Below are 56,627 nucleotides of genomic sequence, written 5' to 3'. Positions count from 1 at the left end.
GCATCGACGGCCCGGCGCTGCACGGTGTGCAAGGGCTGGTAAACCTCTTCGGCATCGAGTCGCCGGGCCTGACCAGCGCTTTGGCGATCGGCGAGCATGTCCTCGACCTCGTTTGAACGCATCGCTTGGGCGCTGGCGCTGCCTGCGAGCGTCGTTGCGCAGGTGCTGCCGCCCGTCACGGTGACCGCCACGCGCACGGCCGCGAATCCCTTCGACGTGCCGGCTTCGGTGTCGGTGATCGATGGCGACGACGCGCGCTCGGCTGCGCGGCCGGAGATCAACCTGTCCGAATCGCTCGCCACCGTGCCCGGCCTCGCGGTGCGCGACCGGCAGAACTACGCGCAGGACCTGCAGCTGTCCATCCGAGGCTTCGGCGCGCGTTCGACCTTCGGCGTGCGCGGCGTGCGGCTGTACGTCGACGGCATTCCGGCGACCATGCCCGACGGCCAGGGGCAGCTGTCGCACATCGACCCGTCCTCGGTGGGGCAGCTCGACGTGCTGCGCGGGCCTTTCTCCGTGCTGTACGGCAATTCTTCCGGCGGGGTCGTGCAGGTGACGACGCAACCGGGGCAAGGCGAGCCGCGTGCGACGGCGACTTACGTCGGCGGCAGCTTCGGCCTTTCGCGCCCGGGCCTGCGCGTAAGCGGCGCCAGCGGAGACATTGGATACGTCTTCAGTGCCAGCCACATGTCGCTCGACGGCTGGCGGGCGCATTCGGCGGTCACGCGCGACGTCGGCAATGCGCGGCTGGACTGGAAGCCGGCCGAAGGCCGCAGCTGGACTTTCGTGGCGAACGCGGTGGACGTGAAGGCGGACGATCCGCTGGGACTCACCCGTGCGCAGTTCGAGGCGGCGCCGCGCGGCGTCGATCCGTCGGCGCTGGCCTTCGACACGCGCAAGACGGTGCGCCAGCAGCAGGCCGGCGGGACGCACGAAGCGAAGCTGGGAGCGGCCGATGCGGTGCGAATCGCCGCATGGATCGGCGAGCGGCACACCGTGCAGTACCAGGCCATCCCCGTCGCCGCGCAAGGCAACGCCTTGCATCCCGGCGGCGTCATTGGCCTCCAGCGCGAATACGCGGGCACCGACCTGCGCTGGACGCACGCGCACGGCACGGCCCTGCAGCTCGTAGCCGGCCTGTCGTACGAAACGCTGCGCGAGCACCGCCAGGGCTGGCAGAACTTCGCCGGCACGGCGCTGGGCGTGCAAGGCGCGCTGCGGCGCGATGAGGACAACCGCGTGACGAGCATCGACCCGTACCTGCAAGGCGTGTGGAAGCCCTCCGACCGCTGGAGCGTGACGGCCGGCGTGCGGCGCAGTTCCGTGCGTTTCGGGTCGCGCGACCACTACGTCGCGGGCACGAACGGCGACGACAGCGGGAGCCTGCGCTACGGTGCGACATTGCCGGCGTTCGCAGCGCTGTTCGCGGTATCGCCGCGCCTGCATGCCTATGCGGCCTTCGGGCGCGGCTTCGAGACGCCGACGGCCAACGAGCTGGCCTACCGGCCCAGCGGCGCAGCGGGCCTGAACTTTGCGCTGAAGCCTTCGCACAGCGACAACCTCGAGGCCGGCCTGAAGGGCCGCAGCGGGGCCGAAGCGCTCTGGAATTTCGAATGGAATGCCGCCGTGTTCGAGACGCGCACGCGCGACGAGATCGTGACGCAGACCAACAGCGGTGGGCGCAGCACGTTCCAGAACGCCGGAGCCACGCGGCGGCGCGGCGTCGAGCTCGGTGCCGCCATCCGCAGCGGCGACTGGAAGCTGCAGATCGCACAGACCTGGCTGGATGCGCGCTACCGGGATGCCTTCGCGACCTGCGTGGCGGCGCCGTGCACGACGCCGACGCTCGTGATCCCCGCGGGCAACCGCATTCCCGGCATCGCCCGGTCGTTCACCGCCGTCGAGGCGGCGTGGCAGCCGGCCTTCGGCTGGCGGGGCGGCGCGGAAGTGCGGCGTTCAAGCCGTGTGTGGGTGAACGACGCCAACAGCGACGCCGCACCCGCATTCACGACAGCCGCGCTGCATGCGGGCTACCGCATGCGTGCGGGGCGGTGGACGCTGGAGGCGGGCGCGCGTGTCGACAACCTCTTCGACCGGCGCTACGCGGGCTCCGTCATCGTGAACGAAGGCAACGGCCGCTTCTACGAGCCGGCGCCGGGGCGTAGCTACACCGCCAAGGCCGGCGCGACCTACGCCTTCTGACGGCCCTTGAGGGCCCGCGCGACCTCGTTCACCAGGTCCGGGCCCCGGTAGATCAGGCCCGTGTAGATCTGCACGACGTCGGCGCCGGCCTCGATCTTCGAGACGGCGTCCTTCGCGCTCATCACACCGCCCACGCCGATGATGGGAAAGCCCTTGCCGAGCGCGGCGCGCAATTGCGCGATGACGCGGTTGCTCGCGTCGCGCACGGGCGCGCCGCTCAGGCCGCCGGCTTCCTCGGCATGGGGCAGGCCCTTGACCGCATCGCGCGCGATGGTGGTGTTGGTGGCGATGACGCCGTCCATGCCGTGGCGCTTGAGCGTCGCCGCGATCACGCCGACCTGGGTTTCGTCGAGGTCCGGGGCGATCTTGACGAAGATCGGCACCCAGCGCCCTTGTGACTTGGCCAGCGCCGCTCGCCGGGCGGCGACCGCGCCGAGCAACGCATCGAGGGCTTCGTCGGACTGCAGCGAGCGCAGGTTGGCGGTATTGGGGCTGGAGATGTTCACCGTGACGTAGTCGGCGTGCGGGTAGACGCCTTCGAGGCAGGTGAGGTAGTCGCTGGTTGCGTCCTCGATGGGCGTCGCGGCGTTCTTGCCGATGTTCAGCCCCAGGATGCGGCCCTTGCTGCGGAAGGACGAGCGCTTGACGTTCGAGACGAACGCGGCAAGCCCGTCGTTGTTGAAGCCCAGGCGGTTGATCAGCGCGTTGGCCTGCGGCAGGCGGAACATGCGCGGCTTCGCGTTGCCGGGCTGCGGCTTGGGCGTGACGGTGCCCACTTCGATGAAGCCGAAGCCGATGCCGCCCAGCCCGTCGATGCAGCGCGCGTTCTTGTCCAGGCCCGCGGCGAGGCCGACGCGATTAGGGAAGGTCAGGCCCGCAAGCGTGATGGGGTCGTCGACGAAGGCATTGCTGTACGCCCACTTGAGCGGCGTGCCTTGCACCATCGCCAGCGAGTGCAGCGTGAGTTCGTGCGCGACCTCCGGGTCGAGGCCGAAGAGGAAGGGGCGGGCGAGCGAATAGGGCAGCAGGGACATGGTGATAATCGATGATATGACACAGGATGAATTGAAGGCCCTCGTCGGGCAGGCCGCGCTGCAGTACGTCGTCCCCGGCGAGATCGTCGGGGTGGGCACCGGCTCCACGGTCAACAAGTTCATCGAGGCGCTGGCGTCCATCAAGGACCGCATCCCCGGCGCCGTTTCCAGTTCCGTCGCGTCCACCGAGAAGCTGCGCGCCATCGGCGTCCGCGTGTTCGATTCGAACGAGGTCGAGTCGCTGTCGGTCTACATCGACGGCGCCGACGAGATCGACCACCGGGGCTTCATGATCAAGGGCGGTGGCGCAGCCCTCACGCGCGAGAAGATCGTCGCGGCGCAGTCCAGGCGCTTCGTCTGCATCGCCGACGAAAGCAAGCTCGTGGACGCGCTCGGCAAGTTCCCGGTCCCGGTGGAGGTCATCCCGATGGCGGCGCAGCGCATCGCGCGACAGTTCGCCGCGATGGGCGGCAGCGCCAAGCTGCGGCTGAAGGACGGTGCGCCGCTGGTCACGGACAACGGCCAGCAGATCCTCGATGTGGGTGGCCTTTCGATCCGCGACCCGCTCGCCTTCGAGAACGACGTGAACCAGTGGCCCGGTGTCGTCACCGTGGGCGTGTTCGCGCACCAGAAGGCGGCCGTCTGCCTGCTCGGCACGGCCTCCGGCGTGAAGACGCTGGTGTTCTAGAAGCGGATGCCCGCCGGGTTTTCAGGCGCCGGCTCGGACGGCTGCTGGGGCGCGGCGTCCGCGCGCGTACCCGCCGGCCTTTGTTGCGCCGCCGCGGGCGTGTTGTCGACCGCGACCAGCGGGGTGGCGGCTGCCGGCACATACGACGGCGGCAGCTGCGACGTCTTCGGGTAGCCGGCCGCGTCGAGGAACGACGTCCACTCCGCGTCGGAGAAGCCCCGCAGGTGCTGCGCGCCGATGGTGAGGACGGGGACGTTGCTGGTGCCGGACAGGCGCGTGAGCGCTTCGGAGTCTTCCTTGCTGGCGATGGTGCGCTCGGCGAACGGAATGCCGCGCGACATGAGCAGCGTGCGGCCGGTGGCGCAGGTCTGGCACCCGGGCGACGAGTAGAGCGTCACGGGGTAGCGGGCGGCGGCCTGGCGCAGCTCGAACGGCAAGCCCGCCAGGTTCGCGCCGCCGTTGAGCGGCACGACCGAGGCCGTGGTCGCCTTCACGCTGGGATCCGCCGGCGGCTTGTCCGAGAAGGTGATGCGCCCGTCCGGCCCCACGATCTTGTAGATCTGTTGCGCGCTTGCATCGAAATGCGCTCCCGCCGCCAGGAAAACGGCGGCGGCTGCGGCAACGAGGGCCAATGTCCGGCGGGCCAGCTGCATCTTTGTCGTCCTCTCGGTCCTCTCGACCAACAACTCTTTCTTCAGGCCATGCCCTGGTGGCGCAAGAGCGCGTCCAGCGTGGGCTCGCGCCCGCGGAAGGCCTTGAACGATTCGATCGCCGGGCGGCTTCCGCCGGCCTCGAGGATCGCCTGCCGGTATTTTCGCCCGGTCTCGACGCTTGGCAAGCCATTTTCGTCGGCCGTCTCCTCGAAGGCGGCATAGGCGTCGGCGCTCAGGACCTCGGCCCACTTGTAGCTGTAGTAACCCGCGGCGTACCCGCCCGCGAAGATGTGACTGAAAGTGTGCGCCGTGCGCGAGAACGCGGGCGGCTGGATGACGGCCACCTCGGCGCGCACCCGGGCCAGCAGCGGCATGAAGTCGCTGCGCGGGTCGTGCTCCTCGTGCAGCAGCATGTCGAACAGGCCGAATTCGATCTGGCGCAGCGTCGCCAGGCCGCTCTGGAAGTTCCTGGCGGCCAGCATCTTGTCGAACAGCTCGCGCGGCAGTGGCGCGCCGGTGTCCACGTGCGAGGTCATGTGGCGCAGCACCGCCCATTCCCAGCAGAAGTTCTCCATGAACTGGCTGGGAAGCTCCACGGCGTCCCATTCCACGCCGCTGATGCCCGACACCTCGTGCTCGTTCACGCGGGTGAGCATGTGGTGCAGGCCGTGCCCGAACTCGTGGAACAGCGTGATCACGTCGTCATGCGTGAGCAGCGGCGGCTTGCCGGCCGCGCCTTCCGCGAAGTTGCACACCAGGTGCGCCACCGGCGTCTGCAGCCGTCCGGTGTCGGGGCGCAGCCAGCGCGCGCGCACGTCGTCCATCCACGCGCCGCCGCGCTTGCCGCTGCGCGCCGACGGGTCCAGGTAGAACTGGCCGACGAGCTCGCCGCCGCGCTCGATGCGGTAGAACTCGACGCCGGGGTTCCACACCGGCGCGCTGTCCTTGCGGATCGTCACCTCGAACAGCGTCTGCACGATCTGGAACAGGCCCGCCAGCACCTTCGGCGCGGTGAAGTACTGCTTGACCTCCTGCTCGCTGAATGCGTAGCGCTCTTCCTTCAGGCGCTCGGCGATGTAGGTCCAGTCCCAGGCCTGCGGTTCGCGCAGGTCCATCTTGCGGGCGGCGAACTCGCGCATGTCGGCGACGTCCTTCTCCGCGTACGGCCGCGCGCGGCCAGCCAGGTCGCGCAGGAACTCGACCACCTGCTTCGGCGAATCGGCCATCTTCGGCACGAGCGAGACCTCGGCGAAGTTGCGGTAGCCGAGCAGCTTCGCCTCCTCCTGGCGCAACGCGAGGATCTCGCGCATGTTCGCCGTGTTGTCGAACTGCACCGGGTCGCCCAGCTCGCTGGCGCGCGTGACGTAGGCACGGTAGATGCGCTCGCGCAGCGCGCGGTCGTGGGCGAACTGCATCACCGGCATGTAGACCGGGAACTTGAGCGTGAGCTTGTAGCCGTCCTTGCCCTCGGCCTGCGCGGCCTCGCGCGCGGCCGCGACCACGTCTTCGGGCACGCCCGCGACTTCCCCGTCGCTCGCGTAGTACGCATAGGCGTCCGTCGCATCCAGCGCGTTCTCGCTGAACTTCTGCGACAGCTCCGCCGAGCGCTCCTGGATCTGGGCGAAGCGCTCCTTCGCAGGGCCTTGCAGCTCGGCGCCGCCGAGGACGAAGTTGCGGATGGCGTTCTTCAGCGCCTGCCGCTGCTCGGCGTTGAGTGCCTGGGGGTCGATCGCCTTGTATTTGGCATACAGGCGCTCGTCGGAGCCCAGGCGCGTCCAGAAGTCGGTGACCTTGGGCAGCGCCTCGTTGTAGGCGGCGCGCAGTTCGGGCGTGTCGGCCACGGCGTTGAGATGGCCCACGACGCCCCAGGCGATGCCGAGCTTCTCGGTGGCGACGTCCAGGACCTTGGCGATCGCGTCCCACTCGGCAGGGAAACCAGGCGTCGTCACCGTGGCCAGCGCCTTGTCGGCGTCGGCCAGCAACTGGCCGATGGCGGGGGCGACGTGTTCGGGGCGGACCTGGTCGAAAGCCGGCAGGTCGGTGATGGCGAGGAGAGGATTGCTCATGGGCGAATTTTCGCCCAAGCACCGATGTCGCGCCGCGCGACGGCTATTGGCTGGCCCGCTCCGCGGCTTCGAGTGTATTGACGAGCAGCATGGCGCGGGTCATCGGGCCCACGCCACCGGGGACGGGCGTGATCCAGCCCGCGACTTCCTTCACGCCGTCGAAGTCCACGTCACCGCAGAGCTTGCCCTCGTCGTTGCGGTTCATGCCGACGTCGATCACGACGGCGCCCGGCTTGACCATGTCCTTCGTCAGCACGTTGCGTTTGCCGACGGCGGCCACGACGACGTCCGCCATGAGCGTGTGCGCCTTCAGGTCCTTCGTGCGGCTGTGGCACATCGTCACCGTGGCGTCTTTTCCCAGGAGCATCAGGGCCATGGGTTTGCCGACATTGTTGCTGCGGCCGATCACCACCGCGTTCTTGCCGCGCAGGTCGATGCCGGTGGTTTCGATCAACTTCATGCAGCCGTAGGGTGTGCAAGACAGGAAGCCCGGCAGGCCGGTCAGCAGGGCGCCGGCGCTTTGCACATGGAAGCCGTCGACGTCCTTCGCGGGCGAGATCGTCTCGATGACCTTGTGCGCGTCCATGTGCTTCGGCAAGGGCAGTTGCACCAGGATGCCGTGGACCTTCGGGTCGGCGTTCAGCGTGCGGATACGCGCGAGGAGCTCGGCTTCGGCCATCGTGTCGGGATAGCGCTCGAGCGTCGCCGACAGGCCCGTCTCGGTGCTGTCGTTGACCTTGTGCTTCGTGTAGACCACGCTGGCCGGGTCTTCTCCCACGAGGATGATCGACAAATGCGGCTGGACGCCGCGCGCCTTCAGCGCCTGCGTCCGCCCCGCGACTTCGGCGCGGATCTGCCTGGCAAGCGCGTTGCCGTCGATGAGTTGCGCAGCCATGGGATCAGGTCAGGTGGGCGCGGCGGCCTTGGGTGCGTTCTGGCCCAGCGCGATCTTCAGCAGGTCGGCGACCGTGTTCGCGTTGAGCTTTTCCATGATGTTGGCGCGGTGCGCCTCCACCGTCTTGATGCTGATGCCGAGGTCGTCGGCGATCTGCTTGTTCAGGCGGCCGGCGACGATGCGCTCGAGCACCTGGGCTTCACGGCTCGTGAGCTTGGACAGCAGCGCGTCGCGGCTGGCGGCGCTCTGGTACTCGGCGAAGGCGCCCTTGGCGTGTTCGAGCATGCGCTCGACCAGGCTCACCAGCTCGTCTTCCTTGAAGGGCTTCTGGATGAAATCCATGGCGCCCTTCTTCATCGTGTTCACGGCCATGGGCACGTCGCCGTGGCCGGTGATGAAGACGACGGGCAGGGGCGACTTGCGCTCCAGCAGGCGGTCCTGCAGCTCCAGGCCGGTCATGCCGCTCATGCGCACGTCGACGATCAGGCAGGCGACCTCGCGCGGGTCGTAGCGGGCCAGGAAGGATTCGGCGGAATCGAAGCAGCGGACGCGGTAGTCCTTGCCCTCGAGCAGCCATTGCAACGAGTCGCGGACGGCCTCGTCGTCGTCCACCACGTAGACCGTTCCCTTTTTCGGGATCAGGCTCATACAGTCACCCCAGAGTCCTTCTTCGCTATCGAATTGCTAGCACCGGAAACAGGGATCCAGAAGGAGAAACGGCATCCGGCGACTTCGCTGCCATTGTAGATGTTCTGCGCCTGCATCCGCCCCTGGTGCGACTCCACGATGGTGCGGCACAGGTTCAAGCCGATGCCCATGCCCTCCACCTTGGTGGAGAAGAAGGCCTCGTACAGGCGGTCCATCACCTCGGGCGCGAGGCCCTGGCCCGAATCGGCCACGGAGAACTCGATGACGTCCTGGCCTTCGACCTGCTTCGGGATCACGCGCAGCTCCACGCTGCGCCGCGAGACCGGGCGCTTGGCGTTGTCGATGGACTCCGCCGCGTTCTTCATCAGGTTCACCAGCACCTGCTCGATCAGGATCGGGTCGACCTCCACCTTCGGCAGGCGCGCGGCGACGTAGTGCGACAGGCGCACGTTGCGCCGGCGCAGTTCGATCTCGGCGAGTTCGACCGCCTCGTTCACCATCTGCGGGATGTCGGACATGGTGCGGTTCGGCTCGCTGCGCTTCACGAAGGAGCGGATGCGCTGGATGATCTGGCCGGCGCGCTGCGCCTGGCGCGCCGTCTTCTCCAGCGCGGCGAGCAGGTCGGTGTCGTTGATCTGCTTGTTGCGGATGCGCGAGACGAGGCCGTGGCAGTAGTTGTTGATGGCCGTGAGCGGCTGGTTCAATTCGTGCGCGACCGACGATGCCATCTCGCCCATCGTGATCAGGCGGCTCGCCGCCTGCGCGCGCTCGGCCTGCGCCGACGACTGTTCCTCGGCGACTCGGCGCGGCGTGATGTCGGTGGCGATCACCATCTGCGCCAGGCGCCCGTCCACCCAGTTCAGGTAACGCGAGCGCACTTCGAGCCACTTGCCGAGCTCGGGCACGAGGATTTCGGCGTTCTCGGATTTCGCGGTGGTGAGCGCGCCGGTGGGCATGCCCACGAAGGAATCCACCGCGTCCTGCGATTCGCCGTTGTGCGGATGCTCGGGCACGCCGGCCTGCGCCACCATCTGCAGGTGGCCCGCCGTCTGCGTGCCGAACCACTGGCGGTACATCTTGTTGGCGAAGAGCAGTTCCTCGCTGCCCAGCGGCGCCACCGACACCGAGGCATCGAGCGCCTCCAGCACGGTGGTGAAGCGCTCGTACGAGGCCGAGAGCTGCTCGCGGATGCGGTTCGGCTCCGTGATGTCGGTCATCGAGGTCATCCAGCCGCTCTGGTGGCCCTTCGCGTCGACCAGCGGCGAGACGTACAGGCGGGCATCGAACAGAGTGCCGTCCTTGCGCTTCACGCGTACCTGGATGCCGCCCGGCGCCGCGCGGCCGTGGATCTCGTCGTCCAGGCGCGCGGCCAGCATGTCGCGGTCTTCCTCGGGCCAGTAGGGGAAGGGCGGCATGCGGCCGACCAGTTCGCCCTCGCTCCAGCCCGTCATCTGGCAGAACGCCGCGTTCACGTAGGTGATGCGCCCCTGCATGTCCAGCGCGCGCATGCCGGTGAGGATGGAGTTCTCCATCGCGCGGCGGAAGTTCGTCTCGGCGATCAGCGCCTGCTGCGCCTGCATGCGGCGGCGCGTGTGGCGCCAGTTGGCGATCAGCATCCACGCCGTCATGCCGGAGAGCACGCCCACCAGCCAGAAGAGGCCGCTGCCCACGACACCCAGCGAGGCGCGGTAGGCCTGCGCGCGGATCACGAGGCCGTTGCCCACGGGAGAGACCGGCACCTCGTATTCGATGTTGTGCTGCGCCCAGGGTAGCCACTGCGTGGCGGGGTTGCGGGGCGGCACCGCGGTACCGGCCATCAGGCGGCCCTTGCCGTCCAGCAGGGCCATCGCGTACTTGGCGGCCACGTCGGCCGGCGCGCCGTAGCGCAGCAAGCCGTCGATGGAGTACTCCGCGAGGATCACGCCCGTGAAGCGCGTCCTGCCGGTCAGCGGGATGTGCAGCTGGAGGAAACCGTTGGCGTCGTTGCCGACCGCGGGCTGCGAGTACACGGGCTGCAGCAGGTCGCGCGCGAGGCTGTACATGCTTTCGGTCTCGCCGGGACGCAGCACCTCGCCGGCGATGCGCAGCTGGGGGGTCACGACGCTCGGCGTCGAATAGCTCGCGATGAACCTGCGCCGGTCGTCGATCCACGACAGCACCTGCAGCTCGGGATACTGGATGACCATCGCCTCGGCGCGGCCCATGAATTCCTCGGGATCGACTTCCTTGTTGGAGATGTCGCGCGCCAGGCGCATCAGCTGCTCCTGCCGCTCGAGCAGGCGCAGGCGCACGCGCTGCTGCGCATATTCGACGTCGCGCTTCACGCCCTCCTGGTCGCGGTCCATCTCTTCCAGGCGCAGGTACCAGAAGGCGACCACGATCGCCGCGAGGAAGAGCAGCACGGCCGCGAGCGGCGCAAGCATCGCGAACCGGTCCTGGCGGATGGGCGTCTGGCGCCGCCACCAGCGGCGCCACCAGTCGGGCGCGGCGGCCGCTTCCAGCGGCTCGGTGACGGTAACGGGGTCTTGCATGAACTTCCGAGTGTAGGCGGTGCGCCCTTGTTCCCTCGCAACGCGCGGATGATGCAGTGGCCGGCAGGCGTCAGTAGAACCCACAATATGAAATCGCTACGCATGATTTGAAATTTCAAGGAAGCTGTGAGACACTTTCAACGCGACGAGGGCCACAGCCCGTACTAAATTGCTCGAACGACCAGGAGACAAGAACCATGTCAGCCCAGCCCGAAGAAGTACGCGGCCCCGCCGCCAATGACGAAGACGCGCAGGAAACGCGAGAGTGGCTCGATGCGCTCGGCGCGGTCATCGAATCGGAGGGCCGTGAACGGGGCCATTTCCTGATCGAGCAGCTGCTGGAAGAAGCGCGCCAGCACGGCATCGACATGCCGTTCTCCGCGACCACGGGCTACGTCAACACCATCGAGCCGCAGGACGAAGAACGCTGCCCCGGCAACCTCGAGATCGAGGAGCGCCTGCGCGCCTACATGCGCTGGAACGCGATGGCGATGGTGGTGAAGGCCAACCGCCTGCATCCCGAGGACGGCGGCGACCTCGGCGGCCACATCAGCTCGTTCGCGTCGGTCGCCACGATGTTCGGCGCGGGCTTCAACCACTTCTGGCACGCCGAGGACGAAAACCACGGCGGCGACTGCCTCTTCATCCAGGGCCACAGCGCCCCCGGCATCTACGCGCGCGCCTTCCTGGAAGGCCGCCTGAACGAGGAGCAGCTCCTGAACTTTCGCCAGGAAGTGGACGGCAAGGGCCTCTCGAGCTACCCGCACCCGAAGCTGATGCCGCAGTTCTGGCAGTTCCCGACGGTGTCCATGGGCCTGGGCCCGCTGATGGCCATCTACCAGGCGCGCTTCCTCAAGTACCTGCACGCGCGCGGCATCGCCAACACCGAGAACCGCAAGGTGTGGGTCTTCTGCGGCGACGGCGAGATGGACGAAGTGGAATCGCTGGGCGCCATCGGCGTGGCCGCGCGCGAGAAGCTGGACAACCTCGTCTTCATCGTGAACTGCAACCTGCAGCGCCTGGACGGCCCTGTGCGCGGCAACGGCAAGATCATCCAGGAGCTCGAAGGCGAGTTCCGCGGCGCCGGCTGGAACGTCATCAAGCTGATCTGGGGCAGCTACTGGGACCCGCTGCTGGCCCGCGACAAGGAAGGCATCTTGCGCAAGGTGATGATGGACGTCGTCGACGGTGACTACCAGGCCATGAAGGCCAACGACGGCGCGTTCGTGCGCAAGCACTTCTTCGGCCGCCACCCCAAGCTGCTGGAGATGGTCGCGAAGATGAGCGACGACGACATCTGGCGCCTGCAGCGCGGCGGCCACGACCCGCAGAAGGTCTACGCCGCGTACCACAAGGCCGTGAACACCAAGGGGCAGCCCACCGTGCTGCTCGTGAAGACCGTCAAGGGCTTCGGCATGGGCAAGGCCGGCGAGGGCAAGAACATCGCCCACCAGGCCAAGAAGCTGTCGGACGAGGACATCAAGGCCTTCCGCGACCGCTTCAACATCCCGATCCCGGACGAGAAGCTGGCCGACGTGCCTTTCTACAAGCCCGAGGAACACACGCCCGAGATGCAGTACCTGCACGAGCGGCGCAAGGCGCTGGGCGGCTACCTGCCCAAGCGCCGCGTGAAGGCCGACGAGCAGCTGAAGGTGCCGGGCCTCGACGCCTTCAAGGCCGTGACCGACCCGACCACGGAAGGCCGCGAGATCTCGACGACGCAGGCCTACGTGCGCTTCCTCACGGCGCTGCTGCGCGACAAGGAACTGGGCCCGCGCACCGTGCCCATCCTCGTGGACGAGGCGCGCACCTTCGGCATGGAGGGCCTGTTCCGCCAGATCGGCATCTACAACCCGGCGGGGCAGCAGTACACGCCGCAGGACCGCGACCAGGTTTCCTACTACAAGGAAGACGTGGGCGGCCAGATCCTGCAGGAAGGCATCAACGAAGCGGGCGGCATGGCGAGCTGGATCGCCGCGGCCACGTCGTACTCGACGTCCAACCGCATCATGATCCCGTTCTACATCTACTACTCGATGTTCGGGCTGCAGCGCGTGGGCGACCTGTGCTGGGCCGCCGGCGACATGCAGGCGCGTGGCTTCCTGCTGGGCGGCACCTCGGGCCGCACGACCCTGAACGGCGAGGGCCTGCAGCACGAGGACGGCCACAGCCACATCCTCGCGGGCACCATCCCCAATTGCGTGAGCTACGACCCGACCTTCGCGCACGAGGTCGCCGTGATCATGCAGCACGGCCTCAAGCGCATGGTGGAGAAGCAGGAGAACGTCTTCTACTACATCACGCTGCTGAACGAGAACTATCCGATGCCGGGCCTGAAGGCCGGCACCGAGGAGCAGATCATCAAGGGCATGTACCTCCTGCAGGAGGGCGCCAAGAAGACGCCTCGCGTGCAATTGCTCGGCAGCGGCACGATCCTGCGCGAGTCGATGGCGGCGCAGCAATTGCTCGAGAAGGAGTGGGGCGTGTCGGCCGACGTGTGGAGCTGCCCGAGCTTCAACGAACTCGCGCGCGACGGCCTCGACGCGGAGCGCTGGAACCTGCTCCACCCGGCGGAGAAGCCGCGCGTTCCCTTCGTCACGAGCCAGCTCGAGAAGAACGCAGGCCCGGTGATCGCGTCGACCGACTACATCAAGTCGTACGTGGACCAGATCCGCGCCTTCATCCCGAAGGGCCGCGCGTACAAGGTGCTCGGCACCGACGGCTTCGGCCGCAGCGACTTCCGCAGCAAGCTGCGCGAGCACTTCGAGGTCAATCGCCACTACATCGTGGTGGCCGCGCTCAAGGCGCTGAGCGAAGAGGGCACCGTGCCCGCCGCGAAGGTGGCCGAAGCCATCAAGAAGTACGGCATCAAGGCCGACAAGATCAATCCGCTGTACGCTTGACGCCTCAAAGGCCGGAGAACAAGAACATGGCACTGGTTGAGGTGAAAGTCCCCGACATCGGGGACTTCAAGGACGTTGCGGTCATCGAACTGCTCGTCAAGCCCGGAGACACGATCAAGCCCGAGCAGTCGCTCGTCACCGTGGAGAGCGACAAGGCCTCGATGGAGATACCGGCCAGCGCCGGCGGCGTTGTCAAGGACATCAAGGTCAAGCTGGGGGACAAGATCTCGGAAGGCTCCGTCCTGCTGACCGTGGAGAGCACGGGTGCGGCTGCGCCGGCTCCGGCGGCGGCCGCGAAGGCGCCGCCACCCGCACCGCAGGCCTCGGCGCCCGCACCGGCTCCCGCCGCGAAGGCGGCACCTGCCGGCGCCGTCGAAGTGCGAGTGCCCGACATCGGCGACTTCAAAGACGTCGCCGTCATCGAGGTGCTGGTGAAGCCCGGCGACACGGTGAAGAACGAACAGTCGCTCGTCACGGTCGAGAGCGACAAGGCCTCGATGGAGATTCCTTCTTCTGCAGCAGGCGTGCTCAAGGAATTGAAGGTCAAGGTCGGCGACAAGATCAACCAGGGCGACCTGATCGCGATCGTCGAAGGCGCGGGCGGCTCGCCCGTCAAGCAGGACAACGCGGCGGCGATGCCGTCGCCCGCGATGGCCGCCGCGCAAGCGGAAGCGCCCCCCGCGCCGGCGCAGGAGCGCACGCTGCCCACGGCCGCGCTGCCGCCGCACGACCCGGGCGGGCCGAAGGGCACGCTGCCGCATGCATCGCCTTCCGTGCGCAAGTTCGCACGCGAACTCGGCGTACCGCTGGACGAAGTGAAGGGCAGCGGCCCCAAGGGCCGCATCACGCAGGAAGACGTCCAGGCCTTCACCAAGGCCGTGATGAGCGGCGCGGCGCAGACCAAGGCTGCGGCGGGCAAGGCGCCCGCCGGCGGCGGCGGAGAAGCGCTGGGCCTGCTGCCGTGGCCCAAGGTCGACTTCGAGAAGTTCGGCCCGGTCGAGCGCAAGGACCGTCCGCGCATCAAGAAGATCTCGGCCGCGAACCTGCACCGCAACTGGGTGATGATCCCGCACGTCACGAACCACGACGACGCGGACATCACCGAGCTCGAGGCCTTCCGGGTCCTGTTGAACAAGGAGAACGAGAAGTCCGGCGTGAAGGTCACGATGCTCGGCTTCCTGATCAAGGCCTGCGTCGCGGCGCTCAAGAAATTCCCCGAGTTCAATTCCTCGCTGGACGGTGAGCAGCTGGTCTACAAGAACTACTGGCACATCGGCTTCGCGGCCGACACGCCCAACGGGCTCGTGGTCCCCGTGATCAAGGATGCCGACAAGAAGGGCGTGCTCGCCATCAGCCAGGAGATGGCTGAGCTGGCGAAGAAGGCGCGCGACGGCAAACTGGGCCCGGCCGACATGCAGGGCGCGACGTTCACCATCTCATCCTTGGGCGGCATCGGCGGCACGTACTTCACGCCGATCATCAATGCGCCTGAGGTGGCGATCCTCGGCGTGTGCAAGAGCCAGACGCAACCGGTGTGGGACGGCAAGCAGTTCGCACCGCGACTCATCCTGCCCTTGTCGCTGTCGTGGGACCACCGCGTGATCGATGGCGCCGCAGCGGCGAGGTTCAACAGTTATCTCGGCGCTATATTGTCGGACTTCCGCCGCACGATGCTGTGATGAGAACGCGCCGTGTTCCCAGCGCGGCGATTTCGGAGACACAACAAGAATGACAACAGTCGTGGTGGTGAGAAAAGCCGGACAGGTCGCGATCGCGGCCGACACCCTGGTGACGTTCGGCGACACGCGCCTGGCCAATCGCTTCGAGGACAATACCAAGATCTTCAAGGTGGAGACCGACGTCGGCCCCACCTACCTGGGCATGGCCGGCACGGTGGCGCACTTCCCCGTGCTGCGCAAGGCGATCGGCTCGATGCCGCGCGAGATCCTGAAACTGGGCAACAAGGACGACGTGTTCGACACGTTCACCAAATTGCACCCGTACCTGAAGGACAACTTCTTCCTGCAGACCAAGGAGGAGGACAGCGACCCGTACGAGTCGAGCCAGTTCAGCGTGGTGATCGCCAACACGACCGGCATCTACGGGCTTTACAGCTACCGCGAAGTGTTCGAGTTCAAGGAGTTCTGGGGCATAGGCTCGGGGCGCAGTTTCGCGCTGGGCGCCATGCATTCGATCTACGCCAAGGCCAAGACGGCGCGCGAAGTCGCCGAGGCCGGCATCGCCGCGGGCTGCGAGTTCGACCGCAACTCGGCCGCCCCGGCGGACATCTTCACGCTCAAGATGCGTGAAGCCAAATAAAGAGGAAGAGGGCCCATGGCCACTGTCGAAGTGAAAGTCCCGGACATCGGCGACTTCAAGGACGTCGCCGTCATCGAACTGCTCGTCAAGCCGGGCGACACGATCAAAGTGGACCAGTCCCTGGTCACCGTCGAGAGCGACAAGGCGTCGATGGAAATTCCGTCGACGCAGGCCGGGGTCCTGAAGGAGCTCAAAGTCAAGATCGGCGACAAGGTGTCCGAGGGTTCGCTGCTCGCGATCCTCGAAGGCAGCGGCGCAGCGGCGGCGTCGCCGGCGTCAACGCCCGCAGCGGCGGCCCAGGCGCCCGCGCCTGCACCTGCGAGGGCTGCTGCAGCCCCCGCTCCAATCGCGGCGCCAACGGGCGAATTCGATTGCGAGATGCTGGTGCTCGGCGCGGGCCCCGGCGGCTACTCCGCGGCCTTCCGCGCAGCCGACCTCGGCATGCAGACGATCATCGTCGAGCGCTACGCCACCCTCGGCGGCGTCTGCCTGAACGTCGGCTGCATCCCGTCGAAGGCGCTCCTGCACGTGGCGGCCGTGATGGACGAGGTGAGCCACTTCGATTCGCTGGGCATCAGCTACGGCAAGCCGAAGGTCGACCTGGAGAAGCTGCGCGCGCACAAGTCCAAGGTGGTGGGCAAGCTCACCGGCGGCCTGGCCGCCATGGCGAAGATGCGCAAGGTGACCGTGGTGCGCGGCGTCGGCAAGTTCATCGACCCGCACCGCATCGAGGTCGAGGAGACGACCGGCACGGGCAGCGAGACCAGTGGCAAGAAGCAGACGATCAGCTTCCGCCACTGCATCATCGCGGCCGGCTCGCAGGCCGTGGCCCTGCCTTTCATGCCGAAGGACGAACGCATCGTCGACTCGACGGGTGCCCTTGAGCTGCGCAAGGTGCCCAAGCGCATGCTGATCCTGGGCGGCGGCATCATCGGCCTGGAGATGGGCACGGTCTACTCGACGCTCGGCGCGCGCCTGGACGTCGTCGAGATGCTCGACGGCCTGATGCAGGGCGCCGACCGCGACCTGGTGCGCGTGTGGCAGAAGATGAACACGCCGCGTTTCGACAACATCATGCTCAAGACGAAGACCGTCGGGGCAGAGGTGACGAAGGAAGGCATCCTAGTGAAGTTCGAAGGCGAGCAGGCGCCGAAGGAACCTCAGGTCTACGACCTGGTGCTGCAGGCCGTGGGGCGCAGTCCCAACGGCAAGAAGATCGGCGCCGAGAAGGCGGGCGTGACGGTGAACGAGCGCGGCTTCATCCCGGTGGACATCCAGATGCGCACGAACGTGCCGCACATCTTCGCGATCGGCGACATCGTGGGCAACCCGATGCTCGCGCACAAGGCGGTGCACGAGGCGCACGTCGCGGCCGAGGCGGCTTTCGGCGAGAAGTCCACCTTCGATGCGCGCGTGATCCCGAGCGTGGCCTACACGGACCCCGAGGTGGCGTGGGTGGGCCTGACCGAAGACCAGGCCAAGGCGCAGAACATCGCGATCAAGAAGGGCCACTTCCCGTGGACGGCGTCGGGGCGCGCCATCGCGAACACGCGCGACGAAGGCTTCACTAAGCTGCTGTTCGACGCCACCACGCACCGCATCCTGGGCGGCGGCATCGTCGGCACGCACGCGGGCGACATGATCGGCGAGATCGCGCTGGCCATCGAGATGGGCGCCGACGAGGTGGACATCGGCAAGACGATCCATCCGCACCCGACGCTCGGCGAGAGCATCGGCATGGCCGCGGAGATCGCGCACGGCACGTGCACGGACGTGCCGCCGCCCAGGAAGTGACCTTCAGGCGGCGGCCGCCTGCGGCGCGTCCAGCGGGAGCTCGGGCTGGTCGAACCCCTCGACCAGGCCCAGGGCCATCAGCGACTTCAGCGACTCCTCGAGCGAACGGGGCGGCATGAATTGCTGCAGGTGCTGGAACCAGATGCCGGTGCCGCACATCGCCAGCACGTCGTGCAGGTAGCGCGAAAGGGATCCGAGCGTTTCGCGCTCGGCCTCGACCAGGGCCACACAGGCACGGCCCCGGGCCGTGAGCCGGAAGCACTGGGAACTGAGCGCTTGTTGCGGGGGCTGCTTGGCGGTGCGCATGGCGGTCTCCTCGACGACGTCCAACTGATGTGATTTAAAAATAATCACATCAATCAAATCCATCAATCAAGGTAAACCCTAGTTCGCGCCCGCCTCCTGCGCCTGGGAGGCCAGTACGCGCCTCGCCCCGTCGAAGCGATGCGCCCAATAGGATTGCTGCATGTCCTCCACGCGCACCTGCGCGCCCGGCTTGGGCGAATGGATGAACTTGCCTTCGCCCACGTAGATGCCCACGTGGCTGAAAGCGCGCTTCATGGTGTTGAAGAACACCAGGTCGCCCGGCTGCAATTCGCGCTTGTCGATCGGCTGCGTGGCGGCGGCCTGGTCCCTGGCGAGGCGGGGCAGCACCAGCCCGACCGTGCGCTCGTACATGGAACGAACGAAGCCGCTGCAGTCAAACCCTGTATCGGCGTCGTTGCCGCCGCGGCGATAAGGCACGCCGAGGAAGCCCATGGCGGTCACGACGAGTTCGGAGGTGCGGTCGGCAACCGTCGCGCGCACCTGCTCGATCTGCCCGAGCAGGCCCTTGTCGGCGATGAATCGGCCCATATCGTCCTCGGCGGTTGCCGGGGCGGCTTGCGCCGAGGCAGCCGCCAGGGCGAAGAGGGCGAAGCACAGCCGTTTGCGCATGCGGGCAGAATAGCCGTGCCTCATCTGAGACGTCAAGTGAAGTGTCGTTCGTAAGCCAATGATTCATCAAGAAAAGACTCCATCGAATCCCGGCCTGAAAGGGCTATGTCAGGCCTTCGCCATGGGCTTCGCGGTCGTTGCCATGGGCTTGGCGAACGCCTCGGCGCAGTCGTTGAAGGCCGAAACGGTGGCCACCGGGCTCGACCATCCATGGGCGGTGGCCTTCCTCCCGGACGGCCGGTTCCTGGTGACCGAGAGGCCCGGGGCCATTCGGGTCGTCGAAGCCGCCGGGCGCATCGGCCCGCCGCTCGCCGGCGTCCCCGAGGTCGCGGCAGCCGGGCAGGGCGGGCTGCTGGACGTGGTGCTCGACTCGGGCTTCGCCTCGAACCGGCAAATCTTCCTTTGCTATTCGGAGCCGGGGGCCGGCGGCAACAGCACCGCACTCGCACGGGCGCGGCTGTCGGCGGATGCGAGCCGCCTCGAAGACCTGCGCGTCATCTTCAGCCAGAAGCCGAAGGTCGACAGCCGGCAGCATTTCGGCTGTCGCATCGTCGAGGCGCGCGACGGCACGCTGTTCCTCACGCTCGGCGAGCGCAACAGCCGCCGCGCCGATGCGCAGACGCTGGACAACCACCACGGCAAGCTGGTGCGGATCGGCAAGGACGGCAGCGTCCCGAAGGACAACCCCTTCGTGGGCCGAAGCGGCGCGTTGCCGGAAATCTGGAGCTACGGCCACCGCAACATGCAGGGCGCGGCGCTTGCGCCTGACGGCACCCTGTGGACGCACGAGCATGGGCCCCAGGGCGGCGACGAGATCAACCTGCCGCAGCCCGGGCACAACTACGGCTGGCCCGTGATCACCTATGGCGAGAACTACGGTGGCGGCAAGATCGGCGACGGCATCACGGCGAAGGAAGGCATGGAGCAGCCGCTGCACTACTGGGTGCCATCCATCGCGCCGTCGGGGATGGCCTTCCTCACCAGCGACCGCTATGGGCCCGCGATGAAGGGCAACCTGTTCATCGGGTCGCTGAAGTTCGACTACCTCGCGCGGCTGGAGGTCGCGAACGGCAAGGTCGTGCGCGAGACGAAGGCGCTGGAGGTGGGCGACCGCGTGCGCGACGTGCGCCAGGGCCCCGACGGGCTGCTCTACCTGGTGACCGACGAGGCGCGCGGCAAATTGATCAGGGTCGTGCCTACGCCTTGACCAGGCCCTTGCGCACCGCGTAGCGCGTGAGGCTGGCGATGTCGTTCAGCTGCAGGCGCTCCATGATGCGGGCGCGGTGCACGTCCACCGTCTTGGGCGACAGGCCCAGCTCGTAGGCGATCTCCTTCGACGCACGCCCCTGCGCGATCAGCTTGAGGATCTCCACCTGGCGGTGGGTGAGCTCGTCGTCTACCGTCGGCTCCGACGGCTGCAGCAGGCGCTGCGCGATCGCGGGGCTGAAGTAGCTGCCCGTGGCCATCACGCTGCGCACGGCCTGTTCCAGCTCGAACGGCGGCGCGTCCTTCATCAGGTAGCCGCAGGCACCGTTGGCCACCGCGCGCTTGACGAAGTCGACCGTGTCGTACATCGACAGCACCAGCATGCGCACCTGCGGGTGCTTCTCGTGGATCTCGGCGATCGCCGTGATGCCGTCCATGCCCGGCATGGAGATGTCGGTCATCACCACGTCGGGGTTCAGGCTGTCGACCAGCGTGACCAGTTCGCGGCCGTCGCGCGCCTCGGCGATCACCTCCACGCCTTCGACCATCGACAGCAGCGCCTTGATGCCCGAGCGGACCAGGTCGTGGTCGTCCGCGAGCACGACGCGCACCACCTTGTCCTGCGCCTTGGGTTTCATTGTCTTTCCTTCCCTCAGAGTACCGCCCGGACCGCGACGCCCCGCCCGGGCGCCGTGCGGATGGACAGTCGCCCACCCGCGAGTTCTGTGCGTTCGATCATGCCGTAAAGGCCGACGTTCTTCTCGCTCGGCTGGCCGTCCAGCAGCGCATCCTTGTCAAATCCCACACCGTCGTCCACAACCAGCACGCCGATCCGGCCTTGTGGCAGGAACCGCAGGCGCACCGACACCAGCGAGGCCTGCGCGTGGCGCACCACGTTCGTGATCGCTTCCTGGATGATCCGCAGTGCCACCGACGCCGTCTCCCCCAGCTCTGCGGGTTCCTGGCCGCGCGCGGTCACCGCATAGGCGAGCCCCGCCGGTTCGGCGATGCGCTGCACGGCGGACTGGGCAGCGGCCACGAGGCCCAGCAGGTCCAGCTGCGCCGGCCGCAATGAGAACGAAAGTGTCTTCAGCTGCCCAACCGCGCCCTGGGCCATGTCCATCGCCGTCTCGGTGTGCCGGCGGGCCGTCTCCGGGTCCGCCGCGCGTTGCGCCGCGTGCAGGTGGATCACCATGCCCGTGAGCGTCTGGCCCAGGTGGTCGTGCAGCTCGCGCGAGATGAGGTTGCGCTCGCGCTCCTGCGCGACGACCAGCCTTGCCGACAGCTTCTTCAGCCGCCGGTAAGCGGCCTCCAGCTCGCGTCCCAGGCGCTCCTTCTCGAGCACGCGCTCCCGGTCGGCCATGACCCGCTCGACGATCTGCGGCAGCGTGCCGAGCTTGTCCTTCGTGACGTAGTCCTTGGCGCCGCAGCGCAGCACGTGCACCGCCGCCTCTTCGCCGATGGCGCGGGTCACGACGACCAGCGGCGTGGTGAGCTTGCGGGCCACCAGGATCTGCAGCGCCGCATACGGCGAGAAGCGCGGCATGTTGAAGTCGCACAGGATGGCGTCCCATTCCTCGGCGAGCGCCTCGACGAATGCGGTCGCATCGTCGACGCGGTGCAGGCGGTAGCGGCGCGACGGGTCCGCGCGCTCCAGCGCCAGCCCCATGAGTTCCACGTCGTCGGGGTTGTCCTCGACGCACAGCAGCCGGATGTCGGCCTGCCGCTCCTCGGCCCGCGGTTCCTTGCTGGCCGGGTCATCGCGCATCGCAGGGCTGTCCAGGACGGTCGGGATCATGGCAGCGGCACATCATGGGGCAGGGTAGTCTGGCAGGCTTAAGGATTTTTCCTAGTTCCCCGCTCCAACAGCCCTAATTCGGGCGCGCGGCGCGATGGTCTCATTGCCGCATGATCCCCGCTTTCGAAGCCACTGCCGCTTTCGCACCTTCCCTGATGCCGGCGGAGCGCGAGCAGGCGCTGCCGCTGGCGTCCCGGTGGTTGCGCAGGCTGTTGCGCCCGCAGTCCGCGGCCGCGCCCGATGCAATGGACCGCAGCACCGGGCTGTTCAACCGCGCCGGGCTGTTCGCCGCCGCCAAGGACGAGCAGCGCCGCCGCGGCGCCGGTGTTCCCGTCAGCGCGATCGTCCTGGAGTTCTCCGACCTGCCCGAGGTGCGCGACATCTACGGCGCCGCCATTGCCCGCAAGGTCGTCGACCGGCTCGTGCGACGGCTGCGCAGCGTGGCGGGCGCCCAGGGCCTCGTGGGCCGCACGGGCCCGATGCAGTTCACCGTGGTGTTCGTCGGCGCCGGCGAAGGCAAGGCCCTGAAGCAGTTGCAGCGCGGGCTGGGCCAGCCCGCGCGCGTGGAGTTCGACGCCGGCGACAGCGAGATCGTGCTGGTCCCGGAATTCGTCGTGGACGAAATGGAACCCGGCGCCCCCTCGCTCCGTGGCCTGTACGGGGACATGGCGCGCGAACTCGCGCGCATGCAAATGGACGAACGGCGCCGGCTGAACTACCTCACGTCCGAGCGCGAGCGGCATTCGCGGCCGATGGCGATCCGGCACTGAAGCGGCGCTTGCATGCCGCACAATTGCGGCATGTTGCTCGATGCGGACGAATGCCAGCTGGTGCTGGTGGACTACCAGGAACGCCTCCTGCCCGCCATCCATGACGGCCCGGCGGTGCTGCGCAACGCGGTGCGGCTGGGCAAGCTGGCGCCGCTGTTCGGGGTGCCGGTGTGGGGCACCGAAGAGAACCCGCAGGGCCTGGGGCCCAACGTCGCGGAAGTGCGCGCGCTGTGCGCGAAGACGCTGGCCAAGACGCATTTCAGCGGCTGCGCCGACGGGCTGGTCGAGATGCTGCGCCCACCCGCGCGCCAGGGCGGCAATGCGCGCAGCCTGCCCAAGCACCTGCAGAAGAACGCCCCCGAGACGGCCTTGCAACGCCCGGCCGTCGTGATCGCCGGCTGCGAGGCGCACGTGTGCCTGATGCAGACGGCGCTGGACCTGCTCGACGAGGAGTTCGAGGTGTACGTGGTGACCGACGCCTGCGGCTCGCGCACCGAGCGCAACCGGGACGCCGCCTTCGACCGGCTGGCGGGCGCCGGGTGCGAGCTCGTGACCACCGAGATGGTCGCGTTCGAGTGGCTGCGTTCGTCGGAACACCCGGCTTTCCGCAAGGTTCTGGAGCTCATCAAGTAGCCAGGAGGGGATATGACACGCTATGCCGATTTCCACCGCCGCTCGCTCGACGACCGCGATGCTTTCTGGGCCGAACAGGCCCGGCTGATCGACTGGAAGACGCCGCCGCGCACGATCTGCGACGACAGCCGGCCGCCGTTCACACGCTGGTTCGCCGGCGGCACCACCAACCTGTGCCACAACGCGGTCGACCGGCACCTGAAAGACCGCGGCGACCAGCCGGCGCTGGTCTACGTGTCGACCGAGACGGACACCGAGCGCACGTACACCTACGAGCAGTTGTTCGACGAGGTGAACCGCGCCGCCGCCGCGCTGAAGGCGCTGGGCGTGGGCAAGGGCGATCGCGTCCTCATCTACATGCCGATGGTGCCCCAGGGCGTGATCGCGATGCTCGCATGCGCGCGCATCGGCGCCATCCACTCCGTCGTCTTCGGCGGCTTCGCATCCGTGGCGCTCGCCTCGCGCATCGACGACGCAACGCCGAAGGCGATCGTCAGCGCCGACGCCGGTTCACGCGCCGGCAAGGTGCTTGCGTACAAGCCCTTGCTCGACGAAGCGATCCGCCTTTCGAAGCACAAGCCCCAGTCCGTCCTGCTGGTGGACCGCGGCCTCGCGCCGATGGAACGCATGCCCGGGCGCGACCACGACTGGGACGCCGCGCTGGGCGCGCAGGAAGGCGCGCGCGTCCCGTGCGAGTGGCTGGACGCGACGGATGTCAGCTACATCCTGTACACCAGCGGCACCACCGGGCGGCCGAAGGGCGTGCAGCGCGACGTCGGCGGCCACGCGGTTGCGCTCGCGGCCAGCATGAAGCACATCTACTGCTGCAAGGCGGGCGAGACCTACTTCGCGGGCAGCGACATCGGCTGGGCAGTTGGCCACAGCTACCTGGTCTATGGGCCGCTGATCACGGGCATGACGACCCTGATGTACGAAGGGATCCCGATCCGCCCCGACGGGGGCATCTGGTGGCGGCTGGTCGAGAAGTACAAGGTGAACTGCATGTTCACCGCGCCGACGGCGATCCGCGTGCTCAAGAAACAGGACCCGGCCTACCTGAAGCAATACGACCTGTCCTCGCTGAGGACGCTGTTCCTTGCCGGCGAGCCGCTCGACGAACCGACGGCGCGGTGGATCAGCGAAGGGCTGGGCGTGCCCGTCGTCGACAACTATTGGCAGACCGAGACGGGTTGGCCGATCCTCACGATCGCCAACGGCGTGGAAAGGCAAAGGAGCAAGTTTGGCAGCCCCGGCGTGCCCATGTACGGTTACGACGTGAAGATCGTGCACGAGCAGACGGGCGAGGAGCTCAAGGGCCACGACGAGAAAGGGGTCGTCGTGATCCACGGGCCGACGCCGCCCGGCTTCATGCAGACCGTGTGGGGCGACGACGACCGGTTCGTCAACACGTACTGGAAGACGGTGCCCGGCAAGATGGTGTACAGCACCTTCGACTGGGGCATCCGCGACGAGGACGGCTACTACTACATCCTCGGGCGCACCGACGACGTGATCAACGTGGCGGGGCACCGCCTCGGCACGCGCGAAATCGAGGAGAGCATCTCCAGCCACCCGAACATCGCGGAAGTCGCGGTGGTCGGCGTGGCCGATCAGCTCAAGGGCCAGGTCGCGATGGCCTTCGCCGTGCCACGCGACGCGAGCGCGATCGCCGACAGCGCCGGTCGCATGAAACTCGAGGGCGAGATCATGAAGGTGGTCGATGACCAATTGGGTGCTGTCGCGCGTCCTGCGCGTGTGCACTTCGTGAACCTGCTGCCCAAGACGCGCAGCGGCAAGCTGCTGCGCCGCGCGATCCAGGCCGTCGCGGAAGGCCGCGACCCGGGCGACTTGACCACCATCGAAGACCCCGCCGCGCTGCAGCAGGTCCGCGACCTGCTGCGCTGACGGCGGTGCCTAGCGCGGCGCCTGCCGCATCCCGTTCGGCACCGGCATCACCGTCGGTGCCGTCTTCGGTGCCGGAGCGGGCGGCATTGCTGCCGGGTTGACCGGCGCCGACTTCGGCAGCTGGCCGGGCGGCGTCGTCGGCGGTCCGTTGCCGTTGCCTCCGCCGTTGCCGGGACCCGGTGCCGGCGTCGGCGCGGGTGTCGGCGCAGGCGTCGGTGCGGGTGTCGGTCCCGGGGTCGGGGCGGGCGTTGGCGCCGGGGTGGGTGCCGGAGTCGGGGCGGGCGGCGGCGGCGACTGGCCGGGCGGGTTGCCCGCGTTGCCGTTGCCATTGCCGTTTCCGTTGCCTGGGCCGGGCGCCGGTGTCGGCGCAGGTGTCGGTGCGGGCGATGGCCCCGGAGTCGGGGCCGGGGTGGGTGCCGGAGTCGGGGCGGGTGGCGGCGGCGACTGGCCGGGCGGGTTGCCTGCATTGCCATTGCCGTTTCCGTTGCCTGGGCCGGGCGCCGGCGTCGGCGCAGGTGTCGGTGCAGGCGATGGCCCAGGGGTCGGCGCCGGCGTGGGTGCCGGAGTCGGGGCGGGCGGGGGCGGCGACTGGCCGGGCGGGTTGCCTGCATTGCCATTGCCGTTTCCGTTGCCCGGGCCGGGGGCCGGCGTGGGCGCGGGTGTCGGTGCGGGCGATGGCCCCGGGGTCGGCGCGGGCGTGGGGGCAGGCGTGGGCGCGGGGGCCTGGCCGGGGGCCGTGCCGCCACCGGCATTTCCGCTGTTGCCGTTGTTGCCCTGGTTGCCTTGGCCGGAATTGCCAACGCCGTTGCCGTTGTTGCCCGGCGCGGCTGTTGGTGCAGGTGTCGGCGCGGGTGTCGGCGCGGGCGTCGGTGCGGGCGTCGGTGCGGGCGTCGGTGCGGGCGTCGGTGCGGGCGTCGGTGCGGGCGTCGGTGCGGGCGTCGGTGCGGGCGTCGGTGCGGGCGTCGGTGCGGGCGTCGGAGCGGGCGTCGGAGCAGGTGTCGGCGCGGGCGTCGGTCCCGGCGTCGGAGCAGGTGTCGGCGCGGGCGTCGGTCCCGGCGTGGGAGCAGGTGTCGGCGCGGGCGTCGGTCCCGGTGTGGGAGCAGGTGTCGGCGCGGGCGTCGGTCCCGGTGTCGGTGCGGGCGTGGGGGCCGGCGTGGGTGCCGGGCTCGGCGCCGGCGTGGGCGAGGGCGGTGCGGAGGTCGGTGGCGGCGGTGCGGGCGTCGGCGACGGCGCGGGCGGGATCACCTCGTTCGTGCCGTCATGTCTCACCTGGTTGGCCACCACGCCGGGCTGCTGGCGGGGCTCGGGAATCTTCAGCGACACGCGCTGGTTCGTGCGGAACGGCGGTTCGGCGTTGCTGACGACGCGGGCCGTCTCGCCCTGCTTCAGGCCGATGCAGGCGATGGTGCAAACCTCGATCTCGTCCTTCTCGCCGGAAACGAGCAGCGTGCCGTCGGGGCCGTATTCGACGTTGAAGGCCGAGCCGCGGATGCCGATCGTGGCGGTGCTGGTCGTGACCTTGTAGTTCTCGCGGCCGCGCTTGCCGATCAGGCCGGTGATGGTGCGCATGCCGCCACGGATGAAGTCGACGAGGTAACGGTCCGACTTCGGGTCGCCGGTGTCGGCGTATTCGGTGATCTTGAAGAGCGAGTTCGCTCGCAGCGCAACGACGCTGCCGTCGGTGAAGCGGACCTGGGCCTGGCCGTCGGCGCCGGTGGAGATGGTGTCGCCGCTCTCGACGGTACGGCCGCGCGACAGCGCGCTCGAGTCCGCGCCGCGCCGCAGCTGGGCGTCGCCGGTCGTGAATTGCGCGACCCCTGCCGGCGCAGCTGCCTGAAGCGTCGGATACGCCAGGGCCAGCGACAGGATCAGGATCGCATTTCTTCGCTTGAAGGGGATACGCATGACGTAGCCCTCCTTTCAGAACTCTCGGCGGATCGCAACGGACCCGGCGAACTTGTGGTACCGCGCCAGCGGCACCGTGGAACTCGCTCGCGCCCACCCGATCTGGGGCGTGACGCGCCACTGCGGCATGGGGACCCACGACAGGCCCGCGGACAGGTTGAACTGGTTGTCGCGCCGCTGCACGAGGAACAGGGGGTCGGCTCCGCCGTAACGGCGGGCTTCGAAGCCGCCGGCCAGAAACCCGCCCAGGGCATCGGCAATGGGAAACTGCAAGCCGCCCCGCGCACCGACCAGGTGGTGGCCCAGGTGCTCGAAGCCCGCGTTGACGGTGTTCTCGACGCCGACATAGGCGCCCCCGTAGGCCCAGAGACCCTTTGCCGTGAGGTGCGCGTACGTGAAGCCGACCACGTGGCGGTTGGCATCCGACGTGTGGGACAGCGGATAGGTCAGGCGGCCGGTCTGGAAGTACAGGTTGAACTGGCGGAAGCCGTCGAAGCGGTACGTCCACTCCCCGACGAGGCCCGCATGGTCACGCACGCGGTCGTCGTCGATGGCATACGAGCCGGCCTGCAAGGCCAGCGTGTACTCGTCCCGCTCGACGCGGTAGGACGCGCCGGCGGAGATGTCGAACTGCCAGTTGCTCTGGTTGGCGTTGGCGCGCGCGAAGTCCTGGCGCCGCCCGATGGCCGTGCCGATCAGGGAAAACCGGGGGCCCAGCACGAGCCGGCCCGAGGCGCCGGCCGTCCATGCGCCGTACCAGCCCTTCTTCTTCGTGCCGGCCGGGTCCACCGCGAGGATCGTTCCGCCATAGGCGGGCACGGCCACGTTGTTCAGGCCCGGAGCGCTGTTGATGTTGCTGTCCCAGCCGGCCTGCGCTTCGAGGTAGCCCTTGGCGGAAGAGCGACCTTCGGCCTCGACGCGGTCGATGGCGTGCAGGAGCTGGTCGATCGTTTCGCCGGCGACGGCGGTGAAGCCCTTTTCCCGGCTCTCCGACAGGAGGGCGCGCGCGGCCTTGTGGTCGCCCACGCCGTACAGGGCGCGGCCCATTTCGGCGCGTGCACGCTCGTTTCCGGGCTGCATCGCGAGAACGCGCTCGAGGGCGATGATGGCGCGGGTGAACTGGCCGGCTTCGTTCGCGGCGATGGCGAACGGGAGGTCGAAGGCGGGATCCCCGGCCTTGTCGACCTCCTGCTCGGAAAGGCGGTCAAATTCCTGCTGCGCGGTGCCGCCGGTGCGGGTTTCCTGTGTCTCCCGGATCACCGCCGACGTCTGCGCGCTGACGGCGAGCGCGACCATCAGGGCGGCCCACACTGCTCCGTCCCGGGGCAATGGATGCAGGCGCGTGGCTAGCATGGCGACCCCCAGGGGTCAAAGAGGATGTTAGGGTCCACACGTAACAAACCCAAACGATTTGTTCACGGTTGTCGCGTATGTGCATTTGGTTACGCTCACGGATGGGTTGTTCGTAGGCATTCGGTATTCAAATCCGCGCCGCGCATGCCTTGACAACCCCCTGTGGCACAATCCGCACCGCACAACGGCCCTTCCAGCCACAGTCGCATCCGCCAACCGGTTCAGCCGTGACGCGGGAGGTTTCCCCAACCAGCTTCAGCTCCCTGCAGGGGAGCGGAAAGTAGCGAACGCATGAGTGAGACGAACTCCGTCTACACCGCCTACCAAGGCAACTCGTACCTTTTTGGCGGCAATGCCCCGTACGTCGAGGAGATGTACGAGAGCTACCTCGCCAATCCCGGCAGCGTCCCCGACACCTGGCGCCAGTACTTCGACGCGTTGCAGAACGTGCCGGCCGTTGACGGCACCAACGCCCGGGACATCCCGCACCTGCCGGTCATCAATGCCTTCGCCGAGCGCGCCAAGCAGGGCGGCACGCAGGTGGTCGTGGCGGCCGGCGCGGACCTGGAAACCGCGCGCAAGCGCACGGCCGTCCAGCAGCTGATCGCCGCCTACCGCAACGTCGGCGTTCGCTGGGCCGACCTCGACCCGCTCAAGCGCGCCGAGCGCGAGAAGATCCCCGAGCTCGAAGCGTCGTTCTACGGCTTCTCCGACGCCGACCAGGAAGCGATCTTCAACACCAGCAACACGTTCTTCGGCAAGGAGAGCATGTCGCTGCGCGAGCTGATCAACGCCCTGCGCGAGACGTACTGCGGCACCATCGGCGCCGAGTACATGTACCTGAGCGACCAGACGCTCAAGCGCTGGTGGCAGCAGAAGCTGGAATCGATCCGCAGCAAGCCCAACTTCACCGCGGAAAAGAAGCGCCACATCCTCGATCGCGTCACCGCCGCCGAGGGCCTTGAGCGTTTCCTCCACACCAAGTACGTCGGCCAGAAGCGCTTCTCGCTCGAAGGCGGCGAGAGCTTCATCGCGGCGATGGACGAGCTGATCCAGCGCGCCGGCGAGAAGGGCGTGCAGGAAATCGTGATCGGCATGGCTCACCGCGGGCGCCTCAACGTGCTGGTCAACACGCTCGGCAAGATGCCCGCCGACCTGTTCGCGGAGTTTGACCACACCGCCAAGGAAGACCTGCCCGCAGGCGACGTCAAGTACCACCAGGGCTTCAGCTCGGACGTGTCCACGCCCGGCGGCCCGGTGCACCTGTCGCTCGCGTTCAACCCCTCCCACCTGGAGATCGTGAACCCGGTGGTCGAAGGCTCGGTGCGCGCGCGCATGGACCGCCGCGCCGACCCGAAGGGCAAGCAGGTGCTGCCCATCCTCGTGCACGGCGACGCCGCCTTCGCGGGGCAGGGCGTGGTGATGGAAACGCTGGCGCTCGCCGAAACGCGCGGCTATTCCACCGGCGGCACGGTGCACATCGTCATCAACAACCAGATCGGCTTCACCACCAGCGACCCGCGCGACAGCCGCTCCACGCTGTACTGCACCGACGTCGTCAAGATGATCGAGGCGCCGGTGCTGCACGTGAACGGCGACGACCCCGAGGCCGTGGTGCTCGCTGCGCAACTGGCGCTCGAATACCGGATGGAGTTCCAGAAGGACGTCGTCGTCGACATCATCTGCTTCCGCAAGCTGGGCCACAACGAGCAGGACACGCCGGCGCTCACGCAGCCGCTGATGTACAAGAAGATCGCGCAGCACCCCGGCACGCGCCGGCTGTACGCCGACAAGCTCGCCGCACAGGGCATGGGCGAGACGCTCGGCGACGACATGGTCAAGGCCTACCGCGCCGCGATGGACGCGGGCAAGCACACGGTCGACCCGGTGCTGACCAACTTCAAGAGCAAGTACGCGGTCGACTGGTCGCCGTTCCTGAACAAGAAGTGGACCGACCAGGCCGACACGGCGATCCCGGTCGCCGAGTGGAAGCGCCTGGCCGAGCGCATCACCACGGTGCCGGCGGACTTCACCGTCCACCCGCTCGTGAAGAAGGTCCTCGAGGACCGCGCGGCGATGGGCCGGGGCGAGGTGAACGTCGACTGGGGCATGGGCGAGCACATGGCCTTCGCCTCGCTCGTGGCCAGCGGCTATCCCGTGCGCCTGTCCGGCGAGGACGTGGGCCGCGGCACCTTCACGCACCGCCATGCGGTGCTGCACGACCAGAACCGCGAGAAGTTCGACGAAGGCACGTATGTGCCGCTGCAGAACGTCGCCGACAACCAGGCGCCGTTCGTCGTCATCGACTCGATCCTGTCGGAAGAGGCGGTGCTCGGCTTCGAGTACGGCTATGCGTCGAACGACCCATTGACGCTCGTGATCTGGGAGGCGCAGTTCGGCGATTTCGTCAACGGCGCGCAGGTCCTGATCGACCAGTTCATCGCGTCGGGCGAGGTGAAGTGGGGCCGCGTCAACGGCATCACGCTGATGCTGCCGCACGGCTACGAGGGGCAGGGCCCCGAGCACAGCTCGGCGCGCCTGGAGCGCTTCATGCAGCTGTCGGCCGACACCAACATGCAGGTCGTGCAGCCGACGACCGCCAGCCAGATCTTCCACCTCCTGCGCCGCCAGATGGTGCGCCCGCTGCGCAAGCCGCTCGTGATCATGACGCCCAAGTCGCTGCTGCGGCACAAGGACGCGACCTCGCCGCTGTCGGAGTTCACGCGCGGCGGCTTCCAGACGGTGATCCCCGAGTCCAGGGAGCTGAAGGCCGACAAGGTCAAGCGCCTCATCGTGTGCTCGGGCAAGGTCTACTACGACCTGGCGAAGAAGCGCGACGAGAAGGGCGACGAGAGCGTGGCCATCCTGCGCGTGGAGCAGCTGTACCCCTTCCCGCACAAGGCGTTCGCGACGGAGCTGCGCAAGTACCCGCAGGCGAACGAAATCGTGTGGTGCCAGGACGAGCCGCAGAACCAGGGCGCGTGGTTCTTCATCCAGCACAACATCCACGAGAACATGGCCGAGGGCCAGAAGCTCGGTTACGCCGGCCGCCCCGCGTCGGCTTCGCCCGCGGTGGGCTATGCCCACCTGCACGTCGAGCAGCAGAAGGCGTTGGTCGATGCGGCGTTCGGCAAGCTCAAGGGCTTCGTCTTGACGAAATAAGCAGCGAGCCGACGGCCCCGCGAGGAGCGGGGCCTGCTCGCACGCGCACGAACAAATTCAAGGAAAACTCAAATGGCTCTCGTGGATGTGAAGGTCCCGCAACTGTCCGAGTCGGTGGCGGAAGCGACCCTCCTGCAATGGAAGAAGAAACCGGGCGAAGCCGTCGCCATCGATGAAATCCTGATCGAGATCGAGACCGACAAGGTCGTGCTCGAAGTGCCGGCGCCCAGCGCGGGCGTGCTGGCGGAGATCGTGCAGCCCGACGGTGCGACCGTCGCGGCCGACCAGGTCATCGCCAGGATCGACACGGAAGGCAAGGCCAGCGCCGCGGCGCCGGCGGCCGCCAAGGCCGCTCCGGCTCCCGCGCCCGCGCAAGCCGCGGCGCCGGCCGGCGCTGGCAAGGGCGACATCGCCATGCCCGCCGCGGCGAAGATGATGGCCGACAACGCCATGGCGCCCGGCTCGGTGGCCGGCACCGGCCGCGACGGCCGCGTGACCAAGGGCGACGTGATCGGCGCCCTGGCCGGCGGCGGCGCGAAGGCCGCCGCACCGGTGGCGGCCCCGATCGCCACGCCCAAGCCGCTCCCGCAGGTGTCGGCGCCGGTGAGCGCGCCCGACCTGGGCAACCGCCCCGAGCAGCGCGTGCCGATGACGCGCCTGCGCGCGCGCGTGGCCGAGCGGCTGCTGCAGTCACAATCGACCAACGCCATCCTGACCACGTTCAACGAGGTGAACATGGCCCCGGTGATGGACATGCGCAAGAAGTTCCAGGAGAAGTTCGAGAAGGAACACGGTGTCAAGCTCGGGTTCATGTCCTTCTTCGTGAAGGCCGCGGTGCACGCGCTCAAGAAGTACCCGATCCTCAACGCCAGCGTCGACCAGAACGACATCGTCTACCACGGCTACTTCGACATCGGCATCGCCGTCGGTTCGCCGCGCGGCCTCGTCGTGCCGATCCTGCGCAACGCCGACCAGATGTCCTTCGCCGACATCGAGAAGAAGATCTCCGAGTACGGCGTGAAGGCGCGCGACGGCAAGCTGGGGCTCGAGGAGCTCACCGGCGGCACGTTCTCCATCTCCAACGGCGGCGTGTTCGGCTCGATGCTGTCGACGCCCATCATCAACCCGCCGCAATCGGCGATCCTGGGCGTGCACGCGACCAAGGACCGCGCGGTGGTCGAGAACGGGCAGGTCGTCGTGCGCCCGATCAACTACCTCGCCATGAGCTACGACCACCGCATCATCGATGGCCGCGAAGCCGTGCTGGGGCTGGTGGCGATGAAGGAAGCGCTGGAAGACCCGGCCCGCCTGCTCTTCGACATCTGAGGAAACGACGATGGCAAAGAACTTCGACGTGGTCGTCATCGGCGGCGGCCCCGGCGGCTACATCGCCGCCATCCGCGCGGCGCAGCTCGGCTTCAACACCGCCTGCATCGACGAGTGGAAGAACAAGGACGGCAAGCCCGCGCCGGGCGGGACCTGCACGAACGTCGGCTGCATCCCCTCCAAGGCGCTGCTGCAGTCCTCGGAGAACTACGAGGAAGCCGCGAAGCACTTCGGCGACCACGGCATCAACGTCGGCAGCCTGTCGCTGGACGTCGCGAAGATGCTGGCCCGCAAGGACCAGGTCGTGAAGCAGAACAACGACGGCATCCTGTTCCTGTTCAAGAAGAACAAGGTCACCTTCTTCCACGGCCGCGGCTCGTTCGCGGGCGGCGCGCAGGGTGCGTGGGAAGTGAAGGTTGGCGACGAGACGCTGGTCGCGAAGAACGTGATCGTCGCGACGGGTTCCAACCCGCGCGCGCTGCAAGGCGTGCCGTTCGACGAGGAGTCGATCCTGTCCAACGACGGCGCGCTGCGCATCCCGTCGGTGCCGAAGAAGCTGGGCCTGATCGGCTCCGGCGTGATCGGCCTGGAGATGGGTTCGGTGTGGCGCCGCATCGGCTCGGAAGTGACCGTTCTCGAGGCGCTGCCCACCTTCCTTGGCGCGGTCGACGAGCAGATCGCCAAGGAGGCCAAGAAGGCCTTCGACAAGCAGGGCCTGAAGGTCGAGCTGGGCGTGAAGGTCGGCGAGATCAAGAAGGGCAAGGGCGGCGTCTCGGTGGCGTACACCAACGCGAAGGGCGAGGCGCAGAAGCTCGAGGTCGACAAGCTGATCGTCTCGATCGGCCGCGTGCCCAACACGATCGGCCTGAACCCGGAGGCGGTCGGCCTGAAGCTCGACGAGCGCGGCGCCGTCCTCGTGGACGACCAGTGCCGCACGAACCTGGCCGGCGTCTGGGCGATCGGCGACGTGGTGCGCGGCCCGATGCTCGCGCACAAGGCCGAGGAAGAGGGCGTCGCGGTGGCCGAGCGCATCGCCGGCCAGCATGGCCACGTCAACTTCAACACCATCCCCTGGGTGATCTACACCAGCCCCGAGATCGCGTGGGTCGGGCAGACGGAGCAGCAGCTCAAGGCCGCCGGCGTGAAGTACAAGGCGGGCACCTTCCCGTTCATGGCCAACGGCCGCGCGCGCGCGCTGGGCGACACGACCGGCATGGTCAAGTTCCTGGCCGACGCGACGACGGACGAGATCCTCGGCGTGCACATCGTCGGCCCGATGGCCAGCGAACTGATCTCCGAGGCCGTGGTGGCGATGGAGTTCCGCGCGTCCGCCGAGGACATCGCCCGCATCTGCCACGCGCATCCGTCGCTGTCCGAGGCGACGAAGGAAGCCGCGCTGGCCGTCGACAAGCGCACGCTCAATTTCTGAGGCCCCGCGCGACGTGCCCTCGGTTCGCGCTGTCTACGAATCCGAGCTGCTCGCGCGCGGCTATGCGAGCGACCCCGCGCAGCTGCGCGCCGTGGAGGCGCTCGAGCGCTGCGCGAGCGAGTGGGCGGACTTCAAGGAGCAGCGCTCCAACGTCCTCAAGAAGCTGATCAACCGGCCCGACATCCCGCGCGGCGTGTACATGTTCGGCGGGGTGGGGCGCGGCAAGAGCTTCCTGATGGACTGCTTCTACAAGGCGGTGCCGATCGTGCGCAAGACGCGGCTGCACTTCCACGAATTCATGCGCGAGGTGCACCGGCAGCTGGCTGACCTCCAGGGCACCGTCAACCCGCTCGACGAGCTGGGCGAACGCATGTCGAAGAAGTACCGCCTGATCTGCTTCGACGAGTTCCACGTCGCGGACATCACCGACGCGATGATCCTGCACCGGCTGCTGGTGTCGCTGTTCGAGAACGGCGTGGGTTTCGTCACCACGTCGAACTTCCGCCCCGACGACCTCTACCCCGACGGGCTGCACCGCGACCGGATCCTGCCCGCGATCGCGCTGCTCAACGAGAAGCTCGAAGTGGTCAACGTCGACAACGGGGTGGACTACCGGGCGCGCACGATGGAGACCGTGCGCCTGTACCACACGCCGCTGGGTGAGCAGGCCGATGCCGAGATGGACGAGGCTTTCACGCGCCTGGCGGAGACGCAGGACGAGGACCCCGTGCTGCACATCGAGCAGCGCGAGATCCGCGCCCGGCGCAAGGCCGGCGGCGTGGTCTGGTTCGATTTCAAGACCCTGTGCGGCGGCCCGCGCTCGCAGAACGACTACCTGGAGATCGCGACGCAGTTCCACACCGTGCTGCTGTCGGACGTGCCGCAGATGCCCCCTCGCATGGCCTCCGAAGCCCGGCGGTTCACGTGGCTCGTGGACGTGCTTTACGATCGCCGCGTGAAACTGATCATGTCGGCGGCCGTGCCGCCCGAGGCGTTGTACCTCGAAGGCCCGCTGGCGCACGAATTCCCGCGCACGGTGTCGCGCCTGGCCGAGATGCAGTCGGCGGAATTCCTGGCGCTGCAGCACCGCATGGTCGACACGAGCCTCACATGAAACGGTTGTTCCTTCTGTCGCTGGCCCTGGCCGCCGCCGCGCATGCGCAGGACGAAGACGCGTCCGTCGCCGCCGAGCGCGCGCGCCTGAAGCAGCAGCGCGAGAAGGCCGAAGCCACCTACAAGGCCGACGAGAAGGCGTGTTACGGCAAGTTCGCCGTCAACGATTGCCTGGCCGCCGCCAAGGCCAGGCGCCGCGAGGTGGTGAGCGACCTGCGCCGGCAGGAGATCGCGCTGAACGACGCGCTGCGCAAGCGCAAGGCGGCCGAGCGGCGCAGCGAGATCGACGAGAAGAACGCCCAGCAGCGCGAACGTGCGGCCAGCGCACCGGAGCGCGCGGCGTCGCAGGCCGACCGCGGCTTGCGTTCCAATGAGCGCGCGGCAGCCAAGGCCTCGCAAGCCGATGGGTCCGCGGCCAAGGCCGCGCAGCGCGAGCGCGACATCCAGCAGCGCAGCGCCGAGCAGGCGGCGGCGAAGCAGCGGCGCGACGCCGAGGCGGCGAAGAACGCGAAGGAGCACGCCCGGCGCGTCGCCGACGCGAAGGAGCGCGAGGAGAAACTGCGCAAGCGCCAGGCCGAGCGGAAGAAGCCCGCGGCCAGTTCGCTGAAGGACCCGGCCTAGGCCGTCACGCTTCCAGCGGCTCGACCTTGACGATGGCGAGCGACAGGTTGTCGCCGCCCCCGCGTCCGCGCGAGCGCGCCTTCTCGATGAGGAACTCGGTGGCTTCGCGCGGCGACAGCGACGACAGCACGGAGCCCAGTTCGTTCGGCGAGAAGTAGTGCCACACGCCGTCGCTGCAGCACATCAGCACGTCGCCGGGCTTGAGTTCGGGGATGACGTGGTGCGTGATCGGCGGGTCGTCCTCGGCGCCGAGGCAGCCCATCAGGATGTTCGACTGAGGGTGCACGTTCGCCTCTTCCTCGGTGAGCTCGCCCCGGTCCACGAGCGTCTGCACGTACGAGTGGTCCATCGTGCGCTTGGCGAGGCGGCCGTTCTGAAAGTGGTAGATGCGCGAATCGCCGGCATGCACCCAGTGGCAGTCGCCGTTGGGGTTGATGATGAAACCGGCGATGGTGCTGTGCGGCTCCTGCTCGGAGGAAATCGCCGTCAGCTTGATGACGATGTGCGACTCCTGCACGATCTGCGTGAGCAGCGAGCTGGCGTCGTCGTGGTCGGGCGAGTAGCGGTCGAACAGCTGCTTGGCCGTGAGCATCACCTGGTCGGAGGCCTTGCGGCCGCCGCTGCGGCCGCCCATGCCGTCGGCCACGACGGCCATGACGCAGCCGGGCACGCGCGCGTGCGCGATCAGGCGAACTTGGTCCTGCTGGTATTCGCGGTCCCCCTTGTGGATCCCCGTCGAGGCCGTGAGTCGGTAGCCTTTGCCCATGTTTGATGCGACAACTGAAAGCCTTATTATCAACGCAGCGGACCACGGGCCCAAGTAAAGGGCGCAAATTGGAAACCAACCTGCATTCGCCGGAGCGCCGTTTGATCGAGCTGCGCATGGAGCACGCCGACCTGGACGCGCTGATCGACCGGGCCGCCGAACAGTCTCCCGTGGACGAGCTCATGCTGCGGCGGCTCAAGAAGAAGCGGCTGCAGCTGCGCGACCAGATCGCGAAGCTCGAGCTGCAGCTGGACCCCAAGGAACCTGCCTGATACTCCCCCGATGACGTTGGACGACCCGGTGCGCGAAGCTTTCGCGGCGGGCGGCGTGCTTTCGCGCGCCGCCGAGCACTTCCGCCCGCGCACGGGGCAGACCCGCATGGCGCTGGCGGTCGCGCGCACCATCGCCAATGGCGGCTCGCTGGTGGTGGAGGCGGGCACGGGCGTCGGCAAGACCTTCTCGTACCTGGTGCCGGCCCTGCTGTCGGGCGAACGCGTGCTGCTGTCGACCGCCACCAAGACCCTGCAGGACCAATTGCACGGCCGCGACCTGCCGCGCTTGGTCGAGGCGCTGGGCCTGCCGGTGCGCATGGCCTTGCTCAAGGGCCGCGCCAGCTACCTGTGCATCCACCGCATGGAACTGGCCCGGCGCGATGCCGGCTCGGTCGACCGCGCCGCGCTGCGTTCGCTGGCGAAGATCGAGGAATGGGCCCAGGTGACGCGCACCGGCGACCTGGCCGAGCTGCCGGGGCTGGACGAGCGCTCGCCGCTGATCCCGCTGGTCACGTCCACGCGCGAGAACTGCCTGGGCGCGCAGTGCCCGAAATTCCGGCAGTGCCATGTGAACCAGGCGCGCAAGGAAGCGTTGGCGGCCGACGTCGTGGTGATCAACCACCACCTGTTCTTCGCCGACCTGGCCGTGCGCGAGTCCGGCATGGCCGAGCTGTTGCCGACCGTGCGCGTCGCGATCTTCGACGAGGCGCACCAGCTGAACGAGACCGGCGTGCAGTTCCTGGGCGCGCAGCTCACGACGGGCCAGCTGCTGGACCTCGCGCGCGACACTTTGGCGGCCGGCTTGCAATTCGCCCGCGGGTTGGTCGACTGGTCGCGCGCTGCCTCGAACCTGGAACGGGCGGCGCGCGACCTGCGCCTGGCCGTCGGCCGCACTGTGCAGGGCGCGCGGCTGCGCTGGGTCGATGAAGCGCCCGAAGGCCTCGACGCGGAGTCATGGCGTGGTGCACTGGCGCAGCTGCGCGACACGCTGGCCGAGACCTACGACGCGGTGAACTCGGTGTCGGAGATCGCGCCTGATTTCTCGCGCCTGATCGAGCGGGCCCACGAGCTCGGCCGGCGCGTGGACCTGTTCATGGCGCCCGCGGATGCCGACTCGGTGCGCTGGGTCGATGCCGGCACGCAGCTGCGCCTCGTCGAGTCGCCACTGGACATCGCGCAGGCGGTGCGCGAGAAACTGCTGCGCGAGGGCGAGGCCGATGCGTCGACGCGCGCCTGGGTCTTCACGTCTGCGACGCTGGGCGACGACGATCGCCTCTCGTGGTTCACCGAGCCGTGCGGGCTCGCGGAATCCGAGGTGCTGCGCGTCGAGAGCCCGTTCGACTATGCGGCGCAGGCTGCCGTGTACGTGCCGCGCGACCTGCCGCGTCCCAACGATCCCGGACACAGCGGCGCCGTCGCGAAGCTGGCCGCACAAGGCGCGCTCGCGCTGGGCGGGCGAACGATGGTGCTCACGACGACGCTGCGGGCGCTGCGCGCCATCGGCGAGGAGCTCCAGTCGCGCTTCTCGGGCACGGGCGAGCTCGAGGTGCTGGTGCAAGGCCAGTGGCCCAAGCGCCGGCTGATCGAGCGTTTCCGCGAGGGCGACGCGATGGGCCGGCCGGGCTGCGTGCTCGTCGCATCCGCGTCGTTCTGGGAAGGCGTGGACGTGCCGGGCGAAGCGCTGCAGCTGGTGGTCATCGACAAGTTGCCGTTCCCGCCCCCGGGCGACCCGCTGGTGGAAGCGCGCTCGCAGCGGCTCCAGTCGCAGGGCCGCAACCCGTTCAACGACTACTTCGTGCCGGAGGCGGCCGTGGCGCTCAAGCAGGGCGCGGGGCGCCTGATCCGCCGCGAGTCCGACCAGGGCGTGCTGGTCGTCGGCGACACGCGCCTGGCGACGATGGGCTATGGCAAGCGGCTGATGGCGGCATTGCCGCCGATGCGCGTGCTGGGCTCGAAGGAGGAGTGGCTGGCGGCGCTGGACGCGCTCACCAGAACATCCACCACGGGCGATCCGGACCCTTCGAACCCCTGGTGAGGTACTCGCTCTTCGGGTAGTTCTTCTCCATCACCCGCCGCGTGTCGGCAGCCAGCGCCTGCAGGCCCAGCTGCTCGTACGAGCGCATCATGATGAAGAGGGCTTCCTCGACCGCCGGCACGTCCTGGTAGTCCGTGATCGCGTTCTGGGCGCGGTTGGCCGCGGCCACGTAGGCGCCGCGGCTGAAGTAGTAGCGCGCCACGTGCACCTCGTACGCCGCCAGCGAGTTCACGATGTAGCGCATGCGCGCCCGCGCGTCGCCGCTGTACTTCGATTCGGGGAAGCGGGCCACGAGCTCGCGGAAGGCCTCGAACGATTCCTTGGCCGCCTTCTGGTCGCGCTCGGACAGGTCCTGGCGCGCCAGGAACGACATCGGGCCGAGGTTGTCGTTGAAGTTGACGATGCCCTTCAGGTACAGCGCGTAATCGGTGGCGGGGCTGGCCGGGTGCTGCTTGAGGAAGCGGTCGATGGTCGCCAGAGCGGCACCCTGGTCATTGGACTTGTACTGCGCGTACGCCTTCTCCAGCTGGGCCTGCTGCGCGAGCGGCGTGCCGGCGGCGCGGCCTTCGAGCTTCTCGAACAGCGGGATCGCCTTGTCGTAATTGCCCGACGACATCTCGTCGCGCGCGTCGGCATAGATCCGGGCCGGCTGCTGCCGGGCCGTCTTGTCCTCGCCGAAGGAGGAGCAGCCGGCGACAAGCGCCGCGAGGAGGGTTGCCGTGGCGGCCAGCGCGAGGCGGCGGCCGTGGGCGGAAGACGTCTGTGCCATGGGTGGCGATGATAATGGCTTCGATGTTCGATGACGCCGGCGACCTCGAAAGCGAGCTGCGGCCGTTCGCCGTCGACGCGGCGCTGCACGGCGAGCGCCTGGACCGCGCGCTCGCGGTGCTGGTGCCCGAGTTCTCCCGCAGTTACCTGCAGCAGCTGGTGGAGGCGGGCGCCGTGACGGTCGCGGGCAAGGTCGTGACGCGGCCCGCGCACAAGGTGAAGGCCGGTGACGCCGGCACCGTCGAACTCAAGCCCACGCCGCAAAGCCAGGCGTTCCGGCCCGAGCCCGTGCCGCTGGATGTGGTGCACGAAGACGAGCACCTGCTCGTGATCGACAAGCCCGCGGGGCTGGTCGTGCACCCGGCGGCGGGCAACTGGAGCGGCACGCTGCTCAATGGCCTGCTCGCACGCGACCCGGCGGCGTCCACGCTGCCGCGCGCCGGGATCGTGCACCGCCTGGACAAGGACACGAGCGGGCTGATGGTGGTTGCGCGCACGCGTGCGGCGATGGACGCGCTGGTGCGCATGATCGCGGCGCGCGACGTCTCGCGGCAGTACCTCGCGCTCGCGCACCGTGCGTGGGAAGGCGCGGGCACCCGCACGGTCGACGCGCCCATAGGCCGCGACCCGCGCAACCGCCTGCGCATGGCGGTCGTCGACTCGGGCAAGCCGGCGCGGACCACGCTGGAGCTCGTTGCCGACGCGCCGCGGGGCTGCCTGGTGCGCGCCACGCTGCACACGGGCCGCACGCACCAGATCCGCGTGCACATGGCGCACATCGGCCATCCGCTGGTGGCGGACCCGCTGTACGGCGGAGCGGCGGACGCCGGCCTGTCGCGGCAGGCGCTGCACGCCTTCCGCCTGGCGTTCGAACACCCCGTCACGCGCGTGTCGCTCGATTTCCACGCGGCGCTTCCGGCTGACCTGCGGGGCGCTCTGGACGCCTGGGGCGTGCGCTACAATGAATTCGAAAGGTCCCCAGGGGCCCCGCCCGCCTCCATGCCGGGTTCGCGCCGCGGAACGTGAGTTCTCGCTGCCGCGCCTCAGACCGACAACCGATTTCGCCCTGTACAGCCGCCCGAAGGCGCTTTTCCTGGAACGGCAACTAGCATGAATACGACGGATGCCAAGCGCGTCCTCGAAACCGCGTTGATCTGCTCGCCGCAGCCGCTGGCCGTGCGCGAGCTGCGCATCCTCTTCAACGACGAGCTCGGTGCCGACACCGTCAAGGCGCTGCTCGCCGAGTTGCAGGACGACTGGGCGCAGCGCGGCGTCGAGCTCGTGCAGGTCGCCACCGGCTGGCGCTTCCAAAGCCGCCCGCAGATGCGGGAATACCTCGACCGCCTGCACCCCGAGAAGCCGCCCAAGTACACGCGCGCCGTGCTGGAAACGCTTGCGATCATCGCCTACCGCCAGCCCACGACGCGCGGCGACATGGAGGAGATCCGCGGCGTCACGATCAACTCGCAGATCCTCAAGCAGCTGGAGGACCGCGGCTGGGTCGAGGTCATCGGCCATCGCGAGGCGCCCGGCCGCCCGGCCCTGTACGCCACGACGAAACAGTTCCTGGACGACCTCGGCATCGAGTCGCTGGCGCAGCTGCCGGTGCTCGAGAGCCCCGCGCAGCAGGCCGAACTGATGAACGCGCTGGCGCCGCCCGACGACGCGCTCCAGCCCGAACTGGCCATCGAGTCACCCGCCGAATCCGATTCCTCCAACGGCCCCGAGGGGGCCCAACAAGCCGAGCTCACATGAACGAACAGCAGCCCAGCTCGGCCCACCTGCCGGTGAGCGACGAGGACGAGGACAAGGCCACCGTGCCCGAGGCTGCCGCGCCGCGCGACGACATCGAAGCCGCGCAGGACGAAGACGAAGGCGACGGCGACGATCGCGACGACGACGACGACGAATTCGACGACGAGCACGACGACGAACCGCGCCGCGAGAAGGCGGCGCCCGCGCCCGAGCTCCCGCCGGTCCGCTTCGCCGACGTGATCTCCGGCGACTTCGACCAGCAGGCCGAAGGCGACGCCGCTCCGTTCAAGCGCGTGCTGTCGCCGCAGGCCGACACGCCCAAGCTCCACAAGGTGCTGGCCCAGGCCGGCCTGGGCTCGCGCCTGGAGATGGAGCAGCTGATCATGGAAGGGCGCATCTCGGTCAACAACGAGCCCGCCCACATCGGCCAGCGCATCCAGTTCGGCGACCAGATCAAGATCAACGGCAAGCCGATCCGCGTGCGCATCGCGCCGCCGCCGCCGCGCGTGATCGCGTACCACAAGCCCGCCGGCGAGGTCGTCACGCATGACGACCCGCAGAACCGGCCCACGGTGTTCCGCAAGCTGCCCAAGCTGCAGCAGGGCAAGTGGCAGTCGGTGGGGCGGCTGGACCTCAACACCGAAGGCCTGCTGCTGTTCACGAACGCCGGCGAGCTGGCCAACCGCCTGATGCACCCGCGCTTCGGGCTGGAGCGCGAGTACGCGGTGCGCGTGCTCGGTGCCCTCAGCAACGAGGAAAAGCAGCGCCTGCTCGACGGCATCGAGCTCGACGACGGCAAGGCGCAGTTCGGCTCCATCGAGGACGGCGGCGGCGAAGGCGCCAACGCCTGGTACCGCGTGACGATCTCGGAAGGCCGCAACCGCGAGGTGCGCCGCATGTTCGAGTCGCTCGGCCACGCCGTCAGCCGCCTCATCCGCATCCGTTACGGCCGCGTCATGCTGCCGCGCGGCCTCAAGCGCGGCGCCTGGGTGGAGCTCGACGAGCGTGACCTGCGCGCGCTGGCGCAAGCGGCCGGCGTGGAGACGAACCGGGGCCAGGGCCAGCAGCAGGGCGGCCGCGGCGAAGGCGATGGCGGCGGCCGGCGCCGCCGCCGGGGCGGCCGTGGCAACAAGGACGGCATGCCGCGCGGCCAGCAGCAGCCCCAGGGCCAGCAAGGCCAGCAGGGCCAGCGCCGCAACAAGGGCGGTGGCGGCGGGGGCGGTGGGGGTGGGGGTGGCAACCAGCCCGACCCGATGCGCACCTCGCTCGGTTACATCGGCGCCGACAGCTTCATGCGCCAGCGGGGCCAGGGACAAGGCCAGGGCCCGGGCAACCGCGGTGGCCGTGGCAAGCGCGGCGGTGGCGGCGGTGGCCGCGGCCGCTAGAGGCCGCACCCGTCCAACTGTCATGCCCGCGGGCTAAAATTGCGGGCTTTGCCGAACTTTCGCCTTGCGGGGCGAACCAATTCTGATTCCAGGAAACAACCAATGGCCCTCGAACGCACCCTTTCCATCATCAAGCCCGATGCCGTCGCCAAGAACGTGATCGGCCAGATCTATGCGCGCTTCGAAGCCGCGGGCCTGAAGGTCGTCGCCGCGAAGATGGCGCACCTGTCGCGCCGCGAGGCCGAGCAGTTCTACGCCGTGCACAGGGAGCGCCCCTTCTTCAAGGACCTCGTCGAGTTCATGATCTCCGGCCCGGTGATGATCCAGGTGCTCGAGGGTGAGGGCGCGATCCTGAAGAACCGCGACCTGATGGGCGCGACCGACCCCAAGAAGGCCGCCGCGGGCACGATCCGCGCCGACTTCGCCGCCAGCATCGACGCCAACGCGGTGCACGGCTCCGACGCTCCCGAAACCGCCGCCGTGGAAGTGGGCTTCTTCTTCCCCGGCATGAACGTGTATTCGCGCTAAGCGAAACATGGGATGACGGCCAACCTTCTCGATTTCGACCTCGAGGGTCTGGCCGCGTTCGTCGAGAGCCTGGGCGAGAAGCGCTTCCGGGCCACCCAACTCTTTCGCTGGATCCACCAGCGCGGCGCCAGGGACTTCGGCGAGATGAGCGATCTCGCCAAGTCGCTGCGCGGCAAGCTCGCCACGTCCGCGCGCATCGAGGGCCTGCCCGTCGTCGCGCAGCACGAATCGGCCGACGGCACGATCAAGTGGCTGTTCGACGTGGGCGGCGGCGATGCGGTGGAAGCCGTGTTCATCCCCGAGGACGACCGCGGCACGCTGTGCGTGTCGTCGCAGGCGGGCTGCGCCGTCGGCTGCCGCTTCTGCTCCACCGGCCACCAGGGCTTCTCGCGCAACCTCACCACCGGCGAGATCCTCGCGCAGCTGTGGTTCGCCGAGCACTTCCTGCGCAAGCACCTGAAGACCGAAGAGCGCGTCATCTCCAACGTGGTGATGATGGGCATGGGCGAGCCGCTGCAGAACTATGCGGCGCTGGTGCCCGCCTTGCGCGCGATGCTGGACGACCACGGCTACGGCCTGTCGCGCCGCCGCGTGACGGTGTCCACCTCCGGGGTCGTGCCGATGATGGACCGCCTGGGCGGCGACTGCCCGGTGGCGCTGGCCGTGTCGCTGCACGCGCCGAACGACACGCTGCGCGACAACCTGGTGCCACTGAACCAGAAGTACCCGCTGGCGGAACTGCTGGCCGCCTGCAACCGCTACCTCGAACACGCGCCGCGCGACTTCATCACCTTCGAATACTGCATGCTCGACGGCGTGAACGACACGCCGGAGCATGCGCGGGAGCTGGTGCGCCTGGTGAAGGGCCGCATCGCCTGCAAGCTCAATCTCATTCCCTTCAACCCCTTCCCCCAATCGGGCCTGACGCGTTCTCCCCACAGCCGGGTGCTGGCCTTCGCGAAAATCCTCAGTGATGCTGGTATCGTCACGACCGTGCGCAAGACGAGAGGGGACGACATCGACGCGGCGTGCGGGCAGCTCGCCGGCGACGTGAAGGACCGCACCCGCGTGGCCGAACGCATGGCCCGCCAGCGCACCGTGATGCTGAAACCGGTGCCGGCCGCGCCGGCCGCGAAGGAGGGTTGAGAATGACCAGGACCATCCGCTGCCTCGCCGCGCTCGCCGCCGCGGCAAGCCTCGCGCTCGCGCTCGGCGGCTGCGCGGCGCCGCCGCAGGACGGCGGCTCGGCCAGCGGCATCGTCACGCCGTCCGACGAAACGGAAGCCCGCCGCCGCGCGCGCATCCGCCTCGAGCTGGCGGTCGGCTACTTCGAGCAGGGCAAGACGGAGATCGCGCTCGACGAGATCAAGCAGGTCATCGCCATCGACCCCGCCTTCCCCGACGCGCACAACATGCGCGGCCTGATCTACATGCGGCTGAACGACAACCGCCAGGCCGAGGAGAGCTTCCGCCGCGCCGTGGCGCTGAACCCGCGCGACGCGGACGTGCACCACAACCTGGGCTGGCTCCTGTGCCAGCAGGCGCGCTATGCCGAAGGCCAGCGCTCGTTCGACGTCGCCATGGCCAACCCGCTGTACCCGGGCCGCGCCAAGACGCTGATGGCCCAAGGCGTGTGCCAGGCGCGCGCCGGCATGACCGGCGAAGCGGAGCAAAGCCTGTCCCGCTCCTACGAGCTGGACCCGACCAATCCCGTCACGGGCTTCAACCTGGCGAGCCTGCTGTACCGCCGCGGCGAGAACCAGCGCGCGCAGTTCTACATCCGCAACCTGAATAACAGCGAGTACGCCAACGCCGAATCGCTGTGGCTCGGCATCAAGGTCGAGCGCCGCATGAACGACATGGTGGCCCTGCGCCAGCTCGGCGAGCAGCTGAGGAAGCGCTTCGGCGGCACGCGCGAGGCCAGCGCCTACGAGCGGGGGTCGTTCGATGAGTGAGGCCGCGGTCGCGGAGGCGCCGGCGCAAGCCGAAGCCAGCGCAGGCACGCTGCTGCGGCGCGCGCGCGAGGCCTCGGGCCTGCATGTCGCCGCACTCGCGGTGGCGCTGAAGGTGCCGGTGCGCAAGCTCGAAGCGCTCGAAGACGATCGCTTCGAGGAACTCGGTGACGCCGTGTTCATCCGCGCGCTGGCTTCCAGCGTCTGCCGCACGCTCAAGGTGGACGCGCAGCCCGTCCTCGCCCGCCTGCCGCAGACGGCAGCGCCGCGGCTGGTGCGGGACAACGACGGCCTCAATGCCCCCTTCCGCGCGCCCGGTGACGGCCCCGCGCCGTCGTGGCTCGATGCCGTGCGCCAGCCGGTGCCGCTGGCCGTGCTGGCGCTGCTCGTCGGCGCCGTGGTCGTGTATTTCATGCCGGTTTCGCACACCGAGGAGAAGGCCGCAGCCGTTGCGCCGGCTCCGGTTCCGGCCGCTGCTCCCGTGGCCTTCGTTCCCGCGCCGACCGTGCGCGAAACACCTGCGCCTGCCGCAGCCGCGCCCGCGGCGGTCGCGCCCGCGCCGGAAGCTGCGAGCCCGGCCGTCGTCTCCGCTACAACCCCGCCGGCCGCGGCAAGCGGCATCGTCGTCCTGCGCACCCGCGGCGAGTCGTGGGTCGAGGTGGTCGACGCGAAGGGCGCCGTTGCGCTGCGCAAGATCATGGCAGCCGGCGAATCGGCCGGCGCTACCGGCGCGCTGCCGCTGACCGTCACCGTCGGCAAGGCCGACGTGACCGAGGTGGAAGTGCGCGGCCGCAAGTTCGACCTGAAGCCCGTGTCCAAGGACAACGTCGCGCGCTTCGACGTGAAGTAGAGGCAAGACATGGAACCCTGCCTGCCCATCGAGGCGGCGTCCCCCACCAGGCACCCGACCCGCCAAGCCCGCGCGGTCTGGGGCTCGCGGGTGGTCACCATCGGCGGCGACGCGCCCGTGCGCATCCAGTCGATGACCAACACCGACACTGTCGATGCGATCGCCACGGCGATCCAGGTGAAGGAACTCGCCATCGCGGGCTCGGAACTCGTGCGCATCACCGTCAACACGCCCGAGGCCGCCGCGCAGGTGCCGTACATCCGAGAGCAGCTGGACCGCATGGGCATCGACGTGCCGCTGGTGGGCGACTTCCACTACAACGGCCATCGCCTCCTGACCGAATACCCGGATTGCGCGAAGGCGCTGTCCAAGTACCGCATCAACCCCGGCAACGTGGGCAAGGGCGACAAGCGCGACAAGCAGTTCGGCCAGATGATCGAAGCCGCGATCAAGTACGACAAGTGCGTGCGCATCGGCGTCAACTGGGGCAGCCTCGACCAGGAGCTGCTCGCTTCGCTGATGGACGAAAACGGCCAGCGCGCCGAACCGTGGGACGCGAAGCAGGTGATGTACGAGGCGCTCGTCACTTCCGCCATCGAATCGGCGAAGCGGGCCGAGGCGATGGGCATGGATGGCCGGCAGATCATCCTGTCGTGCAAGGTCAGCGGCGTGCAGGACCTCGTCTCCGTCTACCGCGAGCTGGCCAAGCGCTGCGACTACGCGCTGCACCTGGGCCTGACCGAAGCCGGCATGGGCACCAAAGGCACCGTGGCGTCCAGCGTCGCGCTGGGCATCCTGCTGCAGGAAGGCATCGGCGACACGATCCGCGTCTCGCTCACGCCGCAGCCCGGCGAGGCACGCACGCAGGAGGTGGTGATCGCCTCCGAGATCCTGCAGGCACTTGGCCTGCGCAGCTTCGTGCCGAGCGTCACTGCATGCCCCGGCTGCGGCCGCACCACGAGCACCACGTTTCAGGAACTGGCCAAGCAGATCGACGACCACCTGCGCTCCAACATGCCGGTGTGGCGCGCGAAATACCCGGGCGTCGAGAAGATGAAGGTGGCCGTGATGGGCTGCATCGTCAACGGGCCCGGCGAGAGCAAGCACGCCGACATCGGCATCAGCCTGCCGGGTACCGGCGAGGCGCCGGCCGCGCCCGTCTTCATCGACGGCGAGAAGGCCATGACCCTGCGCGGCGAGAACATCGCCCGCGAATTCCACGAGATCGTCGAGAACTACATCGAGAAGCGGTTCGGCGCGAAGCAGCCTGAACACGCCTGAGACAGAAGAAGAAATGGCCGAGAAGCTCAGTGCCGTCAAGGGCATGAACGACATCCTGCCCGCGGGCGTTCCGCGCAAGGAAGTCCTGCCGCGCAACACCACGTGGGTGTGGTTCGACGAGGTCGTGCGCCGCGTCATGCAGCGCTACGGCTACCAGTACATCGTGACGCCGGTGGTCGAGCCCACGCAGCTGTTCGTGCGCGGCCTGGGCGAGGTGACCGACATCGTCGAGAAGGAGATGTACTCCTTCACCGATTCGATGAACGGCGATGCGCTCACGCTGCGGCCCGAAGCCACGGCCGGCATCGTGCGCGCGGTGGTCGAGCACAACGCGCTCTACAACGGCCCGCTGCGCGTGTGGACCACGGGCCCGATGTTCCGCCACGAGCGCCCGCAGAAGGGCCGCTACCGCCAGTTCCACCAGCTGGACGTCGAGGCGCTGGGCTATCCCGGCCCGGACGTCGACGTCGAGTTGATCCTGATGGGCCGCGCCCTGTGGCGCGAGTTGGGCCTGGTCGCGGGCGAGCACTATCGCCTCGACATCAACACGCTGGGCGAGCCCGAGGAGCGCCGGGCGCACCGCGACGCCCTCATCGCCCACTTCGAGAAGCACGCCGACAAGCTCGATGCTGACGCGAAGAACCGCCTGCACACCAACCCGCTGCGCATCCTCGACACGAAGAACGCCGCGATGCAGCCGGTGGTCGAGTCCGCGCCGAAGCTGATCGATTTCCTCGGCGCCGAGTCGCGCGCGCATTTCGACGCGGTCTGCAGGATGCTCGACGCCGCCGGCCAGCCGTACCGCATCAACCCGCGCCTGGTGCGCGGCATGGACTACTACAACCGCACCGTGTTCGAGTGGGTGACCGACCAGCTCGGCTCGCAGGGCACGATCTGCGGCGGCGGCCGCTACGACGGCCTCATCGCCCAGATGGGCGGCAAGGCGGCGCCCGCGATCGGCTTCGGCCTGGGCATCGAGCGCCTGCTGCTGCTGCTCGAGGAGCTCGGCCTGCAAGGCCCTTCGCAGGCGCCCGATGCGTACTGCGTTGTCGCTTCGGATGCCGCGCTGACGCCCGCCGTGGCGCTCGTGGAAGCCTTGCGCGGGCAGGGCGTGGCCGTCCTGATGGGCGGCGGCAGCTCGATGAAGGCCCAGCTGAAGAAGGCCGACGCGAGCGGCGCGCGCTTCGCCCTGATCCTGGGCGACGACGAGCTCGCGCAAGGCACCGTCACCGTGAAGCCCCTGCGCGACGGCGGCGGCGCGCAATCGCAAAGGCCCCTGGCGGGCGCCGCCCAGTGGGCGGCCTCTCTCCAGTCATAATCGCAGGCTGCGCGGCCCACTGCCGCGCGCGCAACACACAACACGCATGGCGAACAATCTCGACCTCGAGGAACAGGAGCAGCTGGCCGAGCTGAAGCACTTCTGGAACCAGTACGGCAACCTCATTTCCTGGACGCTGATCGTCGTATTCGGCGCCATCGCGGCGTGGAACGGCTGGCAGTACTGGCAGCGCACGCAGTCCGTGCAGGCCGCGGCGCTCTTCGACGAGGTCGACCGTGCGTCGGCGCAAGCCGAGACCGCGCGTGCGGAACGCGCCTTCGCCGACATCAAGGAGAAATTCCCGCGCACGGCCTTTGCCCACCAGGCGGGGCTGCTCACCGCCAAGGTGCTCGCCGAGAAGGGCAACAGCGAAGGCGCCAAGGCGGCGCTGGCATGGGTGGCGGAGAACGCCGGCGACGACGGCTACAAGGCCGTGGCGCGGTTGCGCCTGGTGGCGCTGCTGGTCGAGGCGAAAGCGTATGACGACGCGCTCAAGCAGCTCGCGGCCGACTTCCCGCCCGAGTACGAAGGCCTCGCCCAGGACCGCCGCGGCGACGTCTACAGCCTGCAAGGCAAGAAGGCGGAAGCGAAGGCCGAGTACCTGAAGGCGTACAAGGCGCTCGACGCCGCCAGCGACCTGCGCCGCGTCGTCGAAGTCAAACTCACCGCGCTGGGCGTGGACGTGCGCGAACTCGCGCCCGCGCCGGCCGCCGCCGCTTCCGGAGCCGCCAAGACATGAAGTCCGCCCGCATCCTCGTCGCCGCGCTCGCGCTCGCCCTCGCCGGCTGTTCGGTCCTGCCCTCGTGGATGGGCGGCGGGCCCGACAAGCCGAAGGCCGCCGAACTCACGTCCAACCCGGCGTCGCTCGGCGTGCGCCAGGCGTGGACGGCCCGCATCGGCCCGGTCGACATCCCGGTCGCCGTGAACGTGCAAGGCACCACCGTGACGCTCGCCAGCAGCGACGGCTCGATCGCGGCGCTCGACGCCGCGAGCGGCCGCGAGCTGTGGCGCACCAGCGCCGGCGGCCCCATCGCCGCGGGCGTGGGCAGCGACGGGCGCGTGTCCGCCGTGGTCACCACGGGCGGCGACGTCGTCGCGTTCCGTGACGGCAAGGAGCTGTGGCGCCAGCGCCTGAACGTCAGCGGCTACACCGCGCCCTTCGTCGCGGGCGGCCGTGTCTTCGTGCTGCTGGCCGACCGCTCGGTGGTGGCTTTCGACGGCCAGAACGGCCGGCGCCTGTGGACGCAGACGCGCCCGAGCCAGCCGCTGTCGCTGAAGTACCCCGGCACCATGCTGGCGGTCGGCGACACCCTCGTCGTGGGCCTGGCGGGCCGCCTCGTGGGCATGAATCCCAACACCGGCGCACCGCGCTGGGACGTCGCGGTGGCCACGCCGCGTGGCATCAACGACGTGGAGCGCCTGGCCGACCTGGTGGGCCGCGCGAGCCGCGTGGCGGACATCGTCTGCGCCCGGGCCTTCCAGACGGCCGTGGGCTGCGTCGACGCGGGCCGGGGCGCCGTGGTGTGGACCAAGAGCGCCAACGGCTTCGAAGGCGTGGACGGCGACGGCAGCTTCGTCTTCGGCACCGAGGCCGACAGCACCGTGATCGCGTGGAAGCGCGACAGCGGCGACAAGGCCTGGACCAGCGACCTGCTGCTCAACCGCGGCCTGTCCGCGCCGCTCGTGCTCGGCCGCGCGGTCGTCGTCGGCGACGACTTCGGCTACGTGCACCTGCTCGCGCGCGAGGATGGCAAGCTGCTGAACCGCCTGGCGACGGACGGCACGCCGATCATGGGCGCGCCGGTCGCGGCCGGCACCACGCTCGTGGTGGTCACCAAGGGCGGCGGGGTCTTCGGCTTCGTCCCGCAGTAAACAGGGCTGCCCACCGCCATGAAGCCCGTCATGGCCCTGGTGGGCCGCCCCAACGTCGGCAAGTCGACGCTCTTCAACCGCCTGACCAAGTCGCGCGACGCCATCGTCGCCGACTTCGCCGGCCTCACGCGCGACCGCCACTACGGCAACGCCAAGCACGGCAGCTACGAGTTCATCGTGATCGACACCGGCGGCTTCGAGCCGACGGCCGAGAGCGGCATCTACATGGAGATGGCCAAGCAGACGCGGCAGGCCGTCGCCGAGGCGGACGTCGTCGTGTTCGTGCTCGATGCGCGCGCCGGACTATCGGCGCAGGACCACGACATCGCCAACTACCTGCGCAAGCTGGGCAAGCCCACGGTGCTCACGGCCAACAAGGCCGAGGGCATGACCGAAGGCGTCCAGCTCGCGGAGTTCTTCGAGCTGGGCCTGGGCGACGTGCTGCCGGTTTCCGCGGCGCATGGGCAGGGCGTGCGCAGCCTCGTCGAGACGGCCTTCGAGGCGCTCAACCTCCCCGAGCCCGAGGAGGAAGAAGAGCCCACCGAAACCGGCGTGATCAAGCTGGCGGTGGCCGGCCGCCCGAACGTCGGCAAGTCCACGCTGATCAACACCTGGCTGGGCGAGGAGCGCCTCGTCGCCTTCGACCTGCCGGGCACCACGCGCGACGCGATCTCCGTGCCTTTCGAGCGCGGCGGGCAGAAGTTCGAGCTGATCGACACCGCGGGCCTGCGCCGCAAGGGCAAGGTGTTCGAGGCGATCGAGAAGTTCTCGGTGGTCAAGACGCTGCAGGCGATCGAATCGGCCAACGTCGTGCTGCTGCTCCTGGACGCCACCCAGGGCGTGACGGACCAGGATGCGCACATCGCCGGCTACATCCTCGAAAGCGGTCGCGCCGTGGTGCTGGCCGTGAACAAGTGGGACGCGGTCGACGAATACCAGCGCGAGCAGGTGCAACGCCAGATCGAGACCCGCCTGGCCTTCCTGAAGTTCGCGAACCTGCACCTGATCTCGGCGAAGAAGCGCCAGGGCCTGGGCCCGGTGTGGAAGTCGATCGCCGATGCCTACCGCAGCGCCATGATCAAGATGCCGACGCCGGTGCTCACCCGGCTGGTGCTCGAAGCGGTGCAGTTCCAGCAGCCCAAGCGCTCGGGCATGTTCCGCCCCAAGATGCGTTACGCGCACCAGGGCGGCATGAACCCGCCCGTGATCGTGGTGCACGGCAATTCGCTGGAGCACGTCACGGATGCGTACAAACGCTTCCTGGAAGGGCGCTTCCGCAAGGAGTTCAACTTGACCGGCACGCCCCTGCGCGTGGAGATGAAAACCTCGAAAAACCCGTACGCCGACAAGGACTGACTGATCCTTGACCGGAACTTCTCCGGCGGGGTGTTGCTGTGGTAAGGTGCAGTTTCCAACAACACTTTCCCACTGCGGAACACGGAGAATATCGTGAGCAACAAAGGGCAGCTTCTACAAGACCCCTTCCTGAACACATTGCGCCGCGAGCATGTGCCCGTTTCGATCTACCTGGTCAACGGCATCAAGCTGCAGGGACAGATCGAATCGTTCGACCAGTACGTCGTGCTGCTGCGCAATACCGTCACGCAGATGGTCTACAAGCACGCGATCTCCACCATCGTTCCCGGCCGCGCCGTCAATTTCCAGGCGGCTGAAAACACCGAGGGCGGTTCCTGACGTCGAGCCCGCAGGAAGCGGGCTGCGCACCCACGGCCTTTGACTTCCCAGACCACTGACCGCCCACCGGCGTCCGCGATCCTCGTGGGCGTCGACCTGGGCCTGCCGCATTTCGACCGCGAACTGCATGAGCTCGGCGAGCTCGCGCAGACGGCCGGGCTCGCGCCCGTCGCCCGCGTCACCTGCAAGCGCCAGGCGCCCGACGCCAAGCTGTTCATCGGCAGCGGCAAGGCCGACGAGATCAAGGCGCTGGCGGAAGAGCTGGGCGCCACCGAAATCCTGTTCGACCAGGCCCTCAGCCCTGGCCAGCAGCGCAACCTCGAGAAGCACCTCGACCGCCCGGTCAACGACCGCACGCTGCTGATCCTGGAGATCTTCGCGCAGCGCGCCCGCAGCCACGAAGGCAAGCTGCAGGTGGAGCTCGCGCGGCTGCAGTACGTCAGCACGCGGCTGGTCCGCCGCTGGTCGCACCTGGAGCGGCAGACCGGCGGCGCGGGCGTGCGCGGCGGCCCGGGCGAAAAGCAGATCGAGCTGGACCGCCGCATGATCGGCGACGCCATCAAGCGCACGCGCGAACGCCTGCAGAAGGTCAAGCGCCAGCGCAGCACCCAGCGCCGCCAGCGCGAGCGGCGAGGCGCCTTCAACATCTCGCTGGTCGGCTACACCAACGCCGGCAAGTCCACGCTGTTCAATGCGCTGGTCAAGGCGCGCGCGTATGCGGCCGACCAGCTGTTCGCCACGCTGGACACCACCACACGCCAGCTCTTCCTTGCCGACGAGGACTACGAGGAGGGCGTCGCCCCCGGCCGCTCGGTGTCGCTGTCCGACACGGTCGGCTTCATCCGCGACCTGCCGCACGGGCTGATCGACGCCTTCCGCGCCACGCTGCAGGAGGCCGCCGACGCCGACCTGCTGCTGCACGTGGTGGACGCCGCCAACCCGAACCACCCGGAGCAGGTCGAGGAGGTGCAGCGCGTGCTGCACGAGATCGGCGCGGCCGAGGTGCCGCAGGTGATCGTCTTCAACAAGGTCGACGCGTTGGCGCCGGGGCAGCAGCCGCGGGCCGAAAGCGACACCTTCGAGCTCGAGGGGCGGCGCTTCCCGCGCGTCTTCGCGAGCGCGAAGACCGGGGCGGGCCTGGCGGAACTGCGCCGGGTGCTGGCCCGCGAGGTGCTGCGGCGGGACAAGCCCGCCGAAGGCGAGTCGGCGGGCCTGCACGAAACCGCCGCCTGATTCGGCGAGAATGCCGCCGTCGGAACGAACAAAGAGAACGAACCGGATGAAGCTCCCCTTTCCCCGCCTGCGGTGGGGCATGTTCAACCTGAACGACCCCCGCTGGGGCCGTGGCGGCGACGAGAACGGCAAGGACGGCGGCAAGCGTCCCGAGGACGGCCGCGGCCAGGGCAACCAGGGCCCGCCCGACCTCGACGAGCTGTGGCGCGACTTCAACCGCAAGCTGGGTGGCCTCTTCGGCGGCCGCAAGCGCGGCGGCGGCGACTTCAACGGCGGCGGCGGCGGCGGCGGCGGCAACTTCCCGCCCGACATGCGCAGCGCCGGCATCGGCGCGGGCCTCGTCGTCGCGGTGGTCGTCCTGATCTGGCTGGGCACCGGCTTCTTCATCGTGCAGGAAGGCCAGCAGGCCGTCATCACGCAATTCGGCCGCTACAAGGCGACGGTGGGCGCCGGCTTCAACTGGCGGCTGCCGTACCCGATCCAGCGCCACGAGACCATCTACGTCTCGCAGATCCGCTCCGTGGACATCGGCCGCGACACGGTGGTGAAGGCCACGGGCCTGAAGGACTCGGCGATGCTCACGATGGACGAGAACATCGTCGAGATCAAGTTCGCCGTGCAGTACCGGCTGAAGGACGCGCGCGCGTATCTCTTCGAGAGCAAGAAACCCGACGATGCCGTCGTCCAGGTGGCCGAGTCGGCGGCGCGCGAAGTGGTCGGCAAGATGCGCATGGATTCGGCCCTGGCCGAGGAGCGCGACCAGATCGCGACGCGCATCCGTGGGCTGATGCAGAACACGCTGGACCGCTACAACATCGGCGTCGACGTGGTCGGCATCAACCTGCAGCAGGGCGGCGTGCGCCCGCCCGAGCAGGTGCAGGCCGCCTTCGACGACGTGCTCAAGGCCGGCCAGGAGCGCGAGCGCGCCAAGAACGAGGCCCAGGCCTATGCCAACGACGTGATCCCGCGCGCGGTGGGCGCCGCGTCGCGCCTGACGCAGGAGGCCGACGGCTACAAGTCGCGCATCGTCGCGCAGGCGCAGGGCGATTCGCAGCGCTTCAAGTCGCTGCTCACGGAATACCAGCGCGCGCCGCAAGTCACGCGCGACCGGCTCTACATCGAGGCCATGCAGCAGATCTACGGCAACGTCACCAAGGTGCTGATCGAGTCGCGCCAGGGCTCGAACCTGCTGTACCTGCCGCTCGACAAGATCATGCAGCTGGTGGCCGCGGGCGGCGTCGTCACCACCGACCCGTCGTCTTCGTCGTCGACGGGCGCCTCGACGGTGCCGGCAACCCCGTCCACCAGCGAACAGCGCAGCCGCGACAACGCACGCTCGCGCGAGAGGGAGAGCCGCTGATGAACCGCGTCGGATTCTTCGTTTCCTCCGCGCTGGTGCTGCTGGCGCTCCTGAGCTCGATGCTCTTCGTCGTCGACCAGCGCCAGTTCGGCGTGGTCTACGCGCTGGGCGAGATCAAGGACGTCATCACCGAGCCGGGCCTCAATTTCAAGCTGCCGCCGCCGTTCCAGAACGTCAGCTACATCGACAAGCGCCTGCTCACGCTGGACAGCCCCGACACCGAGCCCATGCTCACGCTGGAAAAGCAGCGCATGGTGATCGACTGGTACGTGCGCTGGCGCATCACCGACCCGCGCGCGTACATCCGCAACGTGGGCCTGGACGAAGCCGCGGGTGCCAACCAGCTCAATCGCGTGGTGCGCAACGCCTTCCAGGAGGAGATCAACCGCCGCACGGTGCGCGAGCTGCTCTCGTCCAAGCGCGAACAGCTCATGGCCGACGTCAAGCGCGAGGTGCTCGAGCAGGTCAAGGGCGCGCGGCCCTGGGGCATCGACGTGATCGACGTTCGCATCACGCGCGCCGACTACGTCGAGGCGATCACCGAGTCGGTCTACCGCCGCATGGAGGCCGAGCGCAAGCGCGTCGCCAACGAGCTGCGCTCCACCGGCGCGGCCGAGGGCGAGAAGATCCGCGCCGACGCCGACCGCCAGCGCGAGGTGACGGTGGCCAACGCCTACCGCGACGCGCAGAAGATCAAGGGCGAGGGCGACGGCCAGGCCGCCGCGATCTACGCCGAAGCGTTCGGCCGCGACGCGCAGTTCGCGCAGTTCTACCGCAGCCTGCAGGCGTACATCGCGAGCTTCGGCAAGAAGGGCGACGTGATGATCATCGACCCGAACAGCTCCGACTTCTTCAAGGCCTTCCGCGGGGGCGGGGCCGGTGGCGCGGCGCCTGCGCCCGGCAAGAAGTAGGGCAGCGGCGCTTGGACTGGGACGCGCTCTGGACCGCGTGCGCCCTCGTGCTCGTCATCGAGGGCCTCTTTCCGTTCCTCTCGCCCGGCGGCTGGAAGCGCACCTTCGCGCGGCTGCTGGAGCTGGAGGAGGGGCAGCTTCGCTTCTTCGGCCTGTGCAGCATGATGCTGGGCCTGGCGCTGTTCTGGTTCGTGTCCTCCTGACGCGCCCCTTCGGGAATACCCGGAGGCGGCGCGTACAATACGTTTTTTAACAGCGTCCCTAGACCATGTCCGCCTGGGTCCTGCCGGATCACATCGCCGACGTCCTGCCTTCGGAAGCAAGGCACATCGAGGAACTCAGGCGCCAGTTGCTCGACACCGCGCGCGGCTACGGCTGCGAGCTGGTGATGCCGCCGCTGCTGGAACACCTGGAATCGCTCCTCACCGGCACCGGCGAGGCGCTCGACCTGCAGACCTTCAAGCTCGTCGATCAGCTCTCGGGCCGCATGATGGGCCTGCGCGCCGACACCACGCCGCAGGTGGCGCGCATCGACGCGCACCTGCTCAATCGCACCGGCGTCGCTCGCCTTTGCTACTGCGGCCCGGTGCTGCACACGCGCCCCGACCGCCCGCATGCCACGCGCGAGCCGCTGCAGTTCGGCGCGGAAATCTACGGCCATGCCGGCCTCGAGGCGGACCTCGAGGCGCTGCTCCTCGCGCTGGATTGCCTGAAGGCCACGCGCGCCGGCGACCTCACGGTGGACCTGGCCGACGT

Annotated in this window: 50 protein-coding genes (2 of these 50 only partly in view); 36 read left to right on the top strand and 14 right to left on the bottom strand. The window is 68.6% G+C overall.

Features of this window, described 5'->3' with window-relative positions; genetic code table 11:
- Positions 1 to 116, top strand: the final stretch of a protein-coding gene (locus tag WG903_RS14285) for an NAD(P)/FAD-dependent oxidoreductase (RefSeq protein ID WP_340076510.1). The gene continues 994 nt to the left of window position 1, outside the view; only the last 116 of its 1,110 coding nucleotides appear in the window; its start codon lies beyond the left edge, outside the window; it ends in the stop codon at positions 114 to 116.
- Complete coding sequence (locus WG903_RS14280) at positions 97 to 2,202, top strand: TonB-dependent receptor (protein WP_340076508.1); 2,106 nt, start codon at positions 97 to 99, stop codon at positions 2,200 to 2,202. The genes WG903_RS14285 and WG903_RS14280 overlap by 20 nt, the downstream gene beginning before the upstream one ends.
- Here WG903_RS14280 and WG903_RS14275 read toward each other — a convergent pair.
- Positions 2,190 to 3,236, bottom strand: coding sequence for a quinone-dependent dihydroorotate dehydrogenase (locus tag WG903_RS14275; protein WP_340076506.1), 1,047 nt, complete (start codon positions 3,234 to 3,236; stop codon positions 2,190 to 2,192). The genes WG903_RS14280 and WG903_RS14275 overlap by 13 nt on opposite strands.
- 16 nt (positions 3,237 to 3,252) lie before the next feature.
- Here WG903_RS14275 and rpiA point away from each other — a divergent pair, with 16 nt between their 5' ends.
- On the top strand, positions 3,253 to 3,924 hold the full coding sequence (gene rpiA, locus WG903_RS14270) for a ribose-5-phosphate isomerase RpiA (protein WP_340076504.1): 672 nt from the start codon (positions 3,253 to 3,255) through the stop codon (positions 3,922 to 3,924).
- On the opposite strand, the gene WG903_RS14265 is transcribed toward rpiA, so the two are convergent.
- Genes WG903_RS14265 through WG903_RS14245 form a run of 5 tightly spaced genes read right to left on the bottom strand, consistent with a single transcriptional unit; the run spans position 3,921 to position 10,717 of the window.
- Positions 3,921 to 4,577: a glutaredoxin family protein gene (locus WG903_RS14265; protein WP_340076502.1), complete on the bottom strand. Its 657-nt coding sequence runs from the start codon at positions 4,575 to 4,577 to the stop codon at positions 3,921 to 3,923. The two genes, rpiA and WG903_RS14265, sit on opposite strands and share 4 nt — an antisense overlap.
- Positions 4,578 to 4,618: 41 nt before the next feature.
- On the bottom strand, positions 4,619 to 6,643 hold the full coding sequence (locus tag WG903_RS14260) for a M3 family metallopeptidase (RefSeq protein ID WP_340076500.1): 2,025 nt from the start codon (positions 6,641 to 6,643) through the stop codon (positions 4,619 to 4,621).
- A 43-nt stretch (positions 6,644 to 6,686) separates the two neighbouring features.
- A complete protein-coding gene (locus WG903_RS14255; protein ID WP_340076498.1) occupies positions 6,687 to 7,538 on the bottom strand; it encodes a bifunctional 5,10-methylenetetrahydrofolate dehydrogenase/5,10-methenyltetrahydrofolate cyclohydrolase in 852 nt (283 codons plus the stop codon).
- A gap of 9 nt (positions 7,539 to 7,547) precedes the next feature.
- Complete coding sequence (locus WG903_RS14250) at positions 7,548 to 8,186, bottom strand: response regulator transcription factor (protein WP_340076495.1); 639 nt, start codon at positions 8,184 to 8,186, stop codon at positions 7,548 to 7,550.
- Complete coding sequence (locus WG903_RS14245) at positions 8,183 to 10,717, bottom strand: PAS domain-containing sensor histidine kinase (RefSeq protein ID WP_340076493.1); 2,535 nt, start codon at positions 10,715 to 10,717, stop codon at positions 8,183 to 8,185. Before WG903_RS14245 ends, WG903_RS14250 begins: the two co-directional genes overlap by 4 nt.
- Positions 10,718 to 10,914: 197 nt before the next feature.
- Here WG903_RS14245 and aceE point away from each other — a divergent pair, with 197 nt between their 5' ends.
- The 4 genes from aceE to lpdA (WG903_RS14225) are packed head-to-tail and all read left to right on the top strand — an operon-like array spanning position 10,915 to position 17,733.
- On the top strand, positions 10,915 to 13,620 hold the full coding sequence (gene aceE / locus WG903_RS14240) for a pyruvate dehydrogenase (acetyl-transferring), homodimeric type (RefSeq protein ID WP_340076491.1): 2,706 nt from the start codon (positions 10,915 to 10,917) through the stop codon (positions 13,618 to 13,620).
- 26 nt (positions 13,621 to 13,646) lie between these two features.
- On the top strand, positions 13,647 to 15,299 hold the full coding sequence (gene aceF / locus WG903_RS14235; RefSeq protein WP_340076487.1) for a dihydrolipoyllysine-residue acetyltransferase: 1,653 nt from the start codon (positions 13,647 to 13,649) through the stop codon (positions 15,297 to 15,299).
- A 49-nt stretch (positions 15,300 to 15,348) separates the two neighbouring features.
- Complete coding sequence (locus tag WG903_RS14230) at positions 15,349 to 15,939, top strand: MFS transporter (RefSeq protein ID WP_340076485.1); 591 nt, start codon at positions 15,349 to 15,351, stop codon at positions 15,937 to 15,939.
- 15 nt (positions 15,940 to 15,954) lie between these two features.
- Positions 15,955 to 17,733, top strand: coding sequence for a dihydrolipoyl dehydrogenase (gene lpdA, locus WG903_RS14225; RefSeq protein WP_340076483.1), 1,779 nt, complete (start codon positions 15,955 to 15,957; stop codon positions 17,731 to 17,733).
- A gap of 3 nt (positions 17,734 to 17,736) precedes the next feature.
- Here lpdA (WG903_RS14225) and WG903_RS14220 read toward each other — a convergent pair whose 3' ends face one another.
- Together WG903_RS14220 and WG903_RS14215 are read right to left on the bottom strand one after the other, a co-directional pair.
- The gene (locus tag WG903_RS14220; RefSeq protein WP_340076481.1) at positions 17,737 to 18,039 is read right to left on the bottom strand and encodes a hypothetical protein; all 303 of its coding nucleotides are present in this window, start codon (positions 18,037 to 18,039) and stop codon (positions 17,737 to 17,739) included.
- A gap of 78 nt (positions 18,040 to 18,117) precedes the next feature.
- Positions 18,118 to 18,669 carry a C40 family peptidase gene (locus WG903_RS14215; protein ID WP_340076479.1) on the bottom strand — a complete coding sequence of 184 codons (552 nt, stop codon included), beginning with the start codon at positions 18,667 to 18,669 and terminating at the stop codon, positions 18,118 to 18,120.
- A 142-nt stretch (positions 18,670 to 18,811) separates the two neighbouring features.
- On the opposite strand from WG903_RS14215, the gene WG903_RS14210 reads away from it, so the two are divergent.
- Positions 18,812 to 19,876 carry a PQQ-dependent sugar dehydrogenase gene (locus tag WG903_RS14210; RefSeq protein ID WP_445263634.1) on the top strand — a complete coding sequence of 355 codons (1,065 nt, stop codon included), beginning with the start codon at positions 18,812 to 18,814 and terminating at the stop codon, positions 19,874 to 19,876.
- On the opposite strand, the gene WG903_RS14205 is transcribed toward WG903_RS14210, so the two are convergent.
- Entirely contained in the window at positions 19,866 to 20,513 is a 648-nt protein-coding gene (locus WG903_RS14205) for a response regulator transcription factor (protein WP_340076475.1), read from the bottom strand. The two genes, WG903_RS14210 and WG903_RS14205, sit on opposite strands and share 11 nt — an antisense overlap.
- Before the next feature lie 14 nt (positions 20,514 to 20,527).
- Complete coding sequence (locus tag WG903_RS14200) at positions 20,528 to 21,673, bottom strand: hybrid sensor histidine kinase/response regulator (RefSeq protein ID WP_340076473.1); 1,146 nt, start codon at positions 21,671 to 21,673, stop codon at positions 20,528 to 20,530.
- A gap of 110 nt (positions 21,674 to 21,783) precedes the next feature.
- Here WG903_RS14200 and WG903_RS14195 point away from each other — a divergent pair, with 110 nt between their 5' ends.
- The 3 genes from WG903_RS14195 to WG903_RS14185 are packed head-to-tail and all read left to right on the top strand — an operon-like array spanning position 21,784 to position 24,981.
- On the top strand, positions 21,784 to 22,443 hold the full coding sequence (locus WG903_RS14195) for a GGDEF domain-containing protein (RefSeq protein ID WP_340076471.1): 660 nt from the start codon (positions 21,784 to 21,786) through the stop codon (positions 22,441 to 22,443).
- 30 nt (positions 22,444 to 22,473) lie between these two features.
- Positions 22,474 to 23,076, top strand: a complete 603-nt coding sequence (locus WG903_RS14190; RefSeq protein ID WP_340076469.1) for an isochorismatase family protein — start codon at positions 22,474 to 22,476, stop codon at positions 23,074 to 23,076.
- A 12-nt stretch (positions 23,077 to 23,088) separates the two neighbouring features.
- Complete coding sequence (locus WG903_RS14185) at positions 23,089 to 24,981, top strand: propionate--CoA ligase (RefSeq protein WP_340076467.1); 1,893 nt, start codon at positions 23,089 to 23,091, stop codon at positions 24,979 to 24,981.
- A gap of 9 nt (positions 24,982 to 24,990) precedes the next feature.
- Here the strand turns inward: WG903_RS14185 and WG903_RS14180 are convergent, their stop codons facing one another.
- Together WG903_RS14180 and WG903_RS14175 are read right to left on the bottom strand one after the other, a co-directional pair.
- Entirely contained in the window at positions 24,991 to 26,886 is a 1,896-nt protein-coding gene (locus WG903_RS14180) for a FecR family protein (protein WP_340076465.1), read from the bottom strand.
- Positions 26,887 to 26,901: 15 nt separating this feature from the next.
- On the bottom strand, positions 26,902 to 28,182 hold the full coding sequence (locus WG903_RS14175; RefSeq protein WP_340076462.1) for a tetratricopeptide repeat protein: 1,281 nt from the start codon (positions 28,180 to 28,182) through the stop codon (positions 26,902 to 26,904).
- A 348-nt stretch (positions 28,183 to 28,530) separates the two neighbouring features.
- On the opposite strand from WG903_RS14175, the gene WG903_RS14170 reads away from it, so the two are divergent.
- The 5 genes from WG903_RS14170 to WG903_RS14150 all read left to right on the top strand — a co-directional run bounded on the left by WG903_RS14170 (position 28,531) and on the right by WG903_RS14150 (position 35,890).
- A complete protein-coding gene (locus WG903_RS14170; protein ID WP_340076460.1) occupies positions 28,531 to 31,401 on the top strand; it encodes a 2-oxoglutarate dehydrogenase E1 component in 2,871 nt (956 codons plus the stop codon).
- Between the two features lie 72 nt (positions 31,402 to 31,473).
- The gene (gene odhB / locus WG903_RS14165) at positions 31,474 to 32,727 is read left to right on the top strand and encodes a 2-oxoglutarate dehydrogenase complex dihydrolipoyllysine-residue succinyltransferase (RefSeq protein WP_340076458.1); all 1,254 of its coding nucleotides are present in this window, start codon (positions 31,474 to 31,476) and stop codon (positions 32,725 to 32,727) included.
- A 10-nt stretch (positions 32,728 to 32,737) separates the two neighbouring features.
- Entirely contained in the window at positions 32,738 to 34,156 is a 1,419-nt protein-coding gene (gene lpdA, locus WG903_RS14160; RefSeq protein WP_340076456.1) for a dihydrolipoyl dehydrogenase, read from the top strand.
- 13 nt (positions 34,157 to 34,169) lie between these two features.
- On the top strand, positions 34,170 to 35,270 hold the full coding sequence (zapE, locus tag WG903_RS14155) for a cell division protein ZapE (protein WP_340076453.1): 1,101 nt from the start codon (positions 34,170 to 34,172) through the stop codon (positions 35,268 to 35,270).
- Positions 35,267 to 35,890 (top strand): hypothetical protein, encoded by a 624-nt coding sequence (locus WG903_RS14150; protein WP_340076451.1) that lies wholly within the window; start codon positions 35,267 to 35,269, stop codon positions 35,888 to 35,890. Before zapE ends, WG903_RS14150 begins: the two co-directional genes overlap by 4 nt.
- 4 nt (positions 35,891 to 35,894) lie before the next feature.
- Here WG903_RS14150 and WG903_RS14145 read toward each other — a convergent pair whose 3' ends face one another.
- Positions 35,895 to 36,656: a PP2C family protein-serine/threonine phosphatase gene (locus WG903_RS14145; RefSeq protein WP_340076448.1), complete on the bottom strand. Its 762-nt coding sequence runs from the start codon at positions 36,654 to 36,656 to the stop codon at positions 35,895 to 35,897.
- 68 nt (positions 36,657 to 36,724) lie between these two features.
- On the opposite strand from WG903_RS14145, the gene WG903_RS14140 reads away from it, so the two are divergent.
- Positions 36,725 to 36,928, top strand: coding sequence for a YdcH family protein (locus tag WG903_RS14140; protein WP_340076446.1), 204 nt, complete (start codon positions 36,725 to 36,727; stop codon positions 36,926 to 36,928).
- A 10-nt stretch (positions 36,929 to 36,938) separates the two neighbouring features.
- Positions 36,939 to 38,963: an ATP-dependent DNA helicase gene (locus WG903_RS14135; protein ID WP_340076444.1), complete on the top strand. Its 2,025-nt coding sequence runs from the start codon at positions 36,939 to 36,941 to the stop codon at positions 38,961 to 38,963.
- Here the strand turns inward: WG903_RS14135 and WG903_RS14130 are convergent.
- A complete protein-coding gene (locus WG903_RS14130) occupies positions 38,914 to 39,732 on the bottom strand; it encodes an outer membrane protein assembly factor BamD (protein ID WP_340076442.1) in 819 nt (272 codons plus the stop codon). The genes WG903_RS14135 and WG903_RS14130 overlap by 50 nt on opposite strands.
- 14 nt (positions 39,733 to 39,746) lie before the next feature.
- On the opposite strand from WG903_RS14130, the gene WG903_RS14125 reads away from it, so the two are divergent.
- The 18 genes from WG903_RS14125 to WG903_RS14040 form a co-directional block, all read left to right on the top strand.
- Entirely contained in the window at positions 39,747 to 40,757 is a 1,011-nt protein-coding gene (locus WG903_RS14125; protein WP_445263604.1) for an RluA family pseudouridine synthase, read from the top strand.
- A gap of 84 nt (positions 40,758 to 40,841) precedes the next feature.
- Entirely contained in the window at positions 40,842 to 41,486 is a 645-nt protein-coding gene (scpB, locus tag WG903_RS14120; protein ID WP_340076438.1) for an SMC-Scp complex subunit ScpB, read from the top strand.
- Complete coding sequence (locus WG903_RS14115; protein ID WP_340076435.1) at positions 41,483 to 42,871, top strand: pseudouridine synthase; 1,389 nt, start codon at positions 41,483 to 41,485, stop codon at positions 42,869 to 42,871. The genes scpB and WG903_RS14115 overlap by 4 nt, the downstream gene beginning before the upstream one ends.
- Before the next feature lie 102 nt (positions 42,872 to 42,973).
- Complete coding sequence (ndk, locus tag WG903_RS14110; RefSeq protein WP_340076433.1) at positions 42,974 to 43,399, top strand: nucleoside-diphosphate kinase; 426 nt, start codon at positions 42,974 to 42,976, stop codon at positions 43,397 to 43,399.
- A 12-nt stretch (positions 43,400 to 43,411) separates the two neighbouring features.
- The gene (rlmN, locus tag WG903_RS14105; protein WP_340076431.1) at positions 43,412 to 44,545 is read left to right on the top strand and encodes a 23S rRNA (adenine(2503)-C(2))-methyltransferase RlmN; all 1,134 of its coding nucleotides are present in this window, start codon (positions 43,412 to 43,414) and stop codon (positions 44,543 to 44,545) included.
- 2 nt (positions 44,546 to 44,547) lie between these two features.
- Positions 44,548 to 45,354, top strand: a complete 807-nt coding sequence (gene pilW, locus WG903_RS14100) for a type IV pilus biogenesis/stability protein PilW (RefSeq protein WP_340076429.1) — start codon at positions 44,548 to 44,550, stop codon at positions 45,352 to 45,354.
- Positions 45,347 to 46,201: a helix-turn-helix domain-containing protein gene (locus tag WG903_RS14095; RefSeq protein WP_340076427.1), complete on the top strand. Its 855-nt coding sequence runs from the start codon at positions 45,347 to 45,349 to the stop codon at positions 46,199 to 46,201. The genes pilW and WG903_RS14095 overlap by 8 nt, the downstream gene beginning before the upstream one ends.
- Before the next feature lie 9 nt (positions 46,202 to 46,210).
- Positions 46,211 to 47,482: a flavodoxin-dependent (E)-4-hydroxy-3-methylbut-2-enyl-diphosphate synthase gene (ispG, locus tag WG903_RS14090; RefSeq protein ID WP_340076424.1), complete on the top strand. Its 1,272-nt coding sequence runs from the start codon at positions 46,211 to 46,213 to the stop codon at positions 47,480 to 47,482.
- A 13-nt stretch (positions 47,483 to 47,495) separates the two neighbouring features.
- The gene (gene hisS, locus WG903_RS14085) at positions 47,496 to 48,800 is read left to right on the top strand and encodes a histidine--tRNA ligase (protein ID WP_340076421.1); all 1,305 of its coding nucleotides are present in this window, start codon (positions 47,496 to 47,498) and stop codon (positions 48,798 to 48,800) included.
- A 46-nt stretch (positions 48,801 to 48,846) separates the two neighbouring features.
- Complete coding sequence (locus WG903_RS14080) at positions 48,847 to 49,539, top strand: YfgM family protein (RefSeq protein ID WP_340076419.1); 693 nt, start codon at positions 48,847 to 48,849, stop codon at positions 49,537 to 49,539.
- Positions 49,536 to 50,672, top strand: coding sequence for an outer membrane protein assembly factor BamB (gene bamB / locus WG903_RS14075; RefSeq protein WP_340076417.1), 1,137 nt, complete (start codon positions 49,536 to 49,538; stop codon positions 50,670 to 50,672). Before WG903_RS14080 ends, bamB begins: the two co-directional genes overlap by 4 nt.
- An 18-nt stretch (positions 50,673 to 50,690) precedes the next feature.
- Entirely contained in the window at positions 50,691 to 52,028 is a 1,338-nt protein-coding gene (der, locus tag WG903_RS14070; RefSeq protein ID WP_340076415.1) for a ribosome biogenesis GTPase Der, read from the top strand.
- A 93-nt stretch (positions 52,029 to 52,121) separates the two neighbouring features.
- A complete protein-coding gene (hfq, locus tag WG903_RS14065; RefSeq protein ID WP_340076413.1) occupies positions 52,122 to 52,367 on the top strand; it encodes an RNA chaperone Hfq in 246 nt (81 codons plus the stop codon).
- 39 nt (positions 52,368 to 52,406) lie between these two features.
- On the top strand, positions 52,407 to 53,600 hold the full coding sequence (gene hflX, locus WG903_RS14060) for a GTPase HflX (RefSeq protein WP_340076411.1): 1,194 nt from the start codon (positions 52,407 to 52,409) through the stop codon (positions 53,598 to 53,600).
- A gap of 46 nt (positions 53,601 to 53,646) precedes the next feature.
- Positions 53,647 to 54,960, top strand: coding sequence for an FtsH protease activity modulator HflK (gene hflK / locus WG903_RS14055; RefSeq protein WP_340076409.1), 1,314 nt, complete (start codon positions 53,647 to 53,649; stop codon positions 54,958 to 54,960).
- Positions 54,960 to 55,871, top strand: coding sequence for a protease modulator HflC (gene hflC, locus WG903_RS14050; protein WP_340076407.1), 912 nt, complete (start codon positions 54,960 to 54,962; stop codon positions 55,869 to 55,871). The genes hflK and hflC overlap by 1 nt, the downstream gene beginning before the upstream one ends.
- Positions 55,872 to 55,882: 11 nt before the next feature.
- Positions 55,883 to 56,074 (top strand): DUF2065 domain-containing protein, encoded by a 192-nt coding sequence (locus WG903_RS14045; RefSeq protein WP_340076405.1) that lies wholly within the window; start codon positions 55,883 to 55,885, stop codon positions 56,072 to 56,074.
- Positions 56,075 to 56,139: 65 nt separating this feature from the next.
- A protein-coding gene (locus WG903_RS14040; RefSeq protein WP_340076403.1) for an ATP phosphoribosyltransferase regulatory subunit crosses the window boundary here: on the top strand, positions 56,140 to 56,627 show its beginning. Its footprint extends 673 nt past the window's final position; only the first 488 of its 1,161 coding nucleotides appear in the window; it begins with the start codon at positions 56,140 to 56,142; its stop codon lies beyond the right edge, outside the window.

Source organism: Ramlibacter sp. PS4R-6 (assembly GCF_037572775.1).
Classification (GTDB): domain Bacteria; phylum Pseudomonadota; class Gammaproteobacteria; order Burkholderiales; family Burkholderiaceae_C; genus Ramlibacter.
Note: the sequence above shows the minus strand (reverse complement) of the source record. Positions and strands in the feature narration are given on the sequence as shown.

Bases quoted from the DNA above. Each gene is read 5' to 3' on its own strand.
- WG903_RS14280 (WP_340076508.1), top strand. From the start codon at position 97: ATGTCCTCGACCTCGTTTGAACGCATCGCTTGGGCGCTGGCGCTGCCT.
- WG903_RS14275 (WP_340076506.1), bottom strand. From the start codon at position 3,236: ATGTCCCTGCTGCCCTATTCGCTCGCCCGCCCCTTCCTCTTCGGCCTC.
- rpiA (WP_340076504.1), top strand. From the start codon at position 3,253: ATGACACAGGATGAATTGAAGGCCCTCGTCGGGCAGGCCGCGCTGCAG.
- WG903_RS14265 (WP_340076502.1), bottom strand. From the start codon at position 4,577: ATGCAGCTGGCCCGCCGGACATTGGCCCTCGTTGCCGCAGCCGCCGCC.
- WG903_RS14260 (WP_340076500.1), bottom strand. From the start codon at position 6,643: ATGAGCAATCCTCTCCTCGCCATCACCGACCTGCCGGCTTTCGACCAG.
- WG903_RS14255 (WP_340076498.1), bottom strand. From the start codon at position 7,538: ATGGCTGCGCAACTCATCGACGGCAACGCGCTTGCCAGGCAGATCCGC.
- WG903_RS14250 (WP_340076495.1), bottom strand. From the start codon at position 8,186: ATGAGCCTGATCCCGAAAAAGGGAACGGTCTACGTGGTGGACGACGAC.
- WG903_RS14245 (WP_340076493.1), bottom strand. From the start codon at position 10,717: ATGCAAGACCCCGTTACCGTCACCGAGCCGCTGGAAGCGGCCGCCGCG.
- aceE (WP_340076491.1), top strand. From the start codon at position 10,915: ATGTCAGCCCAGCCCGAAGAAGTACGCGGCCCCGCCGCCAATGACGAA.
- aceF (WP_340076487.1), top strand. From the start codon at position 13,647: ATGGCACTGGTTGAGGTGAAAGTCCCCGACATCGGGGACTTCAAGGAC.
- WG903_RS14230 (WP_340076485.1), top strand. From the start codon at position 15,349: ATGACAACAGTCGTGGTGGTGAGAAAAGCCGGACAGGTCGCGATCGCG.
- lpdA (WP_340076483.1), top strand. From the start codon at position 15,955: ATGGCCACTGTCGAAGTGAAAGTCCCGGACATCGGCGACTTCAAGGAC.
- WG903_RS14220 (WP_340076481.1), bottom strand. From the start codon at position 18,039: ATGCGCACCGCCAAGCAGCCCCCGCAACAAGCGCTCAGTTCCCAGTGC.
- WG903_RS14215 (WP_340076479.1), bottom strand. From the start codon at position 18,669: ATGCGCAAACGGCTGTGCTTCGCCCTCTTCGCCCTGGCGGCTGCCTCG.
- WG903_RS14210 (WP_445263634.1), top strand. From the start codon at position 18,812: ATGGGCTTGGCGAACGCCTCGGCGCAGTCGTTGAAGGCCGAAACGGTG.
- WG903_RS14205 (WP_340076475.1), bottom strand. From the start codon at position 20,513: ATGAAACCCAAGGCGCAGGACAAGGTGGTGCGCGTCGTGCTCGCGGAC.
- WG903_RS14200 (WP_340076473.1), bottom strand. From the start codon at position 21,673: ATGATCCCGACCGTCCTGGACAGCCCTGCGATGCGCGATGACCCGGCC.
- WG903_RS14195 (WP_340076471.1), top strand. From the start codon at position 21,784: ATGATCCCCGCTTTCGAAGCCACTGCCGCTTTCGCACCTTCCCTGATG.
- WG903_RS14190 (WP_340076469.1), top strand. From the start codon at position 22,474: ATGTTGCTCGATGCGGACGAATGCCAGCTGGTGCTGGTGGACTACCAG.
- WG903_RS14185 (WP_340076467.1), top strand. From the start codon at position 23,089: ATGACACGCTATGCCGATTTCCACCGCCGCTCGCTCGACGACCGCGAT.
- WG903_RS14180 (WP_340076465.1), bottom strand. From the start codon at position 26,886: ATGCGTATCCCCTTCAAGCGAAGAAATGCGATCCTGATCCTGTCGCTG.
- WG903_RS14175 (WP_340076462.1), bottom strand. From the start codon at position 28,182: ATGGTCGCGCTCGCCGTCAGCGCGCAGACGTCGGCGGTGATCCGGGAG.
- WG903_RS14170 (WP_340076460.1), top strand. From the start codon at position 28,531: ATGAGTGAGACGAACTCCGTCTACACCGCCTACCAAGGCAACTCGTAC.
- odhB (WP_340076458.1), top strand. From the start codon at position 31,474: ATGGCTCTCGTGGATGTGAAGGTCCCGCAACTGTCCGAGTCGGTGGCG.
- lpdA (WP_340076456.1), top strand. From the start codon at position 32,738: ATGGCAAAGAACTTCGACGTGGTCGTCATCGGCGGCGGCCCCGGCGGC.
- WG903_RS14150 (WP_340076451.1), top strand. From the start codon at position 35,267: ATGAAACGGTTGTTCCTTCTGTCGCTGGCCCTGGCCGCCGCCGCGCAT.
- WG903_RS14145 (WP_340076448.1), bottom strand. From the start codon at position 36,656: ATGGGCAAAGGCTACCGACTCACGGCCTCGACGGGGATCCACAAGGGG.
- WG903_RS14135 (WP_340076444.1), top strand. From the start codon at position 36,939: ATGACGTTGGACGACCCGGTGCGCGAAGCTTTCGCGGCGGGCGGCGTG.
- WG903_RS14130 (WP_340076442.1), bottom strand. From the start codon at position 39,732: ATGGCACAGACGTCTTCCGCCCACGGCCGCCGCCTCGCGCTGGCCGCC.
- WG903_RS14125 (WP_445263604.1), top strand. From the start codon at position 39,747: ATGGCTTCGATGTTCGATGACGCCGGCGACCTCGAAAGCGAGCTGCGG.
- scpB (WP_340076438.1), top strand. From the start codon at position 40,842: ATGAATACGACGGATGCCAAGCGCGTCCTCGAAACCGCGTTGATCTGC.
- WG903_RS14115 (WP_340076435.1), top strand. From the start codon at position 41,483: ATGAACGAACAGCAGCCCAGCTCGGCCCACCTGCCGGTGAGCGACGAG.
- ndk (WP_340076433.1), top strand. From the start codon at position 42,974: ATGGCCCTCGAACGCACCCTTTCCATCATCAAGCCCGATGCCGTCGCC.
- rlmN (WP_340076431.1), top strand. From the start codon at position 43,412: ATGACGGCCAACCTTCTCGATTTCGACCTCGAGGGTCTGGCCGCGTTC.
- pilW (WP_340076429.1), top strand. From the start codon at position 44,548: ATGACCAGGACCATCCGCTGCCTCGCCGCGCTCGCCGCCGCGGCAAGC.
- WG903_RS14095 (WP_340076427.1), top strand. From the start codon at position 45,347: ATGAGTGAGGCCGCGGTCGCGGAGGCGCCGGCGCAAGCCGAAGCCAGC.
- ispG (WP_340076424.1), top strand. From the start codon at position 46,211: ATGGAACCCTGCCTGCCCATCGAGGCGGCGTCCCCCACCAGGCACCCG.
- hisS (WP_340076421.1), top strand. From the start codon at position 47,496: ATGGCCGAGAAGCTCAGTGCCGTCAAGGGCATGAACGACATCCTGCCC.
- WG903_RS14080 (WP_340076419.1), top strand. From the start codon at position 48,847: ATGGCGAACAATCTCGACCTCGAGGAACAGGAGCAGCTGGCCGAGCTG.
- bamB (WP_340076417.1), top strand. From the start codon at position 49,536: ATGAAGTCCGCCCGCATCCTCGTCGCCGCGCTCGCGCTCGCCCTCGCC.
- der (WP_340076415.1), top strand. From the start codon at position 50,691: ATGAAGCCCGTCATGGCCCTGGTGGGCCGCCCCAACGTCGGCAAGTCG.
- hflK (WP_340076409.1), top strand. From the start codon at position 53,647: ATGAAGCTCCCCTTTCCCCGCCTGCGGTGGGGCATGTTCAACCTGAAC.
- hflC (WP_340076407.1), top strand. From the start codon at position 54,960: ATGAACCGCGTCGGATTCTTCGTTTCCTCCGCGCTGGTGCTGCTGGCG.